The following is a 56,021-nucleotide window of genomic DNA, read 5'->3' as shown; positions in this document are numbered from 1 at the left end:
TCAAGTCTGAGCTTGTAAAGTACGTATTGCGAAGGTCACTACCATCGAAGCGTGCTTCAGTTGCATTAACTCGGTTCATATTAAGTTCGTTCAGGCGGGCTGACTTTAAATTTGCTGCAATTAAATTCGCTCGTTCAAAGCTTGCGCCAGAGAGTTTCGCCCCTTGAAAACTAGCTAACTCGGCGTTTGCGCGATTAAAAATTGCTCCCCTAATATCTGAGTTAGAAAAATCAGCTTCTTTTATATCAGTTGAACGGAAATCAGCGCTGCGAATATCAGCGTTACGGAATTTTCCTTTTGGAACGGTTGCTTTTTCAAAATCTGTTCCTCGCAGTTGTGCTCCGTCAAAAATACTGGTTGCTAAATCGGCCTTTTCGAAAGACGCTCTTCGCAAGTCAGCATCTGTAAAGTTTGCACCAACAAGGTTTGCTTTTTTCAGATTTGCTTCTCTCAGTATGGCACCGGAAAGGTTTGCCCCCTTAATATCAATACCTCTCATTTCAGCCATTAGAAAGTTACAGGCTTGGCAAGAACCGGTAGTTTCGAGAGTCTTAATTGACTTTTTATAGTCTTCGTTGGCCTCAGCCTCATTCCAAGAGATAACCGAAATTATTACGGGGAGAGCAACTATAGTTCTCATCAGTTTATCTTGAGTGAGTAAGCTGCGTAAAAAGATCATGTGAGTACAACCCCTGAAGCTGATTGCCCAAGTATGCCTTGCATATCTTAATTGAATGCTGGGAGCCTCCAAAGAATTGGATTAGGGTAAATAATAGAACTACTAAAATTTATTATTATAATTCAACTGGTTAAAGTAATAGGCTGTGCCATCATAACTACGGGAAACACTACCACTTTTCTCTAGGCTGAACTAACAAGAAGTAGTTGAGTTTGGAGTTGGCAATGTGGAAGTCGTACCTGTGGTTTGCTGTGTTATGCTTTATCGCGATCGTTGAGTTCGGCAATGTAAATAATGCATTTTCAAAAAACATAACTGCAAAAATAGACATTTCTGACCAGACAATGACAGTTTATGTGAATGGAGTACCGCAGTACTTTTGGTTGGTATCAACCGCCAGTAAGGGATATAGAACTCCAACTGGCACTTTCTCTCCATTTCGCATGCATGAGGTTTATTTTTCCGAGCAGTACAATAATGCTCCCATGCCTTACTCTGTATTTTTTTATAAGGGCTACGCAATTCACGGTACAACTGCAGTTAAAAGCCTTGGTCGTCCGGCTTCGCATGGTTGTGTTCGTTTAGATCCTAGTAATGCTGCTGTACTGTTCAGTCTGATTAAAACCTATGGCCCGCAAAATGCTAGAATTGTTATTACTCAATAGAGATGAAAGTATGTAAGCGCTATAGATTTATGCCTTACCTTTGCCAAGCAAGCCCGTTAACTCACTTCTTGCTTAAGATTTAATGTACTATTGAAACCAATGCTGTCGAAGTGGACTTCTGCCCAAGCTTCAGCACATTTTCTTCCAATCTTGAAAAGTAGCTCCAAGAATTCTTCTTGAGGGTTGATTTTTGAGGAGGCACCAAAGGGCAGTAAATCTTTAGTCGCCTCTATGCGATGCATGTGAACTTTTGTATATTCATTGGGGTCAAGCTTTTCCTGATCTATCAATCGGGATACGAATTCAATAGCCCTTAGCTCTCGCAGTAATGTTGAATTGAATGTTATTTCGTTGAGACGTTCTGATATTTCAGAGGCTGTTCGTGGAATTTCCTCACGAATAACAGGGTTGATCTGGATGAGTAGAATATCAGTCTTTCCTCCTTCGTTAAAAAGAGGGAACAAAGGAGGGTTTCCCATAAACCCGCCATCCCAATAAGCTTCGCCATCAATTTCAACTGCTTGATAGACTTGGGGTAAACAACAGGAGGCAAGTAAGGCGTCTGCTGTTAACTCAGTATCAGAGAAGACTTTAATTTTCCCTGTACGAACGTTTGTTGCGGCTACATATACATCAATAATGTCACAATGGCGGACGCGGTCGAAGTTGATGTGATCGTTTATGATAGATTTTAGCGGGTTTATGTTCAAAGGGTTGAATTGATAGGGTGATATGAGCCGGGAAGTGAGGTCCCACCCAACATACACTGGAGAGTTATCCAAACTCCAGTTTCCCAAGAGAACATCAAGTGGCCCGCGCTGGAATGGACTTGTTTTACCAGCTTCAGCTACGGCTCTCCAGAAGTCTCTCAGCGCTTTTCGTGCTCCCTCTTGCCCACCTTCTACAAGCCCGTCAGCAAGAACAGCTGCGTTCATTGCTCCAGCACTTGTCCCCGAAATTTTACCTATTTCAAACTGCTCGTTTTCTAACAACCAATCCAGAACACCCCATGTATAGGCGCCATGAGACCCGCCGCCTTGAAGCGCAAGATTTATCTTTTTGACTTTCTTTTTCCGAGTAGTCGCCATTAAGGCCTCCAAAGTTAAAGAGTAGTCTACAGTCTTTTCCAGAGCAGTTTGTTTGATTTAGGCGGCGGTCCAGCCACCGTCCATGGAAAGTATGGCACCGGTCATTGAAGACGCTGCATCGGAGCATAGGAATAATGCAAAAGAAGCGACCTGATCGACTGTGACAAACTCTTTCGTCGGCTGAGCGGACAGGAGGATATCGTTTTTCACTTGCTCTTCTGTTAGTCCGCGCGCTTTCATAGTGTCCGGAATTTGCTGCTCTACTAGGGGGGTCCACACATAGCCAGGGCAGATTGCGTTGACTGTGATGTTGTCTCGAGCGACTTCCAGCGCCACGGTTTTAGTTAAACCTGCAATGCCATGTTTCGCGGATACGTAAGCCGCTTTAAAGGGAGATGCGACAAGAGCATGTGCTGAAGCGGTATTGATGATCCGCCCCCATCCTGCCTGCTTCATCAAAGGAATACTGTGACGTATCGTATGAAATGCTGAACTTAAATTGATAGCTAGGATGGCATCCCATTTGTCCGCAGGAAAGTCTTCAACTGGATCAACATGTTGAATGCCAGCGTTGTTAATCAAAATATCAACTGAGTTAAGCTGGTTTTTCGCAAGTTCAATCATACCCTCAATCTCATCGGGCTTAGTCATATCTGCGTTGGAATAAAGGCACTTAACCCCAAAGTCTCTTTCAATAGAGACCCGTTCCTTTTCGATGTCTTCGCTGTCACCAAAGCCATTGATGACTATATTGGCTTTGTGTTCTGCGAGCTTGCGGGCGTATGCCAGCCCTATGCCCGAAGTGGAGCCTGTGATGACTGCTGTCTTACCTTCGAACATGGAAGCCCCCGGCCTTTTGTTTCAAAACTGATAAAAGAATCTACGAAGAAAATTATGCCGAAACCATAATGTTTTGAAGTTTGCTTAAATGTAAACTAAGCTTAATAAGTTTTCTGCGCTTTGGGTCAATTTATCGTTATTTCGAGACTAATATTACTCAGTTTCGTCATGTGTTTCTATTTGTGTGCTCCTGAGGTTTCTCTCATATTGACAGGAACCGCGTCATGCGGCAGTTGCATTGTTGAATTTTGATTCTCTTGGAAACGCTATGACACCCAATAAGCCGCTGTATCTTTCTACCCCTCTTAGCCGCCGCTCTTCTATCCCTGTTGATGTGGGGGGAGTTGTTGTGGGAGGTACTGCTCCCATTGTGGTTCAGTCTATGACGAATACGGATACTGCTGATGTGGATTCTACCGTAGCTCAAGTAGCAGCACTTGCTAAAGCGGGCTCTGAGCTTGTCCGGATCACAGTCGACAGGGATGAAGCTGCTGCTGCCGTCCCTCGCATCAAAGAGCGCTTGGATCGATTAGGAATACACGTGCCACTTATTGGTGATTTTCACTATATCGGGCATAAACTTCTTGCAGATCATCCAGCCTGTGCGGAGGCATTGGACAAGTATCGAATAAACCCAGGTAATGTAGGCTTCAAAGCAAAAAAAGATCTGCAATTCGGTCAGATCATCGAAACTGCAATCCGCTATAACAAGCCAGTTCGCATTGGGGTAAATTGGGGGTCTTTGGACCAAGATCTTCTCACACACCTTATGGATGAGAACCAAGAAAACGGATCTTTACTCACAGCGCAGGAAGTGATGCGTGAGGCAATTTGTCGTTCAGGTTTACTTTCCGCCCAAAGAGCCGAAGAGCTGGGGTTGTCGCGAAATAAAATTATACTATCAGCAAAAGTATCTCAAGTTCAGGATCTTATCGGGGTATACACTGATCTGGCTCAGCGTTGCGATTATGCCCTTCACCTTGGCTTGACAGAGGCAGGGATGGGAACGAAAGGAATTGTTGCTTCTTCTGCCTCTATGGGAATTTTGTTACAACAGGGGATTGGTGACACTATCCGTATTTCTTTAACACCTGAGCCGGGTGGGGATCGCACGAGGGAAGTTCAGGTTTCTCAAGAACTTTTGCAGACAATGGGGTTCCGGAGCTTCGTTCCTATCGTCGCAGCTTGCCCCGGATGCGGGCGCACGACTTCTACGGTCTTTCAAGAGCTTGCTCAGGACATTCAGAACCATATACGGGAAAGCATGCCTATCTGGCGCGAGCAGTACCCTGGAGTGGAAGCTCTGAATGTTGCGGTTATGGGCTGTATTGTAAATGGGCCAGGTGAATCCAAGCATGCGGATATAGGGATTTCTCTTCCAGGTACTGGCGAGACACCAGCAGCGCCTGTCTTCATTGATGGGAAAAAGGCCATGACCTTACGTGGTTCTGATATAGCTAATGAGTTCAAGCAGTTGGTTTTGGAGTATATTGAAGGACGATATGGAGCCGATCAAAGAGTGCTCGAGGAAAAAGGACTGACCGGCGATGTCACTTGAGCGATTTAGTAAGAGAGGGAAACTACCAGCGCCCGTTCAAAAAACTATAAAGACTGTTCTTTTTATAGGAGAACAGTCACTTTGTCCGACAAAAGGCAGCCGCGGGGCGGTTTTTGCAATAGAGCGCCTAGGCCATAGGGTTATTTTCATACCCACGGCAACGGTAGTTGCTGGTGAAACTGTATTTACTGAGGCCAATTCCAACTTTTTGAAGAGTGCTGGTACAGCTTTTTCAGCTACAGATATTGATGCGGTTCTGGTTGGTAATCTCTATTCGGAGGACCAGGCGACATTAACGGAACAGCTTTTAAGAGATTTTGTTGCCGTTAACACTAGTTTAAAAACTCTTCTTAGTGTGAGTGCTGTTAGAGAACTACATTTGGCAGGTCATACAGATTCACTTGGGCAGATATGCAGTTATCTGATTGGTGATATGAAGAGTATTTCCAACTATGCAAACTTTCCAGCTGATTGCGAGGCAGAACTGATCGCTGCGGCACGTTCCCTTGAAATTGAAAGAGTTCTTATTACAAATGCCCCAGCAATGCGGCGGAATTCGCACTCATACTTGCTTGTAGGACCATCGGGGAGCACGTCAGTAGAACACTCTAAAGTACCCGGCTCAGATTTTGATTATGGTTACCTATTAGAGGCTCTAATGCTTGTTCGACTATTGGAGGGGCAACGGGATGAAGATGCGTTGAAAGTATCCGCAGCCTCCGTTTTTGAGCTGGCAGCAAAGAGTGTTCGAATGGGTGCGCAAGAACTACTGTACTCGCAAAATCAAGAGGCCCTCATCAGGCCCATGGCATTGGTGAATGACAGACGCGTGGTTGAAGGCTCTATTCCGAAATAATTGAGAAACCCATTATGGAAAATCTAGTCGCAGGCGTGGGTGCTTGCCAAGAAGGTTGGTTAGTCATTTTACGGAGCTGTCGGGATAGGGGCGGTGAAAAGGTTTCCAAACAAGCTTTTCATCTTTTTCAAGAATTCATGAATGAGATTCAGTTATTAAGCCTGAGCTGGAGAGTTTCATATACGAGGTTCACCCTGAAATAGGGTTTTGGCGACTTAATGGAGATAGGCCAATCCAATTACCAAAGCGGATTAAAGGAATTGCAAGTAAATAGGGCCTGGATATGAGGCAGGTTATACTTGTCAACTTTAGTTTTTTGCAGATTTCTTTAATCAATCACCTCCAGAAGGCTCCTGTCGGACAGACTTGTTGGACGCCTGTGCGAGTGCTGTTATTGCGGAAAGGCTGTTGACTGGAGCTGCTCAGCCGTTTCCCAAGAACTTTCAGTGCGATGCCCGTGGCTTAAGGGTGGCCCATCTGGGCATGACACAAATAGCTTAGAATTTCTTATCATACTCTATGAGGCGCAAAGTGTTTTAAGGTAGCGCTTTGGGCTGTGGTACTGCGTTGATAGTTGGCACGGATCTATTGTCATCCTGTGGGATTAAATTATTAAATACGGTCAAAAATCCTTGCTTCTTGCTTTCTGATTTTTCGGCCTGACTTTGTATAGGTGCCAATGATAGTTGTGCAGCTGTTGGTTGTTTAGGTGAGGGGCCAGAGGCTTGCTGTAATGCTAAGGATGAACGGGCCGGGCCTTGTTCATTTCCAAAGAAACTGGCAACAGCATCTTGGCGTTCTTTTCTTCGAACTGATGCTGTTTGGTACTCTTGAATTTTGAGATTGTCGCTTAATTGTTTTTGGGCGACTGCTTTGGCAACTCTTTGAGGAACCTCATAGGCGGGACAAGAGTTTCTAGGGTTAAAGCGTGCGCCTGAATTCTTTAAGTTCGCATTAAAGACGTATTTTTTGTCACAAACATCAATTTTGGGCGGGCGACCAGTTACTTCAAAGTGATCACTTCCTTCTTTCAGCATTTTCCAAAATTCGTAGTGCTCACTACCCGAGTGCTTTGCCATGTTTTTTGCTGTCATGCGAAATGGGAAGGCATGTACTTGAAACTTACGCTGCCCTCCTAAGAAACTTTCTCGTGCCAGAGCGTAGATATCGGAGATTTGCTCATCGGTCATAGCGTAGCAACCGCGCGATGAACACGCACCGTGGACCATCAAAAAGGTGCCTGTGCGATCGTGTGCACGATCATACTTGTTTGGAAAGCCAAGATTGAATGCAAGGTAATAGTCGGAATTTGGGTTCATTTGAGCCCGAGAAATCTTGTAGAAACCTTCAGGTGCTTGTCGGTCGCCCTCTTTGAATTTCGGCCCGAGTTTTCCTGACCACTTACAGATTTCAAATGTTTCCAGTAGCTCATAAGTACCGGAGCGAGCTTCTTTCCAGACCTCTAGTTCCGACTCTTCTTTGAATAGTCGTACGAGAATAGGAGAGTGTTCGTCCATGGAGTAGCGCTGAATTTTGCGCTTGATGGAGTCGCTGATGGGCTTTTCATGTTTCGCACCCATATATTCGCTGCCCTGGCACGCAATCAGTGTAGATGCCAGTGCAATAGCAGCCAACGGTCTGGTCATATTTTTCAAGCCAGCGATGAATGGTGAAAACATGAATACGCCCCTAAGTTAATTCACTGGCAAATCTAACTCCCCCGAAGCCTGCCAGTCTTCATGTCAAGAATACTAATGAATCTAGGTTTATCAAAAGTTAGAGAAGACCGACCCGATATGATCCAATTAGAGGAAACTTGATTATGATTATTATGAGGCGACTTTATGTAGGAAAAAAGGCATGGTAATTTTCCATGCCTTTACCAACAATAGGTTTTGAAGCGTTGGCTTTAGCCGAGACTTCTACCAATCGCCAGAAACTTTTCTCGTCTTTGAGATTTCAGCCCGCTCGCATCTAGTTCACTTAAGCGTGCGAGTGCTTTTTCGATTGTTGTACCGGCCCGATCAATAACAGTGTCTCTGGCACGGTGTGCGCCGCCAATCGGCTCATTGATGATTTCATCAATCACTTTGAGGCGCAGAAGATCTTGAGCTGTAATTTTCATATTATTGGCGGCTTCTTGAGCCTTAGCGCTGTCCCGCCAAAGAATAGAGGCGCCAGCTTCCGGAGAAATGACGCTGTAAATGGCGTGCTCGAGCATTGCAACATGGTTAGCTGTTGCTATGGCAATGGCCCCGCCTGAGCCACCTTCACCAATAACAAGGGAGATGTTGGGGACGGTTAAGTTCAGGCACTTTTCAGTCGAACGGGCAATGGCTTCAGCTTGTCCTCGTTCCTCAGCTCCAACGCCTGGGTAAGCCCCGGCCGTATCAACAAAGGAAATGACCGGAAGACCAAAACGATCTGCCATATCCATGATACGCACAGCTTTCCGGTAACCTTCCGGGCGAGCCATACCAAAGTTACGATGCAGCCGGCTTTTTGTATCGTTACCTTTTTCCTGACCTAAAACAGCTACCGACTGGCCACGAAAACGGCCAAGTCCTGCAATTAGAGCATGGTCTTCAGCGTAGTTTCGGTCTCCGGCAAGTGGTGTGAAGTCTGAGATAAGTCGGCTTATGTAGTCTTCAGCATGGGGACGGTCAGGGTGTCGTGCTACTTGTGTTTTTTGCCAAGGCGTAAGTTCAAGGTAGAGCGCTTTCAAAGCAGTGGCGGATTTGTCTTGCAGCTTATTGATCTCTTCGTCAACATTAACAGCTTCACCGCTTTCAGCGAGGGTTTTGAGCTCTTGAACCTTGCCTTCTAGGTCGGCAACTGGTTTTTCAAATTCAAGGTAACTGCGCATATAGTTTTTCACTCGTTGCAATTCGCAGGGTGGCAATGCCAAAAGAACGCATAATGTCTGCGCCTAAAGTTGGCGAGACACTGGCGTTACCGCGCCCTTCTGTCAAGGGATTCAGGCATAAATCTGGTCGTGGGGGCCTGCCTCAGCAAGTTTTTGTCGTAAAATTGCTATAAAATTACTGAGCGGCCGCCCGTTTACCGCTAGTGGGTAAGGTAAGTTGCCTCGCTTCAACTACAAGTGCCCCAGTTCCCGTTGGGATAGAAATTCTATAGGGTATTAAAACTCTTTTTTGAGAAATAGGTGCCAGCCAGACTTCAATTTTGTTAGACTTAGAGAGCATTTTGATGTTTTTTCGCTCTGGTTTGTGCCCGGCAACAGGTATCCATTTCGCTTTGCAAATGACGACTGGGCCTTCATAGCCACTGTTAGAAATATGACGAACTTCCTTGTACTCTAACTTAATATCAAAGCGCACCCACCCGTCAAAAATGGGAAGGGTCCTCTCACAGGCCTTCGGGCTTAGTGCATGCCTTTGGACTTTGACTGGCATTAAGGCTGCGCTTAGTGGGTCAAGAGCGTTTTTGATGTGCTCTTTTGTGACTTTAATTCTTGTTTTAGAGGGTTTGAAACCTGGGCGAACTTCAGCCCGGTGAATATGCCCGGAAGCTTGTTTCAAGTTCACATAAAAATCACGCTTGGTTGTGCTGGAAGCCATTTCATAGCGGGAAGCTAGAACTTTTGAACTGGAGACCCATCCTTTTGCACGTGCTCCGCCTTTTCCAGTGGAGAAAAGTGTGCCAATTCCAGCTGGTTCCATCTCTACGGCAGCTGAATATGAACTACCGTTTAATGTTAAGTTGAGAGTTCCTTTTGCAACGGTGAAGCCTGCGACAGAAATATTGTAGTTTCCGTTGACTTGTTCACTTTTGCTAAAAGCATCTGTGGATATGATGGATAAAAATAGTGCTGTATAAAGTACACATGTACTCCCGCAGAGGTCCCAGAGGGCCTTCACTCTTGAAACTACCACGACGCAATACCTCCATGGCTGGTTAAGCCTCAGCCTTTTAGTATTCGATTTAATCGAATTTTTTTGATTGCCAAGATACAGCTTATCTACACTTGGTAACGTTGAAGTTAAAAACCTTAAGATTGTTCAGTCTACAGGTGAATTCGAGGGTTTCAATAACCAAACCCTTGACGAAATCCCCTCTAGGCAATATAGCAAGCCAACTTTTCAATATGCGCCGGAGTCTAAATGGACCGATAATGCGAGGTCCGGAACCCTCCGGTTTAGTGATCGCGCTTCGGTATTTACGTGGCGCCAGTTAGATTAAAAAGGGTGATCCACATGGCACGCCGCTGTGAACTTACCGGTAAAGACGTGATGACCGGCAACAATGTTAGCCACGCTAACAACAAAAGTCGTCGTCGTTTTCTTCCTAACCTTTGCAATGTTTCCTTGATGAGTGAAACATTGGGTGCAACATACAAGTTGCGCATTTCCGCTCACGCTCTTCGCTCAGTTGAGCACCGTGGTGGGTTGGACGCGTTTCTTTTGAAAGCAGCAGAAGCAGAGCTTTCTGCTAAAGCTCGTCTGTTGAAGACAGAAATTCGTCGTCGTCAGGCAGAAGCTGCGTAAGCAGCCAAAGACATATCACGATGAGTTCTACGATAAAGGCAGCCACCGCTAAGCCGGTGGCTTTCGGCATAGTGGCAATGACCGCAGTCGTTGTGGCATCCAACATTCTTGTCCAATACCCCGTAAATGGAAATCTTGGTCCAGTTGTTCTTCAAGACCTTCTGACTTGGGGGGCCTTTACCTATCCAATTGCATTTTTGGTAACGGATCTGATTAACCGGAATTTTGGTCCTAAGGCAGCACGCCGTGTTGTTTATGCAGGATTTGCTGTTGCCGTTGTCCTGTCTATTGCACTTGCAACACCGCGGATCGCCCTAGCATCTGGGTCGGCTTTCTTGTTTGCACAGCTGTTTGATATTCAGATTTTTCACAGTCTTCGCAGAAAACCATGGTGGGCTGCCCCAATTGTTTCTTCAACATTGGGAAGCATTTTGGATACACTTCTATTTTTTGGCATCGCATTTTCTTCAAGCTTCGCGTTTGTAGGTTACCATGATGCGTTTGCGGTAGAAGCAGCACCATTGTTTGGCTTCTTGCCTGTTGAGGTCTCTCGTTGGGTGTCGTGGGCACTGGGTGACTTTAGTGTGAAGATGGTAGTAGCCATGTGTATGTTAGCCCCCTATCGGATCTTCCTTGGAATTCTGGGTACTGTCCAACCATCCAAGCAACCCGCATAGTTAGCTATCGTGCTCTAAAGACTTTGAAAGCCGCGTCTTTTAAACGCGGCTTTTTGCTTTAGGCAGTTAAGTGCGACCTAATTTTTGCTGTCGCTCAAACTGAAACGCAGGAGTAAGTTTCTTTGCAGAAAGTTTCGATTATCATCTGACATAAGGGTGAGAATTGTTTCCCCTCTTATTCCTTTATGAGCAGTGATAACTTCCATGTTGTCAATTTGATGCCCCATGTCAGCTTCTAGAAGCACGCTTCCCTTTATGACAGCACCGTTCGTAATTTCGTAAGGTTTTATTTTACGGATCCGCATCTTCAAGCCTTGTTGGAAGTTGAACAGCCTTTCCAAAAGTAACATGTCGCCTGAGGGTAAAAAGGTAATATCTGTTATATCAAAGTCACCGAGGCGGTCAATTTCGAAGCGTGCGGTTAATTTTCCATTCAAGCTGAGTATGAAGCCGGGCCTATTTACCTTTAAACTCCTTCCACGTTCAGCAATGGCGATTACATGGTTTCGAAACTTTGACTGATTGGGAGCTATTGCTAGAGCTTCCAGACCTTTGTTGGTTCTGAGTTGTCTAATCTCATTTGGCAGTGTAATTTTTTGGGGTTTTTTAGTGAGGTCTAATGGGTATGGGTAGGAGAGTATGCCATTGGCGGTTTCATAACTTACCAACAGCCGCTGTTGGCCCGGTTGTGGGGCGAGGGTAATTGCCTCTATATCTGACAAAGGCGTTCCAGGTAGAGCTTTTCGGGTGGGGGATAGCATTGGGGCTATGTAAACGTTTTCGAGGGCCAGCGGCTTTCCTGTTGCGTTCTGCTTGATGCCTGCCTTGACCCAGTGTCCGTTATCGGTGACACAAAGTAGGTGATCGCCGCTTGGGGATATAGTTGCACCAGATATACCGCCGAGCTGCCTATGTGATGAAGAAAACTCCAGTCCGCCGAGAAACAAAAGGTTAGCAAATTCTTTCTGGTCAGGTTTTGATATATTGAAATGGGTAATTGGTTTTTGAGAAAGTGAGACACTTGTAAATTCTGCAAGAGGCTTGGCATAGCTGAGGGGTGCCGGCCAGCTTGCAGTCAAGGCCCAGACGCTCAAGCTTTTGACAAAGGAACGTCTGGATACACCCATATAAGCCTCCGCTACCGTCGACCTTGATGTGGTGAATTAATATTTTCATCAAAAAGATCGGCAAGCTGGTCGGTCATCGCTCCTGCAAGCTCTTCGGCATCTATGATAGTAACAGCCCTTTGATAATAACGGGTCACATCATGTCCAATGCCAATAGCAATAAGTTCTACTGGAGAGCGGTTCTCAATCTCCTCGATCACATTACGCAGGTGCTTTTCAAGATAGTCGCCGGGGTTTACCGATAGTGTACAATCGTCAACCGGAGCTCCGTCAGAGATCATCATTAGAATACGGCGTTGTTCAGGCCTTCCCAATAGGCGCTTATGAGCCCAATCAAGAGCCTCCCCGTCAATATTTTCTTTTAAAAGCCCTTCTCGCATCATGAGGCCGAGGTTTCGCTTCGCACGGCGCCATGGAGTGTCCGCAGACTTGTAAATAATGTGGCGGAGGTCGTTTAATCGGCCTGGCTGGGCCGGTTTCCCATCTTTAAGCCAAGCTTCACGGGATTGCCCGCCTTTCCACGCTTTTGTTGTAAATCCAAGAATTTCAACTTTTACACCGCAGCGCTCGAGTGTTCGTGCCAAAATGTCAGCGCATGTAGCGGCTACTGTAATTGGCCTTCCGCGCATGGAGCCGGAGTTGTCTAGAAGCAGTGTTACGACAGTATCGCGGAACTCTGTATCTTGCTCCCATTTGAAAGCCAATGGCTGCATTGGGTCGATGACAACCCTGTGTAGACGGGCTGAATCGATGATTCCTTCTTCTAGGTCAAAATCCCAAGCTCTATTTTGCTGGGCCATCAATTTGCGCTGAAGGCGGTTTGCCAAGCGGGACACGGCACCAGACAGGGTTGATAGTTGTTTATCCAAAAAGCCGCGAAGGCGATCAAGTTCAGTTTGGTCGCATAACTCTTCGGCGGTAATGACTTCGTCAAACCCTTCTGTATAGACGCGATATTCATCCCGAGGGGCATGGTTGGTAAACGGAAGGTCTTTGCGCTGTTCGTCTCCCGCCTCGTCAGCTTCGGAAGACATGTCGTCTTCACCCAGCTCACGCATGTCGCTGTCCGCGCCTTCAGTCTCACCCTCGTCCTGATCTTCTCCAGACAACTGCTCGTCTTGGGGAGCGCCTTCTTGCTCGCCACTGTCTTCTTCGGAGTCGCCAGATGGGTCTGCTCGCTCATCCTGATCCTGATTGCCTTCAGCTTCTTCTTCAGTATCTTGTTCAGGATTGTCACCCAGCTCGTCTGCCATATCCAAGCTGGTCAATAGGTTTCGCACTTGATTGGCAAACTTCTCTTGGTTTTCAATGCGGTTCTGGAGGTCATCCAGATCTTCACCAGCTTTGTTTTCAATCCAGTCGCGCCACAATTCGACAATTTTTTGTGCAGATTCAGGGGGCTTTCGCCCTGTTAAGCGCTCTCTTGCCAAGAGTGCAACGGCATCTTCTAAGGGAGCTTCTTCCCGATTAGATATATGGGCGTAGTCTCCTTTTAGATACCGCTCTTCAAGCATGGCATCGATGTTGTCACCAACACCGATCATTCGATTTGACCCCAGAGACTCGCAGCGTGTTTGCTCTAGGGCGTCAAATATGGCGCGTGCATTGTTGCCTAAAGGGACAAATTTACCATGAATGTCGCTACTGTGACTGGCAAGGCGCAGAGCCATAGAATCACCAAGCCCACGTGTGACGGAGACATCGTTGTGCGTCATTCGTCGACTGGGTTCTGGAAGCCTGATCCTCTCTCCCGACAAACTGGGCTTGTCCGCAGTATAGATAACCTCAAGATCAGGCTTACCTGCAATAGCTTTTACCGTAGAGCCAATGGCTTGTTTCAAAGGGTCCATTGAAGGTTGATTATTCTGGGAGAAGTTACTGCGCACTGCCATGATAAATGCCTCAGCTCAAAACGACATTGGCAGCTGATTCAGGAAGCTCCTGTCCAAAGCAGCGTTGGTAAAATTCTGCGACAAGCATTTGTTCGGTTTCATCACACTTATTGAGGAATGTTAGTCGGAATGCAAAGCCGACATCACCGAAAATTTCAGCATTTTCAGACCAGGTAATAACGGTACGTGGGCTCATGACCGTTGAAATGTCACCATTCACAAAGGCGTTGCGCGTCATGTCCGCTACTCTTACCATTTTTGAGACGATAGAACGGCCGGTATCGTTTTGGTAGTGAGGCGATTTAGATAGAACAATCTCTACTTCGTTATCATGCGGCAAGTAGTTAAGTGTGGTGACGATTGACCAGCGATCCATCTGACCCTGGTTGATCTGCTGGGTTCCGTGATAAAGGCCGGAAGTGTCGCCTAGCCCAACCGTATTGGAGGTTGCAAACAGTCTGAACGCCGGGTGAGGGCGAATTACTCGGTTTTGGTCCAGAAGCGTAAGACGACCGGAAACTTCTAGAACACGCTGGATTACGAACATCACATCAGGGCGGCCAGCATCGTATTCATCAAAAACCAATGCCACATTGTTTTGAAGGGCCCAAGGAAGAATCCCATCTTTAAATTCTGTAACGGTTAAGCCTTCTTTGATAACGATCGCATCTTTCCCGACCAGATCAATACGGCTGACATGGCTGTCCAAGTTTACACGCACACATGGCCAATTGAGGCGAGCTGCGACTTGCTCGATGTGGGTCGATTTACCAGTACCGTGGTAACCGGTAACCATTACGCGTCTATTGCGAGCAAAGCCGGCAAGAATGGACAGGGTCGTTGTTTCATCGAAGAGGTAGTCCCTGTCAATGTCTGGAACATGCTCTGTTGGCTCTGAAAAGGCAGGCACCACGAGATCGGTATCAATACCAAAAACATCTCGAACGGAAATTTCTGTATCAGGCAAAGTTTCGGCGGTCGTCATTGTATCTGTCATTGGTCCTCCAAGCCCGGCAAGTGCGGGATGGGAAAGTATTCAAGAAGCCCTGTGCGCATAAGCGCTTAGTCGCAAAGTCCCGCCTTTTTCAGCGTGTTGTAGGCTTGGATAACCTCACGTAGTCGATCTTCCGAGGATCGGTCACCGCCATTGGCATCAGGGTGGTGTATTTTTACCAGTTCTTTATAACGGGATTTAATTTGTTCGCTAGTTGCCGTTTCGCCTAAGTTTAGCGTGTCAAGAGACCGTCTCTCGAGAGCAAGAACCTTTCGTCGCGGCTTTTGGGGCTTCTGAGCCTTTTGCGCAGACTCTATGAATTCGTGTGGATCATCGACTGAGGATCTGTTGCCATCCCTGCCAGAGGGCGAGGTAGGGTCGGAATTGACACCCATTTTCCAAGTAGGCCGATGACCAGTGGCCGAATCTTTTTGGTAACTTCTTACGGCGTCATCATCCATGCCGTTAAAGTAGTTGTAGTTTTTATTATAGGCTTTGACGTGATCCACGCAGAAGTGAAAATACTGCCCTTCATGATCACGTCCTTTTGGCGCTTTATGGACGCCAGGACGTACACAGCCTTCCCACTCGCATTGAGGAGTGCTTTTGTTGGCCTGCCGGTCCTTGTCCGGTTTTACGCGAATGCTGTCGAATAGGGAGGAATTCAGCTTCATGTTTCGCCTTCAGTGACCCAACTTAATTGCGGTTGATCGGTAAATAAGAGAACCGGTATAGATAGATGTAAGAGTGGCCCAATGGCAAGGGCTTGACCAGAGTTTCATTGCAGCCAATAAAGAATGCATGACGAAAGACACTATCATATATTCAAAGCTGATGGCAGAGTTTTCACCAATACTGCTGGAAGTTATCGATGAATCCGAACAACATCGTGGACATGCAGGTTGGCGTGAAGGGGGGGATACTCATTTTCGAATCAAGATTGTTTCCACAGAGTTTAGTGGGAAAACGCGTGTGGCAATGCATCGGATGATTAATGAATGTTTAGCAGAAGAGCTGGCAGGTGGAATTCATGCTTTAGCCATAGAGGCGCGAGGGGCCTAACTCGGCGGCTTGATGCATTCTTTTCATTCTGTTGCTAGAAACTTAAAAAAGGGCTCCTTAGGAGCCCTAGTTTCTTTGACTTTAACTTTACTGCGAAGTGCTCTGCCGTACTTTTCGCTTAGTGCTTGTGAGTGGCAAGACGCGCAGCCGTGTAATGCGGTTTTTCTCCCGCTGTAATACCGTGAACCGGAAGCCATGAAAGGTGAATACCTGACGTTCTTCAGGAATCATTCTTGCCTCATGGATTACAAGGCCCGCAATTGTTGTTGCCTCTTCATCCGGTAAGTCCCAGTCAGTCGCACGGTTCAAGTCTCGTATGGGAATAGAACCTTCGATAATTACTGATCCATCCGCTTGAGGGATGAGCCCCGGTAAATCTATGTCATGTTCATCGGCAATTTCGCCAACAATTTCCTCAAGAATGTCTTCCAGAGTTATGAGCCCCATCACTTCGCCGTATTCGTCAACAGCCAGAGCAAAGTGGCTTTTCCGTTTCAAGAAGGCATTGAGCTGACCTTGTAGGCTAGTGGTGTCGGGCACAAACCAGAGGGGGGCAATGACTTCGGAGAGGTCAAACTTTTCAAAGTCACCTTTGACAGCCGCCAAGGCCCTCAGGACATTCTTTACATGCAGCAAGCCAATGAAATTGTCTGGGTTATCTTTCCAGACCGGAATTCGAGTGTACGGGCTAGAAAGAACCTCTTGAACTATTTCTTCTGCAGGCAGGCCTCCATTGATAGCTACCAGCTTGGTTCTGTGAACCATGACGTCACTAACTTCCAACTCTGCGAGGTCAAGAAGGCCGCCAATACGGTCTCTGTCCGCTTTTATCAAGCCACCTTCTTTATGCTGAAGATCAACAGTGCCTCTAAGCTCGTCATGGGCTGACAAGACGGCTTGCGAACCGTCAATTTTTACTCCAACGCACCAGAGCAGGGCTCTTACAAGAAACTGGATTGCGCTTACAAAAGGACTAAGTACGGAGACGAGAGGCTTTAGAATTGGTGCAACAGCCAGTGCAAAGTTGTCGGCATGAGTGATAGCCCATGTTTTGGGAAGAACCTCTGAAAATATCAAAACCATGAGGGTCATTATAAGTGTAGCATAAGCGACACCTGCATCCCCAAAAAGATCGAGCAACAAGGAGGTTGCCATGGCCGAAGCTAAAATATTGACGAGATTATTGCCAAGTAGCAAGGCGCCAATCAAACGCTCTCGGGCAGCTATTAGTTTTGAGACGACGAGTGCTCGCTTGTTGCCAGCCTTTTCCAGCTGGTGCATGCGCGCACGCGATGCAGCGGTTAATGCAGTTTCTGACCCGGAAAAAAAACCTGATAGAAAGAGCAGGAAGAAAATAAAGCCAATTGAGAGCCAAAGCGGGAATTCGGTCATGATTTCAACTGCTCCTGAAGGTAAGTCAGAAGTGTATGTTCATCGACAGTGGTATCGATAAAAGACTGACCGATCCCTTTGGTGAGGATAAAGGTCAATTTCCCGCGGCTTACTTTTTTGTCCTGCTTAATCATATCCAAGAAAAACTCTGCTGATGGTAACTGGCCCGGTATTTGACTTGGCTTTGTGGGAAGTCCCACAGCATTCAAATGAGCTTCGACACGTACTACATCTTCTTCAGAGCATAAGCCAAGCTGGTTTGAAAAACGATGGGCAAGGATCATACCAAGAGCAACGCCTTCTCCGTGCACTAGGCGCTCGGTTTCATAGGAGACAGCGCCTTCAAAAGCGTGACCAAATGTATGGCCAAGGTTCAAAAGCGCTCTCTGACCAGCTTCTCTTTCATCAGCGGCCACAATCATGGCCTTTGCACGGCAAGAGTGAGCAACTGCTTGCTCACGAGCAGGACCCCCTATAAAAATTTCATCATAATTTTCTTCTAGCCAAAAGAAAAATTGAGGGTCATTGATAAGGCCGTACTTCGCGACTTCTGCGTACCCTGCAACCAGATCCCGATGCGGAAGTGAATCCAGTAGAGCAGTATCTGCAATGACGAGTGCAGGTTGATGGAAAGCTCCAAGCAGATTCTTGCCATGTCTGCTGTTAATGCCGGTTTTTCCACCAACGGAACTATCCACTTGAGCGAGTAGAGTTGTCGGTATTTGTACAAAAGTCATTCCACGGCGAACAGATGCTGCGACATACCCTGACAGGTCCCCAACAACACCACCGCCCAGTGCAACTACTGCGTCACCTCGTTCAAGTCTTAGGCCCAGAATATCATCGCATAACTGCTCATAGTATTTAAAGCTTTTCGTCTTCTCTCCGGCTGGGACTACTAGTGTGTGATAGTCTATACCAGACCGTGCAAAAGAGGCTTCCAAGGTTGGGAGATGGAGCGGAGCTACGTTTTCATCAGTGATGATTACAACTCGTGCTGCAGGGAGCTTTTGAGCAATTGTTTCTCCAGCGCTCTCAAGTAAGCCTCTGCCTATTAAAATTGGATAGGAGCGATTGCCAAGGTCTACATTAATTTCCAGTGGCCCATCGCTCTTGGTCAGGTCATCAGAGCTAGTCATTTTATTCCTCAGGCAGTTCTTGAGAGTTTTTTTCCGGAAGGCCGGTTTCCAGGGCGTTTAAGATCTCTTCCATCACAGCTTCGTGCGTAACATCTCGGGACCAAATCGTCATGTCTGCGAGAGCATAAACCGGATATCGTTCGTCCATCAGCTTTTGCATGGTGCCTTCTGGATCGACTGTCTGCAGCAAAGGCCGCGTAGGTCTTTTACGAACGCGGTTCATGATGACAGGCAGCTCGGCTTTCATCCAGATCGAAACCCCGTCTTCTTTTATGCGGCTGCGGGTTTCCAGATTCATAAATGCGCCCCCGCCTGTAGCAAGAACTTGAGGGCCTTCCTTCATGAGACGGGCTATGACGCGCTTTTCTCCCTCACGAAAGTATGTTTCACCATGTTCTTCAAATATCTCTTTTACAGTCCGGTCTGCAGCCTGCTCGATTTCATTGTCGGCATCCACAAAAGGGAGAGATAGGTACTGAGCAAGCCTGCGCCCGACAGTGGATTTGCCACACCCCATGATCCCAACGAGTACGATGGACTTATTTCCAAGCCTATCGACGATACTTGTTACTCGTTTCTGCCTGACTTCGGCCTTATTGTCGATGGCGTTCACGCAGAGTCCTCATTCGCTACTTATCTTAGGATTGCTTTGACAGTATCACGATAGGATCTGTCAAGCACTCAGCTATTGTGCTTGAACACTCCTACGAAAAAGGGATAATTTGCAAGGTACCAAGGGCTATTGTTATTAAATTCAAAGCAGTTCACTAGTATATTTCGGGGGATAGAATTCCCATGCCAACATTAACGCGGCTCCTATCTATTGTCAGCCTATTCATCATCAGTGTGGTCTTAGCTATGTATGCACTGGCTACATTTGTTGAGCCAACGCCGCGAGAAATTACAATTGAAATCAAAAATGATAAGCTTGGAGAGTAACCAACGATGAGCAATGCGCTGGATTTGGAAACATTTTTTGAAATGCTGAGCGTTGAAAGAGACTGCGCGTTCAATACGTTGGAGAGCTATCGAAGTGATCTGAATGATTTGGAAGAGTTTTTGCTACCCTCTCGTTTAAGCCTTATTGATGTTCAGGAAGAGCATATACAAGACTACCTTGCGGACTTGACGACCCGTGGCTTTGCTGAGTCATCACAGGCCCGGCGGTTGTCTGCGCTGCGTCAGTTCTATGGGTTCTTATATGCTGAGGGGCGCCGAGAGGATGATCCTACACGTCAAATCGTTTCTCCTAAGAAATCTCATAGTTTACCGGGAACGTTGAGTGAGAGTGAGGTTGATCAGTTACTTGGCCTAGCGGAACGAGAAGCGCAAGCAAAGCATGATAGTGACGCAAAGCAGATTAGAGCACTAAGAATCTACACATTGCTGGAAGTTCTTTATGCTACGGGTCTGCGCGTATCAGAACTGGTTTCGCTGCCAGTGTCCGCTGCTATTCGCGATAGTCGATTAATTACTGTCAAAGGTAAGGGGCGCAAAGAGAGAGCTGTTCCTCTGTCGCCAAGAGCGCAAATGGCAATGACTAACTATGTTCGGTTAAGAGCCGCAGTTAACGCATACGCAGATAGTGTCTGGTTGTTTCCTTCCCATGGAGAGAGTGGTCATTTTACAAGGCAAGCTTTTGGAAGGGACCTTAAGGCGTTGGCCTCACGCACTGGTTTGGATCACACCAAGGTTTCTCCGCATGTTCTGCGACATGCATTTGCTTCACACTTGTTACAAAACGGAGCTGATTTGCGTGTGGTACAGAAACTTCTTGGGCATGCGGATATTTCAACAACCCAAATATATACGCATGTTTTAGAGGAGAGATTGAAGAAAATAGTCGATGAACATCATCCTTTAGCGAGTGACTAGCGGCTCGCAACAGGAGAGTTTTTTGAATGAACTAACAGTTTTAATACTTGGAAAATGGTGCCCCCGGCCCGACTCGAACGGGCACGCCCTATGGACAGCAGATTTTGAATCTACCGCGTCTACCAGTTCCGCCACGGGGGCAGCAGCACTGCAAAAGATGAGCGGAATATAGCCAGCTTTTAGCTCACGTCAATCATTAGATTTCGTCTAACCACAGATTGTGGATGGAGTGGCAATTTTTCCAAGATTACAAAGATATAGTTCAAAGATGAATTGCATAGAAAAAGAAAACTGTGCTCCATTCTCAACCGATAAGGGCTGAACCCAAGCAGTGGATGGATTTTTGAATGATACGCAGATTGTATGACTGGACGTTGTCCCTTGCCTCTAGCAAGCATGCTCCGACTGCTTTGGGGGTGGTTTCTTTTGCAGAAAGTTCAATTTTTCCAATTCCACCAGACCTCCTGCTAATCCCTATGGTGATCAGTGAAAAATCTAAAGCCTGGACCTTTGCTTTAATTTGCACCATTGCATCAGTCGTCGGGGGCGTGTTCGGCTATATCATCGGCGCTTTCTTATTTCATGAGCTCGCTGAGCCCATCCTTCAGTTCTATGGATATATGGATAAATATGAACAGTTTGAGTCTGTTTTTAACGCATGGGGATGGTGGTTTGTCTTTATTGCAGGCCTTACTCCTTTCCCCTACAAGGTTATAACCATCGCCAGTGGTGCTTTTGCGCTCAGTATGCCGGTCTTCTTTATCGCTAGTCTGGTATCGCGTGGTCTCAGGTTCTTTATTGTGGCTGGCCTTTTATATTTTTTTGGGCCACCAATTCGGGAGTTTATTGAAAAGCGCTTGGGGCTTATGTTTACACTGTTTGTCGTTTTGCTACTCGGCGGCTTTGCTTTGATCAAGCTTCTTTAGAGGTTGCTATGTCTACATTATCCAGTCCTATGAAAGGACTGATGCGTAATTTCCGCTCTACCGGAGCAGTTCTTGTTTTCCTCGGTTGTATAGTTGCGATTACCATGGCTTGGGGGTTTGAGATTTTAGGTGGCTATGTGCCATGTAAATTGTGCTTAGCTCAGAGAAATCCGTATTATATAGGTTTAATTATCAGCCTTCTTGCGTTCCTCTGTGCCCAGACTACTAAGTTCGGATGGGTAGGGTCGCTTCTACTCCTTCTTGCCGCCGGATTATTTGTTTATGGTGGTGGTATTGGTATATATCAAGCAGGTGCGGAATGGGGGTTCTGGCTGGGACCCAATGACTGTGGTGGCGGTGGCGATATCCAGCTTAGTGCATCAAATATGATGCAGGCACTTTCCAATGAACGGATCGTGAGCTGCTCCAATGCGGCTCTACGTATTCTAGGGCTTTCCTTTGCTGGGTGGAATGTCATTTATTCAACAGGTATCGCATTTATAGCTTTATGTGGGGCTATATTGGGTGGGCGTTCATTGAAGAGGTGAATGGGTAAGGGTGTCACCTTATGGGACTGCTGATGAGTAATCTGCTTTTCCCAAAAACTAAAAAACCGCCAATATAGATTGGCGGTTTTAGTCTGAATAGAAGGCCTGTTCGTATCAGCCTTCGTTTTTATAACGCTCGATAGATTCAACGATCAGTTTTTGCGCTTCCTCAACACCTTCAACACCTTTGATCTTGACCCATTTGTTTGGCTCAAGGTCCTTGTAGTGTTCGAAGAAGTGCTCAATCTGCTTAACTGTGATTTCCGGCAGGTCATCAACAGTCTTTACGCTTTCATAGCGACGTGTGAGCTTTGTGCTCGGGACTGCGATGATTTTCTCATCCTGACCGGACTCGTCTTCCATGATGAGGACGCCAATTGGGCGACAGCTCATAACAGCACCAGGCATGATAGGACGCTGATTTACAACAATAACGTCAATAGGGTCGCCATCACCGCATAATGTGTGTGGTACAAAGCCATAGTTGCCTGGGTAGCGCATTGGGGTGTAAAGGAACCGGTCTACATACATGGCACCGGATTCTTTTTCCATTTCGTACTTGATTGGCTCACCACCGACAGGAACCTCAATGATGACGTTCACGTCTTCCGGTGGGTTTTTCCCAATGGGGATGCAGTCCAAGCGCATTCTATTTACTCCAATTTCAGTTGAAGTCTGTATTACAAGGGATAGGGGCGCTTGCAAGCTGAAAATTGGATATAGGGTATTGAAATTACGCTAACCTTACTAAAGTTTGATTGGTAATGAACTTTGATGGAGCGAGAGGAAAAACTCTATTGGTTTATAAGCGTTACTTTTCCTCCCTAATATAGATTGTAGCGCTATTGGCGGTGGTTGCTGAAAATGTGGAAGAGATTTTAGCTCAAGGTGAGGGACGGCAATCCGTATCAGGTACAAGGTGCATTGGAAAATCTGTATACTTCCCATCTGCTTATCTCCATCCAGTACCGCTATTTGGAATTGCGGATTGAATTGCGGATTGAATTGGAGTCAGGGCCTCCCACTCTCCAGAGGGTAGGGGGATTGGGTGAGAGTGGGAGGAAACCTTGCCTCTTAGGGGCTGTGATGAGTGTGTTTTATCAAAAAGACTACCTGAAGGCGTGAATACGGCAAAACAAAGTTTGTTTTAGGCGTTTCTCGTGCTGCCACTGATTTTTTACAGTGTAACATCTTGATTAGGACACATAGACTTGCGCAATGTTAACTGATGTTCCAACATGAGACCGTCTTGCCCGCGTTCTCCCTAAATGGAGAGGCGTGAGCTTTGAGTACTAGAAGACGGGAGGGGCCATGAGTGATGGTGAAGAAATATCAAAGCGTAAGCCCTCAGCCAATTCACAGCTTTGTATGAGCAGCACTCTACCTATAAAAGTCGTGTGCTTTCACCGGACCGAACTCAGCCAGATCCTAAATGTTTATGGTAGGATGGTCGCTAGTGGAGAATGGCGTGATTATGCCATAGATCATGGAAGAGAGCAGGCCGCATTCTCAATCTTTCGTAGGGCAAGTGAAATGCCCCTTTATCGAATAGTTAAGGCCCCTCAGCTCGCACGTAAACAAGGGGCATACTATTTGATAAACATGTCTGGATCTATCCTCAAACGTGGACATGAACTGTCTAGCGTATTGAAGTTCTTCGAAAAGAAGAAGCACCTTCGTATTGTCAGCTAGGACCTATATTTTTCTCAGGGCCACCGATCCAATTCTATGGCTTTCAGCTTTTGTGAGAATTAAGTCAGCCCTTGGTCTTGTCGGTAAAATATTGTTGCGCAAGTTTTCTAAATTAATGTTCTCCCAGAGGTCTTTTGCTGTTATTTTTGCTTCCTCATCCGAGATGCTGGAATACTTATGGAAATATGAGCCGGGGTCTCTAAACGCGGTCTCGCGAAGGCGCATAAACCTTTCAAGGTACCACCGTTCCAAGATACCCTTGCTTGCATCAATATAGATAGAAAAATCAAAAAAATCTGAGACGAATGGTACTGCCCGAGCTTCTTTTGAAAGGCTAGTTGTTTGCAGGACGTTCAGGCCCTCAACAATCAATATATCCGGCTGGTTCACTGTGACGTACTGAGCTGGCATGACATCATAGAAGAAGTGCGAATAAATTGGGGCTTGTACGTTTTGCTGACCTGCTTTGATGTCACTCAGAAACTTCAAGAGTGCGGAGCGGTCATAGCTTTCGGGAAAGCCCTTGCGGCGCATCAAGCCCTGACTTTCCAGAATGGAGTTGGGATATAGAAAGCCGTCTGTGGTGATCAGGTCAACTTTAGGGCTGGCTGGCCAGCGAGCCATAAGGGCCTGCAATAGGCGTGCTGTTGTCGACTTTCCGACAGCTACAGATCCTGCTACCCCGATAATATATGGTGATTTCCTACCATTCATGCCAAAAAAACGCTTCGTCGCGCTATGAAGGCTTTGAGTTGCCTCCACATAGTAGGCGAGCAAACGCGACAGCGGGAGATAAATATTCTCAACCTGCTCAAGCGAGACATGGTCATTCAGACTTTGCAGATTAAGCACTTCCTGACGACTAAGCGTCATGGGTGTATCTGCACGAAGTCTGGCCCATTCCTGTTCAGAAAATACAGTGAAGGGTGACAAATCCAGCTCAGTAAGATCTTGCAGTTTTTCTTGCATTAACATGGTGTTTTTACAGGACGCCTAGCAAGTCGTAGTATCTTCACGACCTAGATTTCAGCTCGTGAAGCTTTCTCTTCAAGACCGGTCATTCCGGTTCGACTTGCAAGCGTATCCATAACCTCCCTCAAGGACACATCTGAACATTTTAACAATACGAGAAGATGATAGAGTAAATCTGCACTTTCTCCGATCAGCTCTTGCTTATCACCGTTAACAGCCGCAATTGCAGCTTCAACAGCCTCTTCTCCCACTTTTTGAGCGCACTTGGATACGCCCCTTTCCATGAGCTGGCGGGTGTATGACTTGTTGTCTGTGCTCGCCGCTCGTTCGCTAACAATAGCCTCAAGGTCCTCAAGGGTAAAATTAGTCATTTGTTTAGCCTTATACGGAATTTTGAGCTTGAACGGCCCAAAATCACTAGGTTTGGTTGTCAAGACGTACTGGAACTCCGGCTTCAGCCATATGCTGTTTCGCCTCTTCAATCGTATGAGTGCCAAAATGAAAGATGGAGGCAGCCAAAACCGCTGTTGCATGTCCGTCGCGGACGCCTTCCACAAGATGGTCGAGTGTACCGACACCTCCGGAGGCAATAACTGGAACCGAAACTGCATCAGCAATGGTGCGTGTCAGGTCAATGTTATAGCCCTCTTTCGTGCCATCCCGGTCCATAGACGTGACAAGAAGCTCGCCTGCACCCAATTCAACGGCCTGACGTGCAAACTCGATAGCATCAATACCGGTAGGAGTTCTTCCGCCGTGTGTGAAGATTTCAAACCGTTTGGGTTCTCCATCCTCGGAGACTTGTTTTGCATCAATGGAGACCACAATGCACTGGCTACCAAACTTTTCAGCGGCTTCTTTGATGAATTTCGGTCTTTTGACAGCAGCGGTGTTGATGGAAACCTTGTCAGCCCCTGCAACTAGGAGTTTGCGAATATCCTCGGTAGTGCGAACGCCTCCCCCAACAGTCATAGGCATGAAGCATTGCTCAGCGGTTCTTTGAACGACATCATAGATAGTATCTCTGTTGTCGGTAGAGGCTGTGATGTCGAGAAATGTCAGTTCGTCAGCTCCAGCTGCATCATACGCTTTTGCTGCTTCTACAGGGTCACCGGCATCAATGAGATCTACGAAGTTTACGCCTTTAACAACGCGCCCATCCTTCACATCCAAACAAGGTATTATGCGTGCCTTCAGTGTCATGACTGGGCCTCACGGCTTTGCTGGATGAGAGAGAGGGCCTCGGCAGGGTTAAGGCGACCATCGTAAAGGGCTCTGCCGGAGATGGCTCCCTCTAGAATGTCGCAATCTTCCTGAACCAATCGTTTGATGTCATCAATATCTGCCAATCCACCTGAGGCAATAATTGGAATGGAAACGGCGTTTGCAAGCTCGAGCGTGGATTCAATGTTCAGGCCTCTAAGCACGCCATCACGATCAATGTCCGTATAGATAATCGTAGCTACACCGGCATCATCAAACTGTTTGGCGAGATCAACCACAGAGAGTTCAGAGGTTTCGGCCCAACCTTCAACTGCTACCTTGCCACCTTTTGCATCAATTCCTACTGCGATGCGATCAGGATATTTCTTACAGGCAGCTTTGACCAATTCAGGATCCCGTAGGGCAACTGTGCCCAGAATAACCCGCGCAATTCCTTTTTCGAGCCAAGCATCTATGTGTTCCATTGTCCGAATTCCACCGCCAAGCTGCACTGGATTGGTGGTGGCTTTCAATATGGCCTCAACAGCGTTACCGTTACGACTCTCACCAGCAAACGCGCCATCCAAATCAACAACGTGTAGCCATTCGAAACCCTGCTCCTGGAACGCCTTGGCTTGGTTGGAGGGATCATCATTGAAGACGGTTGCTTGATCCATATCACCCAGCTTTAGCCGAACACATTGGCCATTTTTGAGGTCAATAGCGGGAAAGATAATCATTGCATTTTCCTTGAACTATAGTGTCTTTCAGGGTGGGCTTAGGGAGCCCAGCTTAGAAAGTTTGAGATGAACTGAAGGCCCAATTTTTGGCTTTTCTCTGGATGAAATTGGGTTCCAATAATGTTTTCTTCTCCAACTATTGCTGTAAATTCACCACCATAGTTAAAGGTTGCAATCTGATTTTTAGAGTTTCGTGGTTGGAAATGATAGGAGTGTACGAAATAGGCGTGCAACCCATCCGGCCCTGTTTCAATATCTTGAAGAAGGACGTGGTCTTTATGTTGAAGGTTGAGCGTGTTCCACCCCATGTGGGGGATTTTTAGATCTGGATCATTCAGATCCATAGAAACAACGTCACCAGCAACCCAGTCTAGGCCTTGAGAGGTTTCAAACTCGAGACCTCGTGTTGCAAGCAATTGCATTCCGACGCAGATCCCGAGAAAAGGGCGTGCCTTGTTTCGAACGACTTCGTTGAGGGCCTCTTCCATACCCGTGAGAGCCTGTAGGCCTTTGCGGCAATCTGCAAAGGCGCCAACACCCGGCAGCACAACTCTATCAGCAGTCAAAACAGCTTCAGGAGAGTTCGAAACGATGATCTCATGCGCATGATGATGATTATGGGCGGCCCGCTCAAACGCCTTAGCGGCGGAGCGTAAGTTTCCAGAACCATAATCGATAATCGCGACACGCATAGAATGTTCTCCTAGGGGTCAAGTGTAAGGCCGATAACGCTATTTTTGCTCATTTTCGGCTGTGACTTGGTGGAAGAGCCGGAGCCTATCGGCATCTCCCTATTGATATCAGGTGAATTGGCCCACCTACTGAAAAATCTTGCTTCAGCTTCTTCAAGATTTGATCCGCTTACAATATCGATGACGGACCAGTTTTTTCTTTTTAAAGACCAAGCCTTTAATGCACCAGCTTCCAAAGCGATGAAAATTGAGAAGAGCGCAACTATGATAACGCTCGGCATAACCGGAAAAGCGGATAAGGCAGTTTGCATAATGATGAGCCCGGCTATGGAAATAATAAAAATCAACCACATACGGTTGAATAACATCCATAAAAGAGGAAACAGCAGTGCCAGCCAATGAAACCCGTCACGAATAAATCTAGGAGATTTCGATTTTGGTCTATGGGAGGACTGTGCCGCAGTATCGGGCGGGGACATGACCATGTAGACTGCCAAGGTATTCTCCTTGATGTTTAGCCGCCGAGCTGACCCTTTGTTGTGGGTACCCGGCCTTCCTGTCTTGAATCAAACTCTATTGCAGAGCGGATTGTACGGGCAACAGCCTTAAAACAGGTTTCTGCGATGTGATGACAATTAGAGCCATAAATGTTTGTTATGTGGAGGGTGAAACCCGCATTCATAGCAAAAGCGCGGAAGAACTCCTCACAAAGCTCCGTATCAAATGTGCCGATTTTATCTTTTGGAAACTCGACTTGCCAAACAAGGAACGGGCGACCGGATACATCCAAAGCGACACGGGTCAGAGCTTCATCCATTGCCAAATGGGTGTCCGCATATCGGGTAATACCCCCCATATCGCCGAGAGCTTGTTTAAAAGCCTGTCCCAGTGCAATCCCCACATCTTCAACAGTGTGATGGTCATCGATATGATAGTCACCCGTGGCCTTAACCGCTATATCCGTTAGGGAATGTCGGCATAGTTGCTCAAGCATATGATCAAAGAAGCCTACACCTGTTGAAATGTCAGATTTTCCTGTACCGTCCAGAACAACAGAAACGTTGATATCTGTTTCTTTGGTGGTGCGTGCAATTGCAGCTTGACGCATTTTACTTCCTTTAACACTAAAGCGAAGATTCCGAGGAATCTCAAAGAGTCCGGGTGTTTTATCAGGCGTTATGTCACCTGAAAACACCTGTTATGGAAAAACCACTAGGGTTTTCATTAAAAAGTGGTCAAAGAGCACTGTCAATGATAGGAAACCGACCGTTTGCCTTGCAAAAAAACGGAGCACGTCATGTCCTTTAAGCCTGAAAACGCCACAGACCGTCTTATTCTGCCGCTTGATGTTCCCGATGTTGAGCAGGCCCGCGCAATCGTTGAAGAAACGAAGGGCGTGGTTGGTACCTATAAGGTTGGAATGCAATTGCAATTTGCGGGTGGATTAGCATTTGCTGAAGAACTTGCCAAAGAGGGGCATTCAGTTTTTCTAGATGTGAAGCTGCTTGATATTGATAATACAATTGCCAGCGCGGTTAAAAATATCAGTACGATGGGCATGCGCTTTGTGACGCTGCATGCATACCCTAAAACAATGCGTGCGGCGGTGGCGGCCCTAAAAGAAACTGGGAATAAAGACTTATGTCTGCTGGGGGTGACAGTTCTCACATCCATGGATCAACGCGATCTGGTTGATGCCGGGTATAAGGATCAGATCCCAGAGCTTGTGAGTAACCGAACAAAAGATGCAGCTGCTGCTGGCATGGGCGGCGTTGTTTGTTCGCCTATGGAGGCGAGCGATGTGCGTAACCGATTTGGTGAGCAACTTGCCATCGTTACGCCGGGAGTTCGCCCAACTGGGTCAAGTGTAGGTGACCAGAAGCGTATTATGACTCCACAGAATGCCATTCAAGCCGGTTCAGATTATCTGGTGATTGGTCGGCCAATCTTGAATGCAGGAGACCGCCGTTTAGCCGCGCAGAAAATTGTCGAGGAAATTGCTGCCGCGCTTTAGAAAGTAGCAAAATGCGGACAGCAGTTGTCTGGAACTGAAACTGTCCGCATTAAAACTTGAATTAGTTAGGCTGCTGAGCCTGTTTTTCAGCTTCAGCCTGCTTTGCAAGATTCTGACGATACAGTGCCGCAAAGTCGATTGGATCCAGCATTAGTGGTGGGAAGCCACCATTGCGGGTTGTGTCTGCCAAGATGTTGCGTGCAAATGGGAACAGCATACGTGGGCATTCAATGAGAATGAATGGGTGCATGTGCTCTTTTGGTACGCCGGTGATTTTGAAGACACCGCTGTAGACGAGCTCAGCTGCAAACATGACTTGCTCAGGTGTGTTTGCCTTGGCTGTCAATGTCAGTGTAACTTCGAACTGGTCTTCACCAACCGGGTTTGCACCTACATTAACGTTGATGTCCAGCTTCGGCTGTTCACCGGGTTGTAGTGATTTTGGAGCATTTGGATTTTCAAAAGAAAGATCTTTAATGTATTGCGCCAGAATGTTCATACCTGGAGCTACTTGCTCACCTTTTGGAGCCTCTTGATTTTCGCTCATATTTCTTTCCCGGTTATGCATTGCAATGAGTAGTTGCGGTATGCTGGAGTGGTGATCCACGCTTTTATACCGATGTCCAACTCATAGTTGGCTAACATGTGTATATGATTGATACAAGAGTTTACCTGTGTTGACAGCCAAAGGATAGAGTTGTTCGAACTATTAACTAATTGCATTTTATTTAGGCTGGAATGGATAAATTGAAAAAGACTTTACTTCTGGGAGAGTTTTGAATGACCAGTGAATTTGACGGGCCATCTAGCCTGCTGGGTCATCAGGTAAAACTGGATACACTGGTCCGGCTTCGGTGGTTGGCTGTTGTGGGACAAACAGTGGCTATTCTGGTTGTCTATTATGGCTTTGAATTCCCTATGCCAATTGGGAATTGCTATATTTTGATTTCAATTTCTGCCTGGTTGAATATCATTTTAAAGTTGCGGTGGCCGTCAACGACACGTCTTTCAGAAAATAGTGCCGCTTTGCAGTTGGGCTATGACATCTTGCAGTTAGCTGGCCTTCTTTATCTCACAGGCGGTCTTGGGAACCCTTTCTCATTTTTATTGATAGCACCTGTTATGGTTTCAGCAACTGCGCTGTCGGCGAGAAATACGATTCTGCTGGCCGTCTTTGCTGGTGTTCTTGCAACCGCACTGGCGGTATTTCGCTATCCGCTGCCATGGTTCAATGGAGAGCCTATAAATATTCCAGTTATTTATCTGGTTGGAGTTTGGGTATCCCTGATCTGTAGCATGTTCTTTATGGGTACGTATGCGCTTAGAATCGCCAAAGAAGCCCGACAGCTTTCCAACGCGCTTGCTGCAAGTGATATGGTGTTGGCGCACCAGCAGCATTTGTCTGCTCTTGACGGTTTGGCAACAGCTGCCGCCCATGAACTGGGAACGCCTCTTGGTACGATCTATTTGACAGCCAAAGAACTTTCTACGGAGTTCGAGCCTGGTGATCCACTAAGAGATGATGCTGAACTTGTTTACATGCAGGCCGCGCGTTGCAGGGAGATCCTGCGCAAGCTCACATCTCTTTCCAGTGAGGATGACCAGCATTTCCAACGCATGCCACTATCACAACTTTTAGAGGAAGTTGTTCAGCCTAATCGGGGGCTGGGGATTCGTATCAATATCGATATGGACGGTTCAGGGCCGGAGCCGGTAGGGCGGCGAAATCCTGCGATCCACTATGGGCTGGGTAACCTTTTGGAAAACGCAGTCGACTATGCTGAGGCGCGTGTTAATCTTGTAGCTCGCTGGGATCAGAAGTTCGTCACAATCAAAGTGGAAGATGATGGTCCGGGATTTGCCCCTGATATACTTGCCAATATTGGTGAGCCTTATGTGTCTAGCCGAAGCTTTTCGAAGAAAATCGAACTGACGGAAATTCGTAGTAAGCAAGGTGGCCAAAAAGGTGGAGGTCTGGGACTCGGATTCTTTATTGCTAAAACGCTTTTGGAACGAACCGGCGCAAAGCTCATATTTGGTAACCGAAAGCCCCCAGAAACCGGTGCAGTGATTGAGGTTCGATGGCCGTTCTTTGCTATGGATCAAACCAATGAGAGCAAAGAGTCCTTAGGGTAGCTTTTAATGAGTGTTATTACTAGATTAGCATAGATAGATCTGGATAATCTAATTGCGTTGGACACCTTCAAATCAAACGCAAGAAAACATTGGATTTGTTCAATGAACGAAGAAGAAAATACACAGGCGCTGGGTCGCCTATTGATTGTTGATGATGACCGCCCCTTTCAACAACGACTGGCACGTGCAATGGAAAAGCGGGGGTATGATACGGATACGGCTGATGGTGTGCGTGAAGCACTGAACAAGGTTTCTGTCGGTGCTCCGGATTTTGCCGTTGTTGATATGCGTCTGGAAGACGGAAGTGGACTGGATGTAGTTGAAGCTATCCGGATGAAACATCCTGGAGCCCGCGTTATCGTGCTTACGGGTTATGGGAATATTGCCTCTGCGGTGACTGCGGTGAAGCTTGGCGCAATTGACTACTTGTCAAAGCCAGCTGATGCTGACGATATTCACGCAGCGCTTCTACGCCAACCAAACGAGAAGGCTCCGCCCCCTGAGAACCCAATGTCTGCTGATCGGGTCCGCTGGGAGCATATTCAGCGTGTATACGAGCTTTGTGATCGCAACGTTTCTGAAACTGCGCGTCGTTTGAATATGCACCGGCGTACACTGCAGAGAATTTTGGCAAAAAGAGCGCCCCGTTAGTATTGTTGCGCTCTACGCTTTTGGCAGGAGAGAACGAAAAACTTCCAGTGTTCGTTCTCTATAGTCTCCTTGGACCATCTAGTTGTTTTCGGAGAGGCTGTGCTTTTGTATGAGCGGAAGTTGCAGTATGGTGAAGACCATCGTGATTGGCATCACGCCAAAGACCTTGAAGTTGACCCAAAAGTCCGAGGAGAAGTTTCTCCAGACAACTTCATTTATGATAGCCAGAACGAAAAAGAAGATTCCCCAGCGTAGGGTTAGTTTATACCAGCCTTTAGCATCCAGCTTGAAAGCGCTGTCGAACACGTAGCCAAGCAGGGAACGACCAAAAAACAGGCCTCCCAAAAGTATACTGCCAAACAACGCATTAACAATTGTGGGCTTCATTTTGATGAAGGTGTCATTTTGCAGGTAAAGCGTGAGCCCACCAAAAACCAGAACTATGATACCGGAAACCAGCGGCATGATTGGCAACTGCCGCGTCAGGGAATAGGAAACCCCTAATGAAATGACAATGGCCACCATAAAGGCCGCTGTCGCCAGAAAAATCGGTTGCCCCACGACTGACAGGGCCGGGAACATTTCGATAATCCGTTCCCCCTTCGAGTTTGCGGCAAAGAAAATGAGGAGAGGTCCCAGCTCTAGTGCCAACTTCAAGAGCGGACTAATTTCCTTATGCCCCTTTTCGTTCGGCGCGTGCTCAAGTTCCATCTAAAAATGTTCCTAGGTTGTTTAAGGTGATATGCGGAATGGCAGTCGCTGAACACTTTACCATTATTTTAAAGCTAGAGTGTGTCAGTAATTTCCAAATGAAGCAATGGGAAAGGCTTTCCTAGGCCGTCTAATGGCGAACGTCCAACTTGCTTGAATCCGTTTTGTAAGTAGAAGGTAACTGCCTGTGTATTTTGTTCGTTCACATCGACACAATTCGCACCCAGTACCTCAATGGCAAACTTGAGGAGGCGTGAACCTGTTCTTTTACCTCTGCACTCAGCGTCAACAAACAGCATTTCGATTTTTTGCTCGAAAACACCGAGAAAGCCAACGATGGAGGTGTGGGAATCCTGCGCACAATAAAGCTTGACTGATGCCAGATAATGATTTCGAACGAGTGGTTTCAATTCGGTAATGTCATCTTCGCTCAAGAAGGCATGGCTTGCCCGAACCGATCGTTCCCACACTTGGGTAATCTCATCATATTGTGAAGGGGTGGCCTGAGTGATTGAAATCTGACACATGCTTTTAGAATTTTGTTCGGGCGCGCAGGGCCTGGGTCAAAGTGCCTTCATCCAGATAATCCAGTTCCCCACCTACAGGAACCCCATGGGCAAGCCGTGTAATCTTCAGTGTCTCAAAGGAAGACAGGTTATCGGTGATGTAATGGGCTGTCGCTTGGCCTTCCACGGTGGCATTGACCGCGAGAATGACTTCGCTGATGTCGCCGACCTCGATACGCTCTATGAGCTTGGGTATGTTCAAGTCATCAGGACCTATTCCATCCAGTGGCGACAATGTCCCGCCCAGTACGTGATAGTGACCGCTCACGGCTGAAGCCCGTTCTAGAGCCCATAAATCAGAGACATCTTCAACCACAACGATGGTCGACGGGTCCCGTCTTGGATCTGAGCAGATTGTGCACGGGTCGGACGTATCAACTGAACCACACTCAGAGCAGATGCCCACTTGCTCCACAGCAACCCCCATGGCCTCCGCCATAGGCTTAAGCAACTGCTCTTTTTTCTGAATCAGGTGAAGGGCTGCCCGTCTTGCGGACCGTGGTCCTAGGCCCGGGAGCTTGGAAAGGAGCTGGATTAAACGCTCGATTTCGGGTCCGGCGACTTTGCGGGTGCTCATCGTGATAAAATCTTCCAAAAACGAGTGAGTTGTTGGGTGTACAGTGCAAGCACCAGCGGCCTCATTTGGAAGCCGCTCATGTGCCGTGAAAGTGAAGGTGCGTTAAAACCGCTTTTAAAATGGCAGTTTCATGCCTGCTGGCAGGCCCATACCGGACATGAGTTCCTTGGTTTTTTCCTGAACCAGAACCTCTCCCTTGGCTTTTGCATCGTTGTGAGCGGCCAAAATCAAGTCTTCAAGGATTTCTACTTCATCGGCGTTGATGAGGGATGGATCCAGCTTGAGGGAGGTCATCTCACCTTTACCGTTCAATGTGATGGTTACCTGACCAGCAGCAGATGTTCCTTCGACAGAAAGCTCATTAACAGTATCTTGCAGGGTGCCCATTTTTTCCTGCATCTGTTTGGCTTGCTTCATCATCTTCAAAAAGTCCATAGGAGGTTCCTTTATTGTTTTTAACGTTCAAAGAAGCTTTTAGAGCCTGATTTAAGGTATCTTGCCTGCGTTTTAAAGTTCACTGCCCCAATCATTCAGCTCTTCTGGTGTAAAAGCGGTTGGGTCTTCGGGAAATTTGTTCTCTTCAGTCTTCATAACACGAACATCGACCACTTTCGCGCCGGGGAAGGCTTCCATGATGGCGGAAACTTCTGGTGTTGAGTGGGCAGCGGAAACCAGCTGTTGTTTATTGGCTTCTTTCTCTTCAAAGAGTGTTGGTCGCCCTTGCTCGCGGCTGATGGAGACAATCCAGCGTCTTCCTGTCCATTCCGTGAGTTTTCGTCCCAGCTCTCCAGTCGCGTCTGCTGGAGCTTCAGATGTTGGCTGAACCTCGATACGTCCCGGTTGGAAATTCACCAGCCTTAGGTTGCGCTCGATAACCACTTTTATGGGAATGTCCCGCATTTTAGCGGCGTAGTCAGCAACTTCCTGCCAGCTTCTCAGGCGGACTTTCTCGGCCTCTTCCTGCTGGGCTTGTGGTTGAGGTGTTGAAACTGCTAGGGTTTGGGGCTGGCTGCGCCCGCCAGCAACGGCTTGCAGGCGAGGCCCGTCTCCATTTGGCATGGAGGCTTTGGGTGCCGTACCGCCTTGTGGTGCACCACCGCCAGAGGTTGCCGGGGCCATACCATTGAATGCGCCGGATTTGAGGAGCTTTAGCGCTTCTTCCGGGTCTGGCAGGTCTGAGTTGTAGCAAAGACGAACAAGAACCATTTCCGCAGCGGGCAGGGGTTTGGGTGAGGTTTGTACCTCGTTGATCCCTTTCAGAAGAATTTGCCACGTGCGTGATAGGGTTCGCATGGAGAGCTTCTCGGCAAAAGCTTGGCCGCGAAGGCGCTCGCTTTCCGTGACCGATGCTTCTTGACCTGCATTGGGAACGGCTTTGAGCCGTGTAACTAAATGGGTGAACTCTGCAAGGTCGGAAAGAACGACAGAGGGTTCAGCGCCCACATCGTATTGGCTTTTTAACTCTCCCAGAGCACTGGCCACATCGCCCTTCATGACATGTTCAAACAGGTCGATGACGCGGGCTCTGTCGGCAAGGCCAAGCATCTGCCTTACTTCGTCGGCATTGATGCCGCCCGCGCCATGGGCGATGGCCTGATCAAGCAAACTCAATGAATCGCGGGCAGAACCTTCACCAGCGCGGGCAATAAGCGACAGGGCCTCCTGAGAGATCTCGATTCCTTCTTTTTGTGAGATTTCTCCCAGAAGCTTCACAAGGGTGCCGGATTCAATGCGCCGTAGGTCAAACCGTTGACAACGTGAGAGAACTGTAACGGGAACCTTGCGGATTTCCGTTGTTGCGAAGATGAATTTTACATGCTCGGGCGGCTCTTCCAGCGTTTTCAAAAGACCGTTAAAGGCCGCGTTGGAAAGCATGTGCACTTCATCGATAATATAGACTTTGTAGCGGGCATTGGCTGGACGATAGCGGGCCGCCTCGGTGATTTCGCGAATATCGCCAATACCGGTGTGGGAGGCCGCATCCATTTCGATCACGTCCACATGACGGCCTTCCATAATGGCCTCACAGTGGACACCCGGCCGGGTGAGGTTGATGGTCGGGCGATCAACTTCTCCGGGAATTTCGTAGTTCAAACCGCGCGCCAGAATACGGGCCGTGGTGGTTTTACCAACACCGCGTACACCTGTCAGCATCCATGCCTGAGCTATTCGTCCGGTTTCAAAGGAGTTGTGCAGCGTTTTGACCATGGGCTCTTGGCCGTAGAGGTCATCAAACGTGCTGGGGCGATACTTACGTGCAAGAACACGGTAAGGCGTGGCTTTTGTGTCAGTAGACACCTCGGCAGTTGCCTCGTCCAACTTTTTCTCTTCGATATGAAGGTCTTCCATCTCGCCCCGCGCTGGCCTTAGTAAACTCAAGGCATTCTTCTACCCCGGCCATTCAAGACGAAGACCGGCCGCTTGTCGAGTAAAAGGCGGGGGGAATTTCGAAATATAAGGTGGGAGGCTGGTACGATGACCCGTACCGAATCTCGTTGGGGCTGCTTCCTTCCGGACCTGACCCAGTTGGCGAGTGGCTCGTCCACCACCAACCTCCCACGCGATATATGGAGGTATTGCCCCCAATTTGCAAGTATTCAATGCGGGACTGTGGAAGAGGTTGGGGAAGACTTGCCGCAACCGCTACGGATACTCCGAAATTCCACGGTTCTTGATGGTGCAAGCCGGTCTCTTGACTGGAGCTTTCAAGGGTGTTCTCCTCACAAGCCTTGTTTTTTAATGGAATTTGTAATGAGTGATAGAACAGTATTGTCTCAAGACACCTCTGCTTCCCTGTCTTTTGCGGGAAACTCTCTGGATAGAGTTGCTCCCAAGCGTACCAATGAACATTGGTTGGAACAGCAAATACATCATAAAAATGCGCGATTTATTGCTTTTTGCGACGGGCAGGTTGTCCTATTTAGTGACAGTGCTTTTACAAGTATGGCTCACCTGAAAGAGAATTCCATTCGTCTGGAGGAACTGTTGTTTCTAGGGGTGGATCGTTCTGATTCCGACCGGCCCTATTTCGCGGTCTCTGCTGATCCTGACCTTATTTCCCGCAGGGGGTGAGATCGCTCGCTAATTCAGCAAGTTACTCTGAGAATGCTCTAGGAATCATGGCGCAGGCCTCCGCTATGTTGAGGTGGCACGAAACGCACCCGAAGTGCTCCAAGTGCGGGGCAGATACGATGGTGGGAGAAGCCGGATATCGCCGTGAGTGCCCCAAGTGTGAGGCTCTGCACTTTCCCAGAACCGATCCTGCCGTCATAATGCTGATTACACACGGGGATGAGTGCCTTTTGGGGCGGCCCTATCGCTTGTCCGAGAATATGTATTCTACGCTCGCTGGGTTTGTGGAACCGGGGGAGACGCTGGAAGACGCTGTTCGGCGTGAAACATTTGAGGAGGCGGGTGTGAAAGTGGGCGCTGTGCAATATCTGGCTAGCCAGCCCTGGCCGTTTCCCTCCAGTATAATGCTGGGTTTTAAAGGCGTGGCACTGAGCAAGACATTAAACATAGACTATGAGGAAATGGAGGACTGCCAGTGGTTCTCTAAAGAAGAAGTGCGGAAGATGATGGAAGGGACGGAGGCCAGTGGCAAGCTTTGTCCCCCAGACATCTCCATTGCGCACTATCTGATAAAGCAGTTTGTGGACGGGGAATAAGCGGTGTATTTGCCGCTGCGGGTGCATATGCTCAGCATTGGAGAAATGCGCTCCCGTTCTTGCCTTGCTGACATTGAAAACCTATGTGGTTCAATAACTATTAGCTTCAGGATGGCGAATTCATGATTTCGTATGCGGTAAAGGCATTTTCTCAGGTGTTTCAGCCTGAATATCGGGCAATTTTTTGGAAGTCTATCGGTTTAACAATTGCGCTGTTGGCCGTGATCTGGATTGTACTTCAAGGGATTGTGGCGCAATTTGTTACGCTTCCCTATCCTTGGCTTGAAGGCGTCCTCAGCGTGTTAACCGGAGTGGGAACTTTCATTGGTCTGGGGTTTTTGATCGGACCGGCTTCGGCACTATTTGTTGCGTTTTATCAAGATGATATTGCAGAAATTGTGGAGCGGAACGACTATCCGCAAGATGGGAAAGGCAAAGCGCTTCCAATCATCACCTCCACCATTTTGGCTGCGAAATTCATGGGTGTGATTCTTCTTGGAAACCTGCTGGCACTAATTTTACTTCTGGTTCCGGGTGTAAATCTCATCGCGTTCTTCGTGGTGAACGGATATCTTTTGGGTCGTGAGTTCTTCGAGTTTGCTGCCATGCGCTTCATGAGCATTGAAGAGGCGAAGGCCTTTCGTAAAGCCCATGGCGGAAGAGTGTTCATCGCCGGTCTGTTTGTGGCGGCGCTGATGGCTGTGCCGATCCTGAATCTGATCACCCCGATTTTCGCCACGATCCTCCTCATGCACATTTTTAAAATGTTGAGGAAACGTCAATTGATGACGGTGTGAAACCAGTCGCTGAATTCCAAGTGGATTAAGCGGAGTTGCGCACATAATTTAAGAGATAATGCAATGTGTTAGGGTGTGTTTTCGGTCATTTGTTGCAAAGTGAGCGATAACGCGCGCTTGTTGTGCTCAAACCAACCGGTAATGTACGAATAATACCAACGGCACCTGTTTTTGACTCGGGATGAGGATTCCCAAATCACTTGAATTGTGATTCAACATTGGGAAAGGAGATTCCCAATGTCAGCGATCCCATTGCGCCGAGACTATGATGCTTCTTCGTTACGAACTCTTGCTTGTCAAAGTAAGGATGTCAGGCAGAGCCGCCGCCTTCTTGCTCTTGCTGCTGTTTATGATGGGTTGTCGCGCTTGGAGGCGGCACGCATGGGCGGCATGGACCGCCAAACACTGCGAGACTGGGTGCATCGGTTTAACGCAGAAGGGCCGCACGGCCTGTACAATCGTAAGAGCCCGGGCCGTGTCCGGTGGTTAAATAAAGAGCAAATGGCTGAATTTGCAGATCTGGTTGAGGCTGGGCCTGATTTACAACAACACGGCGTAATTCGCTGGCGTCGGCGGGATCTGCAAGGTGTGATCGAGCAGAAGTTTGGGGTCAGCTATAGCGAAAGGGCTATTTCAAGCCTCCTCAGAGTTCTGGGATTTTCTCGGGTCAGCGTTCGGCCACAGCACCCGGCACAGGACGAGCAAGTTATGGAGACATATAAAAAAACTTCCATGCCCAGCTTAAAGAAATAAAAGCGCGCTTGCCCTCACAAACATCCATGGAAATCTGGTGGCAGGACGAAGCCCGCATTGGTCAAAAAAATGGGCTCACCAGAAGGTGGGCAAAAAAAGGAACGAGACCACGGGCTCCCAGCGACGGGCGCTATCAATCAACTTATGTATTCGGGGCCATCTGCCCCGCCCACGGCAAAGGGGCAGCACTTGTTTTGCCCAAAGCCAATACCAATTCCATGCAGCTTCACCTTAAAGAAATCAGCCGAACCGTCGCCAAAGGGGCGCACGCAGTGGTCCTGATGGATCAAGCGGGTTGGCATACAACGGCAAAACTGAAGTTGCCTGATAATATAACCATCTTGCTGCTCCCACCCCGTTCTCCGGAGCTCAACCCGGTTGAAAATGTTTGGCAGTACTTACGGCAAAACTGGCTCTCTAACCGAACCTTTCAAGACTACCAGGAAATTGTCGATGCCGCCTGTTCCGCTTGGAATAAGCTTATTCAACAACCCCACACAATCACATCAATCGGTAGACGAAATTGGGCGCATACAGGTCAATTATAAGTGCCGTTGGTATAAAGTGCCGCTGTGAGAGACGTTTTATGCAATTGGTCTTTTGGGCCGATTTTTTTCGAATTAAAACGAATATCGCTTTCATGATGCGGCCGTGGAATTGGCAGACAGGGCGTGAAACCTGTTTTATAAAAGTGGTGAGGTGGCTTTAATGCTCAAGGGCAAGCAAGATCTGGAACAAGGGTTTCCAGTTCAGCTCGCAGCCAATCGTGAAAGCACTTGGCTTTAGTTGTCTGGAATGTCTTTTCCTGCCCGATTAACCAGTAACAGGCTTGATGCTCAAGCTGCAGACTAAATGGCGCTATCAGGTGTCCGAGGCGTACATCGTTTGCTGCCAAAACATGACGGCCTATCCACACGCCGGCTCCTTCCATCGCTGCATTTAATGCATGGTCTGCATGGCTGAAGCGTAGACCTTTTTCCGCCCATGACACTCGGCCCAAACCAGACTGTTCCAGCCATTGTTTCCAGGAAATGGTTTCGGGGAGAACCAGTGTGGTTTCATCGTGTAGAAGCGTGAAGTTTTTCAAGTCGGCTGGTGTTTGAAGCTTTTTAGCAATTTGAGGATTGCATAGCGGCGTCATTGTTTCTCGGGCAAGTTTTTCTGCATGCAGGTCTGGATAAGGACCTTTTCCAAAGCGTAAAGCGAGATCGACTTCATCTCGCGAAAAATCAACAAGGTTGAAACTCGCGGAAATCCGCAGTTCAATATCCGGGTTTTCATCCATAAATCGGTAGATCCGCGGCACGAGTAGCTTTGAAGCCATGGCGGGTCCGGTGCTGATCAGAAGAATACTATCCTCCGGCTTACCTGTAACACGTGCAACCGCTTCGCTGAAACTGTGCAGCCCACCCTCAACACCGGGCAGTAGCTGGCGTCCGGAGGTGGTTAAATCAATGGCGCGGTTCATGCGCTTGAACAGCTGGACCCCGAGCTGTTCCTCAAGAGTTTTAATCTGATAACTCAGGGCCGAAGGTGTCAGGTTCATTTCCTCAGCAGCCTTAGCGAAGCTGAGGTGTCTGGCAACGGCTTCGAAGGCTCGGAACGTGTTGAGAGGGGGAAGTTTGTAGCGCATATCACCTAAAATATTTTGATCTGAAAGCTAAAATATCACCGTTTGTCATTTCTGTCTGCTGAATTTAATTGTTCTGGTGTTCACAAATAAGCGGAGAGGGATATGACGGAACGTGCTTGGACACCTGAGTTACAAAGTACAGCTGAAGCTGGCTTGATTACGGCGGAATCCCTAGATTTTTATCGGAAAAAAGCACGAAGAGAACGGTCTCGTGCTGCACTGGATGCCGTCTCTTATTTTTGGCGGAAAATGACAGGGAAAGGCCATTAGATGTTTAGTCCCGCGAGCAGATGGAATCGGTTTAACATTGACTTCATCATTTCGGGAGGACTTATGGGACAGGTATTACACGGCAGCGCCACGACCACTCACGCGGTTCGATCAGCCATACAAAAATCGGATGCAACCATCAAAGAGTTGAGCCGGCGCTATAACATCAATCCCAAAACGGTGATGAAGTGGAAACATCGCAATAGCGTGGAAGATCAACCTATGGGGCGGAAGAATCCCCGCTCCACAGTCCTGAGCGTGGCGGAAGAAGCGGCGTGTGTCGCTTTTCGCAAGCACTCTTTATTGCCACTCGATGACTGCCTTTACGCCCTGCAGGAAACGATCCCGCGTCTGACCCGCTCGTCCCTGGATCGCTTATTCCAGCGCCATGGGATTTCGCGCCTGCCACCACCGGATATGAAAGCGAACAAGAAACGCTTCAAAGCCTATCCAATTGGTTACTTTCATCTTGATATTGCTGAGGTTCGTACGCAAGAAGGCAAGCTCTATTTGTTCGTTGCCATTGACCGAACCTCAAAGTTCGCCTTTGTCAAACTCTTTGAAAAAGCCACCAGAAGGATTGCCAGTACCTTTCTGCGGGCCCTTATTGAAGCGGTTCCCTACAAGATCCATACCGTGCTGACCGATAACGGCACCCAGTTCACTGACCCCAAAGGGTACAGCTGGAACGCCAGTGAGGTTCAACATTTGCTCACAACAGTCCAGTTGTTTCGTGCTCATGCATTTGTTCTGGCTTGTGCCCAAAATGACATTGACCACCGGCTTACCAAACCAGCCCATCCGTGGACAAATGGCCAGGTCGAGCGCATGAACAGAACCATTAAAGAAGCAACCGTTCGGCGCTACTATTACCGCACACACAACGAACTAAGAGCCCATCTGGACACATTTATTCAGGCCTATAACTTCGCCAAGCGCCTCAAGGCTCTTCGGGGCCTAACACCCTTCGACTATATTACCAGACAATGGACACAAGAGCTGGACAGATTTATAAAACAACCACACCATCTGCTCGCGGGACTAAACAATTAGAGCACATCGCGTTCTTTCGCATTCACGCTGTGCACTCTAACATATTTACTTTGAGCGAATTCTTGTCGTTTGATTGAACCCAATCAAACGGAACGCACTCTAAAAAAGTGAGATGACTTATTGAAATCCACGCCCCTGCCTTTTGGGCATACCTATCAAAGTAGACTCTGGAGAGCATAGGGGGATAATTATTCTAGTCTTTCCGAAGACCCAGCATATCCAGCCGCCAACGCAGAGTGTCTATTCTGTCCTGACCGAAAAATGGCTCGCCTTTAATGATCATAGTCGGGATACCCCAATGACCGGCCTTATAGAGCGCTTGCCTGTTGTCTTCGGCTTCTTCCAAGTGGTCCCCGTTCTCGATTGCAGCATCCATGTCCTCAAGGTCCAGACCCGCGGCCGCGATTGCCTTGGCAAGATGGTCGCCTTGATCCCAGTTTTCCGTGCCTCCCCATATGAGTTTTGAAACATGGCAAATCATATCAAGGCCTTTGCCGCGTCGCTCAGCTTCTATTCCCAGTTTCACGAGACGGAAGATATAAGGTTGTTCTGTTGCCACCTCAAACGTGGTGAAATCCTGCAGGACTGGGTCAGGTCTGGGCCATTCCATAGGGCGGTCAAGGTATTTTGAACGGCGCATGGCATCCATTACGAGATAACGAACTGCTTTTGGATCCTTCTTTTTAAAGAGACGTTCCGGGTTAGAAATAGCCATCGGCAAAAGAATACGCATTTTTATTTTAATGTCATAGTCTCGCCGCAGATCGAGAAGATCTGGTGTTACCAGATATGAGAACGGGCTGCGAAAGCTCCAGTAGACATCTATTACCTGTTGCATGGTTTACTCCCGGTCTGCCAGACGAACACTCGAATCTAAGCTAGAGTGGACCAGATTAAGGGGAGAGGGAAGCAGGCTGGCTGAAAAAGATCACCGGGAGGTTCTTGTCGACGATAGGCAGCTAATGTCCGCGCTAATTTTTTGAAATTTTAAAATCTAATGTACTTTCGGAGCCAATGCTATCAAAGTTCGCGTTTGTCCATGCTGCCGCACTTTTCCTGCCAATATCGAAAAGCAATTCTATGAACTCACCTTGAGGATTAATTTGGGAGGCGGGGCCAAATTGGTGCAAATCTTTTGATGCCTCGATATGGTGTAGATACACTTGTATGTGATCATCGAAGCTTATCCTGTGATTTACCCAGTTGGAGACGAATTCAATCGCATTTAACTTGCGCAGTAGCGTGGAGTTGAATGCGATTTCGCTAAAGCGCACAGATATATCCATGGAGGTCTGCGGAACTTCTTCGCGATAAACTGGGTTGATTTGGACAAGAAGGATATCACTATTTCCCCTATGGTTATATAGAGGGTAAAGTGGCGGATTTCCCATGAAACATCCGTCCCAATAAGCTTCTCCGTCTATTTCAACTGCTTGATAGAGTTGGGGGATACAGCAGGACGCGAGTAAGGTGTCACAGCTCAGCTCAGTTCCGGCAAATATCTTGATCTTGCCACTTCTTACATTGGTTGCTGCAACGTATAAGTCGAGACCGCCATATTGGTGAATGTTGTCGAAGTTAACGTGATTTTCGATAATTTCTTTTAGTGGGTTTATGTTCAACGGATTGAATTGATAGGGGGACATAATCCGGGATGTCAGACCCCATCCAAAGTACATTGGAGACGCATCCAGGTTCCAGCTGCCAAAGAGAACTTCTAGTGGGCTTCTTTGGAACGGGCTGGCTCGTCCTGCTTTTGAAACAGCCGTCCAGAAGTCTTTAAGGGCTTTTCTCGCCTCTTTCGGTCCACCTCTTGCCATCCCATCGGTTAGAACCGCGGCATTTAGTGCGCCGGCGCTTGTTCCTGACACTCGCGCAATAGTGAAGCGTTGACTTTCCAGCAACCAGTCGAGGACCCCCCAAGTATATGCTCCATGAGATCCGCCTCCCTGGAGCGCCAGATTTATTTCTTTAACTTCCTTCTTCTTCGATGCAGTCACCTTGTGCTCCAAAGTTCAAGCGTTGTTTTATGGTTTATTCCCTTGGGTCACTGGTGATCGTAGCAGTTTATGTTTGTAGTGATATTAACTTGACCAGCGCCTGTTGGCGCTACGGCTAGCGATTTAATGGAATTTAAATCCACATATCAAAATTCGCAGGCTGTATGCTATAGCTTTGATGTAACTGAGAGGAAGGCAATGACTGATTCATTAGAAGTAGATACTTTGGAATTTGCTGGGAGCCCTGGCTCTCCATATTCTATGAAAATGCTCGCTTACATGCGCTATCGCCGGATTCCCTATGCTTTCCATATTGTGCCGCATGGCGCGCTGAAGGGGTATCCGACACCAAGGCCCGTTTTGTTTCCAACTTTCTTTTTCAAGAATGAAGCGGGGGAGCTGGAAGCGAAGGTAGACAGCACGCCGATTATCCGAAAGCTGGAAACCGAACATGAAGGGCGTGCGGCTCTGCCAGAAAATCCTGCTCTTCGTTTTCTTCATGATCTCATTGAAGACTATGCCGATGAGTGGATGACTAAAATCATGTTCCACTATCGCTGGGCAGATGCCGGTAATGCCGAGTACGTGGCCCCTATGCTGATGTATTGGAGAGATACGCGTGTTGATGCGGATGCGGCGGATGAGGGAGCTTCCATGTTCGCGTCACGCCAGATCGAGCGTTTAAAGTATGTGGGCTCCAACGAGGTGACAGCTGAGACGATTGAAGCCAGTTATCTGCGCGTGCTGGATATTCTGGACCGTGTCATTGCCAAGCAGGCTTACCTGTTTGGGAGCAAACCCACTGCGGCGGACTTCGCCGTGTATGGTCAAATGTCCCAGATCGCCATGATCGAACCGTCCTCTGCAAAGATATGTCAGGACAAGGCACCGCGTATCCGCTGTTGGCTGGATCATGTGGCCGATGCCTCCGGTATTTCCGCTGACTGCGACGGTTGGGAAGTCTTTGAGACAAGCACACAAACCCTGAGGCCTTTTTTTGAAGAGATTGGACGCACCTACGCACCGCTTGTTTTAGCAAATGGAAAAGCAGCGAAAGCGGGGAAAACCAGCTTTGAAACCGAGATTGACGGTCGGCGCTGGATGCAGGATGTTTTTCCCTACCATGTGAAGTGCTTAATGGCGCTGCGTAAGTCGTTTGCCGAACTGCCTGCGGAGAGCCAGACCCAAGTACGCGGCGTGTTGCAAGGGACTGGGTGTGACGTGTTTATGGGTTCTTAGTGTCAAAAAAACTGAACCGCATATTCGGCGGGGCGCTTTCAAATCAAGTGGAGCGCTTTGCCAAGAAGCCTTAAAAACTCAAAGGTCAATTGCGCCCTAAAGCTAAAAGAATGAGCCTACGCTTTTCGATAGGGTTGTCCCATAACAAGGGGAGTGAAGTAAGTTGGCTGATGTACAAAAAGAAAAAGTAATGGAGATACAGGGCATCCCTGGGTCACCCTATTCAATGAAGATGGTGGCCTATCTGCGGTATCGCCGGATTCCCTATGCGTTTCTAGTGCAGGCCCACGGAACATTGAAGGGGTACCCCAAACCGAAACCTCTTTTGTATCCGGTTATCTATTTCACCAATGAAGAGGGGCAGCGCGAGGCGCAAGTTGATAGCACGCCGCTGATCCGCAGGTTGGAAACGGAGTATAGCGGCCGTGAAACACTGCCGGCGGACCCTGTAACCTGTTTCCTTCAGGACTTGTTGGAAGATTTTGCCGATGAGTGGATTTCCCGGATCATGTACCACTACCGCTGGGCGGATGAGGGGAATGCTGAGCACGCAACACCGATGCTTATGCATTGGGCGGCGCCGCAACTGGATGATAAAACTGCCAATGCCATAGGGCAGTTGTTCAGGAAGCGGCAGGAGGGGCGCCGGAACATGGTTGGCTCCAATGAGATCACCAAAAAAGCTACAGAGGCTGGCTATAAGCGGCTACTGGGTATTCTTGACGGGATTATTGCCAAGCAACCTTTCTTGTTCGGTACCAGAGCAAGCGCGGCGGATTTTGCCATCTATGGCCAACTCTCCCAACTTACGATTGTCGAGCCTTCCTCTGCCAAAATCTGTGATAAGATTTCGCCAAGAGTGCGCTGTTGGGTGGATCTTGCGGGCGATGCCTCAGGTGTTTCGGTTGATGAAAGCGGCTGGAAGAAAGAGAAAAGCCTGGAGCTTTTAAAGCCGTTATTCGATGAAATCGGCCGCACTTATGCCCCCCTTGCACTGGCAAATGAGCGGGCGGCACTGGCGGGTAACACCAAGCTTGAAGCAGAGATTGACGGCAGGCCCTGGGTGCAGGATGTGTTCGCCTACCAGTCCAAATGCCTCGCAGCCCTGCGCACCTCTTTCGCGGCCCTTTCGCCTGAGCACCAGAGCGAAGTACGTTTAGTGCTGGAAGGAACCGGCTGCGATGTGTTTCTGGATGGAAAGATTTAAGCATCTTGAGAGGGATGGGATGGAATGCAAGCCTCATCTCTTCGTACTGAAATTGGTATGGTGTTTATTGATATGAGGCATACTTTAGTAAATTCACTGCCCTGACCTAATCGATATAAAATTATAAAAATGTAGGAGATACTTCTTAGCGTGAAGTAAGAAGTAATATTCCTTCGTCTCCCGAACGAAACAACATGTAAAACTTCAATTTAGATAATTCTACTTAATATGTCATGGATTGATATACCCATGGAGCCCCACTAAGGTGATTAAATACTATTAAATTATTAGGTGTGGGTATGACAATCAGAGATATTTATGAGGCGGGCGAGGGGGGAAATGAATTTGAAACAAGTCTAGGCCTTCGCTTGGAGAGTGAGTGCAATAATCACTTCAGGGAATTTCTAGGACACCTTGGTATTGGGCTAGGATATGGTTCCTGTAGTGCAGTTGTAGCTCTGGCCCCAACAAGTGGTTACCCAACTATAAGTAATCTTGACTATCTAGCTGCTGGGGAGGGTGGAGCCTGTTCTTTGATATATGGGTGCTCAAGGCTGTATGTTGGCCTAGACCACTCTTATAATCAGACAAGGCATAATACATTACAGCTTGGCTGCATAAAAGCTCCATTTGCCTTTTCATCAAAAGAACAACATGCCGAACAAACTGCTATACTTATTGCAGAGAAACAAAAACGCCCTTTTTTTCAACATGAAGGTTGCAATTACCTTTATGTAGATATCCCGCCTTGTAAAGGTTGTGGTCCATGGCTGCAAAGAAGGTCTGAAACTTGGGTCGTTTTCTATGGTGACAGCAGCATTACAAAAGCGTCAACATCGAAAAAGCGTAAAAGAAAAGAGGAATTTGGAAGAATAAATGAGCCAAGGAGTAAGAGAAGAGTGACAGTTAAAAGGGGAAAGAGATAATTTTATCTTAAAAGATTATGATTGTGGGCAATTTGTAAAATTAGACGTCATAGGAGTGTTTGCTTTACGCTATAGGTAAATACACCTTACGTAATGAGTTAATGCAACTTACCTAATGAGTAAATCATACTTAATTTACTGAAATTTCGGCGGTTATTCAGTTCCTATGAAAATGAATAATTATTAACTTCTCTCAGTTGGTTGTGTTGATAGGTTCGCCCAGCAATGACGCGCCTAACGACTGGAAAAGTAAGCCGTTATCACGACGCGCCATTTATCTGTATCAACAGTTAACGGTGAAAGTCATGACAATTTACAAAACATTTTTTACCGGAGGTAATTACAATATCAAGGGTGGAGGCTGTTTTGACGACCACAAATATCACTATCAGTTCAAAGCTTGGACCGATGAAAATACTAATGTTAAATTTACTTTTTCAAAGTCATATTCTGGAGCCCATTTGAAAGGGCTTGATCTGACACTTAATGGTGGAAATGACACCTTTAAGTTCGATATGCGAAACCACCAATACTCCACCAATCTGGATTTAAACCTCGATATGGGTGGGGGAAATGATAAAATTGATATAACGGATATTCCCGCCCATGATGGGAACCATTTCACGCTGGCTGGTGGTTCTGGAAATGATACCATTATCATGCGCGCAGACAGTAAAGTGGGTGCGGTGATTTATGGGGATGAAGCTCACAGTGCCTATGATGCCAGCCTCAGCTATAATGACACAATCAATGCAGGTAATGGGAATAACACCATTTACGGTGGTTGGGGTAATGATACGATCACCACGGGTAACGGCGATAACCTGATTTACGGGGGGAACGGGACAGACGGAACCGAAGCTCATACCGGCAGCAATATCATCTCAACTGGATCAGGCAATGACACCGTTTACGGTGGCAGTGGCAACGATATTATTGATGTGGGTGAGGGCAGTGATACAGTTTATGCAGGTGCAGGGAACGATATCATCAATGTTGGCATGCGCACTGGGCAGGATATCGATAAGGTCTATACGGGGCCGGGTGCTGATCTGATTATCTGTGGTGGTGTCAAGTCCGACTACGTTTTTGAAGGGGCGAGTGACCAAGAGGCAAACCCATGGAGCGAGTGGGCCGTTGATGAAGGGTTCAAGACCGGCAAAGAAGTGGTCACAGCGAGTTTGGAAGCTGCAGGATTTGCATTTGCGGGTTCGACTTCGTTTGGAATTGTTTTTGGTCTCGGCGTCAGTGCTCTGAGTACTGGTGTGATGTCTTCCATTTTTGGAAGTGGTGGGGGAGATGAGACAACCAAGGTTTCTGCACACCAAGACTATGCGTATGTGGGGGATTTTGACCTGCGCAACGATGTATTTGTCTACACCGCAACACACACCGAACAAAGCGACCTGACTTACTTTAAAGAAGAAGCGACCAGCAACGGCGAATACGAAGTTGATACGGACGTGGATAATATGGGGAACGGCGGTGTTGTTGCACGTCTTGCCATCAATAATGACCTTGTCAGCTACATGCAGAAGACCTCCGGATCCGGGACATCTGCGGCGAATATCAAGCACCAGCTCTCTACGGAACTGATAAATACCTCGTTCTCCATCACCTATGATGACGGGCATTATGTTGATAAAACCGGAGCCGTAATCTCTGACAGCGACCTGTCGCAGCATGTGGGGGATGGAACCTCAACTCTACAAGACGAACTGGATGGTCTGGGGCTTTCAGATGGTCAAACGGTTTTGATCACCGGGGCTTATAGCGGGCAATATATCGCAGGTGAAGATATTAATAATGGTGGCAACCTGTTCATTGCGGGCACCGACTATGGTGATGCTATCTATGCCGAGAATATGGTCAAAACCAACCAGCATTCGGATACATATTTGTATGGCTTCGGCGGAGATGATGTGATTGTTGGTGGTGACAGTAATGATATGATCTTTGGTGGTACCGGCAATGATACTTTGACTGGAAACGGTGGCAGTGACACATTTGTTTTCGAGAAAAATGCTGGCAATGACACTATTACTGACTTTGATATAAACACAGACACGCTGCGCTTTATTGGCGATGGTGTTATCAAGGATGATCTGAATATTTCTCAGGTGTCCGACAGCAATTCCCCAACCGGAGAATCTGCTGTGATTAGCTACCATGATAACTCGATCACTTTGGAAGGTGTGACTGCGTCTGACTTGCAGCATCACGACCTCTTTACGTTTTCGTAAAGTGTGGTGAGTTAATCCCTTAATAAATTAGAGGAAAAATGGCTGGTGCTGTCTGCGCGGGTGGATGGCATTGGCTTTTGTGTGTTTGTGAGCGTAGTTTGTGTGGCAGCTTACTGGCACTCTCTTGAGCTAAAAAACTGTGCGGTGCTGGCATAAAGTACTTGGAAAAGTATGCTATGAAATCTTATATTCAAGTAGTGAAATAACCGCAGATAAGCTCATTAACTAGTGTAAATACTAAATAAAAGAGCTGGAAACTTCTATCTTAAAGCAATAATCATGAATATTCTCGCACTTTCAATTAATTTTAACGGGTGGGTTGCTGACACGATTTATTATGAGCAGGTTGCTCTTCAAGAGTACTTTGCAAAGCGCGGATCCAACTTCATTCTCTATGGCCCAGGCTTTCGTTACAATAACAACCATGTTCCTGATATTATTGATGAATATGAGCGCGAAGGAGTAAAGATTGATTGCATAATTTGTTATCGAGGGCCGCAAGAGTTACTGAGATCAAAACCCTTAGATACCGATAAGGCTAGTCGGTTTGGTATTTCAGCGGACAAACTTGTTTTTCCATTAGGGTTAGATAAAGTAGAACATATACCCAAAGTATTTTGGATGAATGACTTTTGGCAGTTGAATCCAAACGAGTGGGATCATGTTTTGTTAAAAAATGGTTTCCAATCGGTATTCTCCGTTTATGCGCCATTTCATATTGATCCAGAAGTCTTCATTGGTACCTTCTCCTCTGAAGTCCGAAAACGAGTTGAGTTTATTCTGTATCCGAGAGCTTTAGATCCAGAGCGTTTTTCTACTTATTCTTTGGAGGGCCGGGTTTGGGATGTAACTAGGCTGGGAGCAATTAGCCCAAAACTATATCCAGTCAGAGTTTATATGGATGAAACTTTAAAGTACCAGAGTCATTTGAAGATTTTGCAAAAAAATCATCCTGGCTACAAATATTGTGATAATTTTTCCAGAAGTCTGGTTGGATCTCAGTATCGTGAAGCCCTAGCAAAGTCTAAAATAATCGCATCTTGCTGTACACGTTACCAAGTTCCATTAATTAAGGTACATGAAGCTATCGCTTCAGGCGCGGTTTTTGTGACTGATCGCATTCGGAATGCAAAACTACTGGGTCTGGAAGAAGGTATCCATTATATAGAAACAAGCCCAAGTAAATTTATGGCTTGCTTGTATGATCTTCTTAGTGATGAAAGTAAGATGAGGCGTATATCAGAAGCTTCGAGAGATTTGTTTCTTGAAAAGCATACAACGGCTGTTCGCTCTTCTGAAGCCTATGAATATTTTAAGAAAATAGTTTCACAAGGCGTATCGGTTAACTCAGATATATGCTTGCCGAGTATCAAAAAGCAAAAAAAGACACTCAAGTTCAAATTAAAGAGAGAAGCAAATAGGCTACTGTCTAAAGTAAAACAGGAAGAGGAGCTGTACCTGCCTCATAGTGAACTTGATTGGTCTATTGTTTCTAACTATGTGGACCTAGATAACTCTTACCAAAACAGAATTAGTGGCGACTTTTCCGATAGCTCCTCAATAGATGACAATCTAACTGAATTCTTAGGAACTATTCAGTCAGCTTTAAAAGGTTATCAAGCAGTTTACCTCTCAGATAGGGATGATAATAAAGAAATATATATGGAGGCGTTAAGCGCGAATGGTCCTGCATCAGCGTACTTCGATTATAAAGATCACATTAAACGGCTTAAACAGACTGTAGATGGTTGGTTGCCTCTTAAGGGCAGTAAGGTGAAGTCTCTCGATAATATTCAAAATTCGTTAGTTTTGATTAATGTTTCATCCACCTATGATCTTTCGAATGTAATTGAACTTCTTTTCTGTAGTGATCCATCTAATGTACTGATTGTCATGAATGTAAATGACGAGAATAATTGTATTGAAAGAAGTGTAAGTGAGGCGTGTAAGCGCGTTGAAGCAAGATGTGATATTGCAATATCGTCAGCTAGATTTGGTAACCTAGCTATTATTTCAACTAGATTATTGAACTTCTCACCTTTTATCGAACATGTAGAGAGCTAGCCGTGGCAACAAAGACGAGTAACGGAGTTGCTAAGCTAGTGCATTTCACCTCCTCTGTCCGCGAGCTTTAACTGGAATGACTCTATTTTAAATTTGTATGCCGGTGTTTTCAACCTATGCAAGTTTGGAAAAGCTATCTCATGATTGGGAAGTTTATACTCAACTCTGAAAAATTTACAAAAAATTCAGAAAATGTAAAACATGAGTATTACTTTCATGTTATCCTGTTGATTTATGGAGCTTTTTCTTGGGCAATTTATAGCCTATAAGTCAAAGAAGATGAGAAAAAAGTAGACTTTGGCATATTTGATAGCAATTTTTGGCTGTAATTGCATTGGATGCTTTGACGCACCCGCGTGTTGCGGGTATTAGATCTTCACGCAATATCTCATCCTTGCTCACGCTTACGTAAACGTAAATGTAAACAAGGAGGGAACGGGAGAAAGTTTTATGGCAAACGCAGACTTGAAGGCCAATAGGCCGCTGTCGCCCCATCTGCAGGTTTACAAGCCAATCCTGACGATGGTGATGTCAATTTTGCACCGCATTACCGGTGCTGCACTTTATTTTGGCACGGTGTTCCTTGCCATCTGGCTTATTTCCGCCGCCGCTGGCCCTGAGTATTTCGACGCCGTGAATGCCGTTTACGGCTCGTGGTTTGGTCGTCTTGTGCTCTTTGGGTTCACCTGGGCGCTTGTGCACCACATGCTGGGCGGTCTTCGTCACTTTATCTGGGATATGGGCCATGGTTTTGACTTGCCTTTTGCCAACTGGATGGCAAAAGCAACAATCATCGGTTCTGTCAGCATCACCGTGATCTTATGGATCATCGGGCTTCTAGTGCACTGAGGTACCCAATGTCAGACTTGCGCACCCCCCTTAAAAAAGTTCGCGGCCTTGGATCGGCGAAAGATGGAACAATGCATTTCTGGCGTCAGCGCGTTACCGCTGTTGCCAATGTTTTCCTGATTTCCTTCTTCGTGGTTCTGGTGATCTGCCTGCAGGGCGGAGATTACAACTCCACCGTTGAGGCCCTTCAAAATCCGATTGTCTCTACCTTGATGCTTCTGGTCATCCTTGTGGGCTGCTTCCACATGAAGCTCGGCATGCAGGTGATCATTGAAGATTACATCACCAGTGAAGGCACCAAGTTTCTTGCCCTCATGGGCAACACCTTCTTTTCTTCTTTCATTGCACTGGCCTCAGTTGTTGCCGTGCTCAAAATCACCTTCGGAGGCTGATATAGATGGCTGGATCAACCAATCAGGCATCAGCTGCACAGGGCGGCAAAGCCTACGAATTTGTAGACCATAAATTTGATGTTGTTGTTGTAGGTGCTGGCGGCGCTGGTTTGCGTGCAACCCTTGGAATGGCAGAGCAGGGCCTGAAGACCGCCTGTATTTCCAAAGTGTTCCCGACCCGCTCGCACACAGTAGCTGCACAGGGTGGTATTGCTGCATCGCTTAAAAACATGACGCCGGACAGCTGGCAGTGGCATATGTATGACACTGTGAAGGGTTCTGACTGGCTCGGTGATACCGATGCCATGGAATACCTGACCCGCGAAGCTCCTGCTGCTGTTTATGAGCTGGAGCACTACGGTGTGCCGTTCTCGCGCAATGAAGAAGGCAAGATTTATCAGCGCCCATTCGGCGGGCACATGCAGAACTTTGGTGAAGGCCCCCCCGTACAGCGCACCTGTGCAGCGGCGGACCGCACCGGCCACGCCATTTTGCACACGCTCTATGGTCAGTCTTTGAAGCATAATGCCGAATTCTACATCGAGTACTTCGCGCTTGATCTGATCATGTCTGAGGATGGCGTGTGTCAGGGTGTGATCGCGTGGAACCTTGATGACGGTAAGATCCACCGTTTCTCCGCCAAGATGGTGGTTCTGGCAACTGGTGGATATGGCCGCGCATTCTTCTCTGCCACCTCTGCCCACACCTGTACAGGTGACGGCGGCGGCATGATTGCCCGCGCTGGTCTGCCATTGCAGGATATGGAATTCGTTCAGTTCCACCCGACCGGTATTTACGGCTCCGGCTGTTTGATCACCGAGGGTGCTCGCGGTGAAGGTGGTTACCTTGTGAACTCCGAGGGCGAGCGCTTCATGGAGCGGTATGCCCCATCAGCCAAAGACCTTGCATCGCGCGATGTGGTGTCCCGCTGCATGACTATGGAAATTCGCGAAGGCCGCGGTGTTGGTAAGAACAAGGATCACATCTTCCTGCATCTTGACCACCTTGACCCTGACCTTTTGGCAGAGCGTCTGCCGGGTATTTCCGAGAGCGCGCGCATCTTTGCCGGTGTGGACCTGACGAAAGCACCTATCCCTGTGTTGCCGACTGTTCACTACAACATGGGCGGCATTCCAACCAACTATTGGGGCGAAGTGCTGAACCCGACTGAAAGCGACCCGAACGCTATTGCGCCGGGATTGATGGCTGTGGGTGAAGCGGGTTGTGCCTCTGTTCACGGTGCCAACCGTCTGGGCTCCAACTCCTTGATCGATTTGGTGGTGTTTGGCAGAGCAGCTGCTATCCGCGCTGGTGAAGTGATTGACCGCGAAGCGGAAATCCCGACACCGAATGAAGCCAGCTGTGAGAAAATCATGTCTCGCTTCGATCGTATTCGCCATGCAAACGGCTCGACCCCGACGGCAAAGCTGCGTGAGAAAATGCAGCGCACCATGCAAGAAGATGCTGCTGTATTCCGTACGCAGGAAAGCCTTGAACAGGGCTGTGAGCGCATCTCCGCGATCTGGGGCGAAATGCAGGACATTAAAGTGTCCGATCGTTCAATGGTTTGGAACTCTGATCTGGTGGAAACACTGGAACTTGAAAACCTCATGGCAAACGCCATCACGACCGTTTATGGCGCTGAAGCGCGTAAAGAAAGTCGCGGTGCGCATGCACGTGAAGATTTCAAGGACGGTCCATTTGATGGCCGTGATGATGAAAACTGGCGCAAGCACACCATTTCCCACCTCACTGAGGATGGAAAGGTGACCTTGAGCTATCGTCCGGTTGTTCTTGAGCCGCTTACCACTGTTGAACAAGGTGGTATTGATCCTAAGAAGATCGCACCGAAAGCCCGCGTCTACTAAGGCGCCAAACGTGGAGTAGTTACTATGGTTCAGCTCACGCTGCCGAAAAACTCCCGCATGGGAGAGGGCAAAGTTTGGCCCAAGCCGGAAGGTGCGACCAACCTTCGCGAATACCGTGTTTACCGCTGGACGCCCGATGACGGGCGCAATCCGCGGATCGACACTTACCAAGTGGATGCGGATGAATGCGGCCCGATGGTTCTGGATGCCCTTATCTACATCAAGGATAAGATAGATCCGACGCTGACGTTCCGCCGGTCTTGCCGTGAAGGTATTTGTGGCTCTTGTGCCATGAATATCGACGGCACCAATACTCTGGCCTGTACTAAAGGTCAGGACGAGGTGTCCGGTGAGATCGTGAAGATCTATCCGCTGCCGCACATGCCTGTGGTGAAGGATCTGGTGCCGGACCTGACGCGTTTTTACGCTCAGCACCGCTCCATCGAGCCTTGGTTGCAGACAACATCTCCAGCCCCTGAAAAGGAATGGCTGCAGTCCCATGAGGACCGCCAGAAGCTGGACGGCCTTTACGAGTGTATCTTGTGTGCGTGTTGTTCCACGTCCTGCCCGAGCTACTGGTGGAATGGCGATCGTTACCTCGGCCCTGCTATCTTGTTGCAGGCTTACCGCTGGCTTATCGACAGCCGCGACGAGGCAACTGGCGAGCGTCTGGACAATCTGGAAGACCCGTTCCGCCTGTACCGCTGCCACACAATCATGAACTGCTCGCAGGCCTGCCCAAAGGGTCTCAACCCTGCAAAGGCTATTGCCGAGATCAAAAAGATGATGGTCGAACGCCGCCTGTGATTGCTCTAGCAGTTGAAATTAAGAAAGCCGCCTCAGACTGGGGCGGCTTTTTTGTTGGGGGGCTTACCTTTGAATAAAGCCACTCATTTCCAGAAGTAGATGTCTCCTTAAACTCTGTCTAATCTCAATGGACAGGCATTAAGGTTCATTCCATTCATGTTTATATTTAAATCTCGACTTTTCTATATTTTTTGCGTGTTTCTCGTTGCTCTTCCGGCCCGATCTGATGAGCCTGCACGTGTTTCAGTTCCAGTCCAAGATGAACAATTTTCATCTCGAACACTCGATTTGCGCACCGCCGAAATTTTTGGGCTGGGTGCCTCTCCAAAAGGTGACAAACTTGCTCTGGCTCTGGATGGGCTGAACGAATATCGCTTTCACGGGCGTCTGGTGGTTGCCAAAGGCAATCAATATGACCGGTTTGAAAATAAAGACCTGCCTAAGGGCTACCGTTGGTATGATCCAACGTTTT

The 56,021-nt window shown here is 47.6% G+C and carries 60 protein-coding genes, 1 tRNA gene and 1 other RNA gene (2 of these 62 running past the window's edge); 30 read left to right on the top strand and 32 right to left on the bottom strand.

The features are described 5' to 3' along the window. Window positions 1–679, bottom strand: partial view of a pentapeptide repeat-containing protein gene (locus tag P6574_RS19040; RefSeq protein ID WP_310621795.1) — the 5' portion only. Its footprint begins 176 nt before the window's first position; 679 of the gene's 855 nt are visible here — the first part of the coding sequence; the start codon lies at window positions 677–679; its stop codon lies off the left edge, out of view. A 224-nt stretch (window positions 680–903) separates the two neighbouring features. On the opposite strand from P6574_RS19040, the gene P6574_RS19035 reads away from it, so the two are divergent. After that, window positions 904–1,344 carry a L,D-transpeptidase gene (locus P6574_RS19035; protein ID WP_310621794.1) on the top strand — a complete coding sequence of 147 codons (441 nt, stop codon included), beginning with the start codon at window positions 904–906 and terminating at the stop codon, window positions 1,342–1,344. Between the two features lie 56 nt (window positions 1,345–1,400). Here the strand turns inward: P6574_RS19035 and P6574_RS19030 are convergent, their stop codons facing one another. Together P6574_RS19030 and P6574_RS19025 are read right to left on the bottom strand one after the other, a co-directional pair. Continuing rightward, entirely contained in the window at window positions 1,401–2,432 is a 1,032-nt protein-coding gene (locus tag P6574_RS19030; protein ID WP_310621793.1) for a patatin-like phospholipase family protein, read from the bottom strand. A 57-nt stretch (window positions 2,433–2,489) separates the two neighbouring features. Further along, window positions 2,490–3,272: a 3-hydroxybutyrate dehydrogenase gene (locus tag P6574_RS19025; protein WP_310621792.1), complete on the bottom strand. Its 783-nt coding sequence runs from the start codon at window positions 3,270–3,272 to the stop codon at window positions 2,490–2,492. 268 nt (window positions 3,273–3,540) lie between these two features. Here P6574_RS19025 and ispG point away from each other — a divergent pair, with 268 nt between their 5' ends. Next, window positions 3,541–4,830, top strand: coding sequence for a flavodoxin-dependent (E)-4-hydroxy-3-methylbut-2-enyl-diphosphate synthase (ispG, locus tag P6574_RS19020; RefSeq protein ID WP_310621791.1), 1,290 nt, complete (start codon window positions 3,541–3,543; stop codon window positions 4,828–4,830). Further along, window positions 4,820–5,686, top strand: coding sequence for a carbohydrate kinase family protein (locus tag P6574_RS19015; protein WP_310621790.1), 867 nt, complete (start codon window positions 4,820–4,822; stop codon window positions 5,684–5,686). Before ispG ends, P6574_RS19015 begins: the two co-directional genes overlap by 11 nt. Window positions 5,687–6,222: 536 nt before the next feature. Here the strand turns inward: P6574_RS19015 and P6574_RS19010 are convergent. The 3 genes from P6574_RS19010 to P6574_RS19000 form a co-directional block, all read right to left on the bottom strand. Next, entirely contained in the window at window positions 6,223–7,365 is a 1,143-nt protein-coding gene (locus P6574_RS19010; RefSeq protein ID WP_310621789.1) for a murein L,D-transpeptidase family protein, read from the bottom strand. 230 nt (window positions 7,366–7,595) lie between these two features. After that, window positions 7,596–8,552, bottom strand: a complete 957-nt coding sequence (locus P6574_RS19005; RefSeq protein WP_310621788.1) for an acetyl-CoA carboxylase carboxyltransferase subunit alpha — start codon at window positions 8,550–8,552, stop codon at window positions 7,596–7,598. Between the two features lie 175 nt (window positions 8,553–8,727). Beyond that, a complete protein-coding gene (locus P6574_RS19000; protein WP_310621787.1) occupies window positions 8,728–9,582 on the bottom strand; it encodes a DUF3108 domain-containing protein in 855 nt (284 codons plus the stop codon). Between the two features lie 321 nt (window positions 9,583–9,903). Here P6574_RS19000 and rpmB point away from each other — a divergent pair, with 321 nt between their 5' ends. Beyond that, the gene (gene rpmB, locus P6574_RS18995) at window positions 9,904–10,194 is read left to right on the top strand and encodes a 50S ribosomal protein L28 (RefSeq protein ID WP_310621786.1); all 291 of its coding nucleotides are present in this window, start codon (window positions 9,904–9,906) and stop codon (window positions 10,192–10,194) included. A 20-nt stretch (window positions 10,195–10,214) separates the two neighbouring features. Continuing rightward, the gene (locus P6574_RS18990) at window positions 10,215–10,871 is read left to right on the top strand and encodes a VUT family protein (RefSeq protein ID WP_310621785.1); all 657 of its coding nucleotides are present in this window, start codon (window positions 10,215–10,217) and stop codon (window positions 10,869–10,871) included. A gap of 77 nt (window positions 10,872–10,948) precedes the next feature. Here P6574_RS18990 and P6574_RS18985 read toward each other — a convergent pair whose 3' ends face one another. The 4 genes from P6574_RS18985 to P6574_RS18970 all read right to left on the bottom strand — a co-directional run bounded on the left by P6574_RS18985 (window position 10,949) and on the right by P6574_RS18970 (window position 15,558). Then, window positions 10,949–11,998: an esterase-like activity of phytase family protein gene (locus P6574_RS18985; RefSeq protein WP_310621784.1), complete on the bottom strand. Its 1,050-nt coding sequence runs from the start codon at window positions 11,996–11,998 to the stop codon at window positions 10,949–10,951. Between the two features lie 11 nt (window positions 11,999–12,009). Then, window positions 12,010–13,890 (bottom strand): cobaltochelatase subunit CobT, encoded by a 1,881-nt coding sequence (gene cobT / locus P6574_RS18980; RefSeq protein ID WP_310621783.1) that lies wholly within the window; start codon window positions 13,888–13,890, stop codon window positions 12,010–12,012. A gap of 10 nt (window positions 13,891–13,900) precedes the next feature. Further along, window positions 13,901–14,887, bottom strand: coding sequence for a cobaltochelatase subunit CobS (cobS, locus tag P6574_RS18975; protein WP_405048119.1), 987 nt, complete (start codon window positions 14,885–14,887; stop codon window positions 13,901–13,903). 65 nt (window positions 14,888–14,952) lie between these two features. After that, a complete protein-coding gene (locus tag P6574_RS18970) occupies window positions 14,953–15,558 on the bottom strand; it encodes a J domain-containing protein (protein ID WP_310621782.1) in 606 nt (201 codons plus the stop codon). Window positions 15,559–15,685: 127 nt separating this feature from the next. On the opposite strand from P6574_RS18970, the gene P6574_RS18965 reads away from it, so the two are divergent. Beyond that, a complete protein-coding gene (locus P6574_RS18965) occupies window positions 15,686–15,946 on the top strand; it encodes a BolA family protein (RefSeq protein ID WP_310622198.1) in 261 nt (86 codons plus the stop codon). 87 nt (window positions 15,947–16,033) lie between these two features. Here P6574_RS18965 and P6574_RS18960 read toward each other — a convergent pair whose 3' ends face one another. Genes P6574_RS18960 through P6574_RS18950 form a run of 3 tightly spaced genes read right to left on the bottom strand, consistent with a single transcriptional unit; the run spans window position 16,034 to window position 19,090 of the window. Continuing rightward, window positions 16,034–17,338: an HlyC/CorC family transporter gene (locus P6574_RS18960; RefSeq protein WP_310621781.1), complete on the bottom strand. Its 1,305-nt coding sequence runs from the start codon at window positions 17,336–17,338 to the stop codon at window positions 16,034–16,036. Then, window positions 17,335–18,477, bottom strand: a complete 1,143-nt coding sequence (gene aroB / locus P6574_RS18955) for a 3-dehydroquinate synthase (RefSeq protein ID WP_310621780.1) — start codon at window positions 18,475–18,477, stop codon at window positions 17,335–17,337. The genes P6574_RS18960 and aroB overlap by 4 nt, the downstream gene beginning before the upstream one ends. A 1-nt stretch (window position 18,478) precedes the next feature. Beyond that, window positions 18,479–19,090, bottom strand: a complete 612-nt coding sequence (locus tag P6574_RS18950) for a shikimate kinase (RefSeq protein ID WP_310621779.1) — start codon at window positions 19,088–19,090, stop codon at window positions 18,479–18,481. A gap of 182 nt (window positions 19,091–19,272) precedes the next feature. Between P6574_RS18950 and P6574_RS18945 the strand changes: the two genes are divergently transcribed. After that, on the top strand, window positions 19,273–19,416 hold the full coding sequence (locus P6574_RS18945; RefSeq protein WP_310621778.1) for a hypothetical protein: 144 nt from the start codon (window positions 19,273–19,275) through the stop codon (window positions 19,414–19,416). A 6-nt stretch (window positions 19,417–19,422) separates the two neighbouring features. Then, window positions 19,423–20,352, top strand: a complete 930-nt coding sequence (locus P6574_RS18940; protein WP_310621777.1) for a site-specific tyrosine recombinase XerD — start codon at window positions 19,423–19,425, stop codon at window positions 20,350–20,352. A 55-nt stretch (window positions 20,353–20,407) separates the two neighbouring features. Here P6574_RS18940 and P6574_RS18935 read toward each other — a convergent pair. After that, window positions 20,408–20,493, bottom strand: a tRNA-Leu gene (locus P6574_RS18935). 206 nt (window positions 20,494–20,699) lie between these two features. Here P6574_RS18935 and P6574_RS18930 point away from each other — a divergent pair. After that, window positions 20,700–21,278: a YqaA family protein gene (locus tag P6574_RS18930; RefSeq protein WP_310621776.1), complete on the top strand. Its 579-nt coding sequence runs from the start codon at window positions 20,700–20,702 to the stop codon at window positions 21,276–21,278. 8 nt (window positions 21,279–21,286) lie between these two features. Then, a complete protein-coding gene (locus P6574_RS18925) occupies window positions 21,287–21,826 on the top strand; it encodes a disulfide bond formation protein B (RefSeq protein ID WP_310621775.1) in 540 nt (179 codons plus the stop codon). Between the two features lie 114 nt (window positions 21,827–21,940). On the opposite strand, the gene ppa is transcribed toward P6574_RS18925, so the two are convergent. Beyond that, window positions 21,941–22,474: an inorganic diphosphatase gene (gene ppa / locus P6574_RS18920; RefSeq protein WP_310621774.1), complete on the bottom strand. Its 534-nt coding sequence runs from the start codon at window positions 22,472–22,474 to the stop codon at window positions 21,941–21,943. Between the two features lie 720 nt (window positions 22,475–23,194). On the opposite strand from ppa, the gene P6574_RS18915 reads away from it, so the two are divergent. After that, the gene (locus P6574_RS18915; protein WP_310622197.1) at window positions 23,195–23,518 is read left to right on the top strand and encodes a DUF2794 domain-containing protein; all 324 of its coding nucleotides are present in this window, start codon (window positions 23,195–23,197) and stop codon (window positions 23,516–23,518) included. A gap of 3 nt (window positions 23,519–23,521) precedes the next feature. Here P6574_RS18915 and coaA read toward each other — a convergent pair whose 3' ends face one another. The 7 genes from coaA to hisB are packed head-to-tail and all read right to left on the bottom strand — an operon-like array spanning window position 23,522 to window position 28,233. Continuing rightward, window positions 23,522–24,487 (bottom strand): type I pantothenate kinase, encoded by a 966-nt coding sequence (coaA, locus tag P6574_RS18910; RefSeq protein WP_310621773.1) that lies wholly within the window; start codon window positions 24,485–24,487, stop codon window positions 23,522–23,524. A 50-nt stretch (window positions 24,488–24,537) separates the two neighbouring features. Beyond that, window positions 24,538–24,861 carry a phosphoribosyl-ATP diphosphatase gene (locus tag P6574_RS18905; RefSeq protein ID WP_310621772.1) on the bottom strand — a complete coding sequence of 108 codons (324 nt, stop codon included), beginning with the start codon at window positions 24,859–24,861 and terminating at the stop codon, window positions 24,538–24,540. 46 nt (window positions 24,862–24,907) lie between these two features. Further along, complete coding sequence (gene hisF, locus P6574_RS18900) at window positions 24,908–25,693, bottom strand: imidazole glycerol phosphate synthase subunit HisF (RefSeq protein ID WP_310621771.1); 786 nt, start codon at window positions 25,691–25,693, stop codon at window positions 24,908–24,910. Continuing rightward, window positions 25,690–26,433: a 1-(5-phosphoribosyl)-5-[(5-phosphoribosylamino)methylideneamino]imidazole-4-carboxamide isomerase gene (hisA, locus tag P6574_RS18895; RefSeq protein WP_310621770.1), complete on the bottom strand. Its 744-nt coding sequence runs from the start codon at window positions 26,431–26,433 to the stop codon at window positions 25,690–25,692. Before hisA ends, hisF begins: the two co-directional genes overlap by 4 nt. A 38-nt stretch (window positions 26,434–26,471) precedes the next feature. Beyond that, a complete protein-coding gene (gene hisH, locus P6574_RS18890; protein WP_310621769.1) occupies window positions 26,472–27,125 on the bottom strand; it encodes an imidazole glycerol phosphate synthase subunit HisH in 654 nt (217 codons plus the stop codon). 11 nt (window positions 27,126–27,136) lie between these two features. Continuing rightward, a complete protein-coding gene (locus P6574_RS18885) occupies window positions 27,137–27,622 on the bottom strand; it encodes a DUF2628 domain-containing protein (RefSeq protein ID WP_310621768.1) in 486 nt (161 codons plus the stop codon). Between the two features lie 17 nt (window positions 27,623–27,639). Beyond that, complete coding sequence (gene hisB, locus P6574_RS18880) at window positions 27,640–28,233, bottom strand: imidazoleglycerol-phosphate dehydratase HisB (RefSeq protein ID WP_310621767.1); 594 nt, start codon at window positions 28,231–28,233, stop codon at window positions 27,640–27,642. A gap of 189 nt (window positions 28,234–28,422) precedes the next feature. On the opposite strand from hisB, the gene pyrF reads away from it, so the two are divergent. Then, window positions 28,423–29,139, top strand: a complete 717-nt coding sequence (pyrF, locus tag P6574_RS18875; protein WP_310621766.1) for an orotidine-5'-phosphate decarboxylase — start codon at window positions 28,423–28,425, stop codon at window positions 29,137–29,139. 61 nt (window positions 29,140–29,200) lie between these two features. Here pyrF and secB read toward each other — a convergent pair whose 3' ends face one another. Then, window positions 29,201–29,686, bottom strand: a complete 486-nt coding sequence (gene secB / locus P6574_RS18870) for a protein-export chaperone SecB (RefSeq protein WP_310621765.1) — start codon at window positions 29,684–29,686, stop codon at window positions 29,201–29,203. Between the two features lie 233 nt (window positions 29,687–29,919). On the opposite strand from secB, the gene P6574_RS18865 reads away from it, so the two are divergent. Further along, window positions 29,920–31,275: an ActS/PrrB/RegB family redox-sensitive histidine kinase gene (locus P6574_RS18865; RefSeq protein ID WP_310621764.1), complete on the top strand. Its 1,356-nt coding sequence runs from the start codon at window positions 29,920–29,922 to the stop codon at window positions 31,273–31,275. Between the two features lie 102 nt (window positions 31,276–31,377). Next, a complete protein-coding gene (locus P6574_RS18860) occupies window positions 31,378–31,926 on the top strand; it encodes an ActR/PrrA/RegA family redox response regulator transcription factor (protein WP_310621763.1) in 549 nt (182 codons plus the stop codon). A gap of 78 nt (window positions 31,927–32,004) precedes the next feature. Here P6574_RS18860 and P6574_RS18855 read toward each other — a convergent pair whose 3' ends face one another. The 6 genes from P6574_RS18855 to ffs form a co-directional block, all read right to left on the bottom strand. Further along, window positions 32,005–32,637 (bottom strand): septation protein A, encoded by a 633-nt coding sequence (locus P6574_RS18855; RefSeq protein ID WP_310621762.1) that lies wholly within the window; start codon window positions 32,635–32,637, stop codon window positions 32,005–32,007. A gap of 74 nt (window positions 32,638–32,711) precedes the next feature. Continuing rightward, window positions 32,712–33,164 carry a GNAT family N-acetyltransferase gene (locus P6574_RS18850; protein WP_310621761.1) on the bottom strand — a complete coding sequence of 151 codons (453 nt, stop codon included), beginning with the start codon at window positions 33,162–33,164 and terminating at the stop codon, window positions 32,712–32,714. A 4-nt stretch (window positions 33,165–33,168) separates the two neighbouring features. Next, window positions 33,169–33,780, bottom strand: a complete 612-nt coding sequence (recR, locus tag P6574_RS18845) for a recombination mediator RecR (RefSeq protein WP_310621760.1) — start codon at window positions 33,778–33,780, stop codon at window positions 33,169–33,171. A gap of 114 nt (window positions 33,781–33,894) precedes the next feature. Further along, window positions 33,895–34,215 carry a YbaB/EbfC family nucleoid-associated protein gene (locus P6574_RS18840; RefSeq protein ID WP_310621759.1) on the bottom strand — a complete coding sequence of 107 codons (321 nt, stop codon included), beginning with the start codon at window positions 34,213–34,215 and terminating at the stop codon, window positions 33,895–33,897. 72 nt (window positions 34,216–34,287) lie between these two features. Further along, the gene (locus tag P6574_RS18835) at window positions 34,288–36,078 is read right to left on the bottom strand and encodes a DNA polymerase III subunit gamma/tau (RefSeq protein ID WP_405048161.1); all 1,791 of its coding nucleotides are present in this window, start codon (window positions 36,076–36,078) and stop codon (window positions 34,288–34,290) included. Window positions 36,079–36,239: 161 nt separating this feature from the next. Next, an RNA gene (gene ffs, locus P6574_RS18830) (signal recognition particle sRNA small type) lies at window positions 36,240–36,337 on the bottom strand. Between the two features lie 194 nt (window positions 36,338–36,531). Here ffs and P6574_RS18825 point away from each other — a divergent pair. The 4 genes from P6574_RS18825 to P6574_RS18810 all read left to right on the top strand — a co-directional run bounded on the left by P6574_RS18825 (window position 36,532) and on the right by P6574_RS18810 (window position 39,546). After that, a complete protein-coding gene (locus P6574_RS18825) occupies window positions 36,532–36,852 on the top strand; it encodes a hypothetical protein (protein WP_310621757.1) in 321 nt (106 codons plus the stop codon). A gap of 47 nt (window positions 36,853–36,899) precedes the next feature. Beyond that, window positions 36,900–37,448: an NAD(+) diphosphatase gene (gene nudC, locus P6574_RS18820; RefSeq protein ID WP_310621756.1), complete on the top strand. Its 549-nt coding sequence runs from the start codon at window positions 36,900–36,902 to the stop codon at window positions 37,446–37,448. 122 nt (window positions 37,449–37,570) lie between these two features. Then, the gene (locus P6574_RS18815; protein ID WP_310621755.1) at window positions 37,571–38,245 is read left to right on the top strand and encodes a sulfate transporter family protein; all 675 of its coding nucleotides are present in this window, start codon (window positions 37,571–37,573) and stop codon (window positions 38,243–38,245) included. A gap of 237 nt (window positions 38,246–38,482) precedes the next feature. Then, window positions 38,483–39,546 (top strand): IS630 family transposase gene (locus P6574_RS18810; protein ID WP_310618446.1). Its coding sequence is split into 2 segments (ribosomal slippage): window positions 38,483–38,966 and window positions 38,966–39,546, totalling 1,065 coding nucleotides; the frame shifts between segments, so codons are not numbered across the junction. 164 nt (window positions 39,547–39,710) lie between these two features. Here P6574_RS18810 and gcvA read toward each other — a convergent pair. After that, complete coding sequence (gcvA, locus tag P6574_RS18805; protein ID WP_310621754.1) at window positions 39,711–40,631, bottom strand: transcriptional regulator GcvA; 921 nt, start codon at window positions 40,629–40,631, stop codon at window positions 39,711–39,713. 102 nt (window positions 40,632–40,733) lie between these two features. On the opposite strand from gcvA, the gene P6574_RS18800 reads away from it, so the two are divergent. Both P6574_RS18800 and P6574_RS18795 read left to right on the top strand, forming a co-directional pair. After that, entirely contained in the window at window positions 40,734–40,901 is a 168-nt protein-coding gene (locus tag P6574_RS18800; protein WP_310621753.1) for a hypothetical protein, read from the top strand. A 63-nt stretch (window positions 40,902–40,964) separates the two neighbouring features. Beyond that, window positions 40,965–41,954, top strand: coding sequence for an IS481 family transposase (locus P6574_RS18795; protein ID WP_310621752.1), 990 nt, complete (start codon window positions 40,965–40,967; stop codon window positions 41,952–41,954). Between the two features lie 193 nt (window positions 41,955–42,147). Here the strand turns inward: P6574_RS18795 and P6574_RS18790 are convergent, their stop codons facing one another. Both P6574_RS18790 and P6574_RS18785 read right to left on the bottom strand, forming a co-directional pair. Next, window positions 42,148–42,792 (bottom strand): 2-hydroxychromene-2-carboxylate isomerase, encoded by a 645-nt coding sequence (locus P6574_RS18790; RefSeq protein WP_310621751.1) that lies wholly within the window; start codon window positions 42,790–42,792, stop codon window positions 42,148–42,150. A gap of 133 nt (window positions 42,793–42,925) precedes the next feature. Next, window positions 42,926–43,954 carry a patatin-like phospholipase family protein gene (locus tag P6574_RS18785; RefSeq protein ID WP_310621750.1) on the bottom strand — a complete coding sequence of 343 codons (1,029 nt, stop codon included), beginning with the start codon at window positions 43,952–43,954 and terminating at the stop codon, window positions 42,926–42,928. Window positions 43,955–44,152: 198 nt separating this feature from the next. Between P6574_RS18785 and P6574_RS18780 the strand changes: the two genes are divergently transcribed. The 10 genes from P6574_RS18780 to P6574_RS18735 form a co-directional block, all read left to right on the top strand. After that, window positions 44,153–45,193 (top strand): glutathione S-transferase family protein, encoded by a 1,041-nt coding sequence (locus P6574_RS18780; RefSeq protein WP_310621749.1) that lies wholly within the window; start codon window positions 44,153–44,155, stop codon window positions 45,191–45,193. Between the two features lie 163 nt (window positions 45,194–45,356). Then, window positions 45,357–46,400, top strand: coding sequence for a glutathione S-transferase C-terminal domain-containing protein (locus P6574_RS18775; RefSeq protein ID WP_310621748.1), 1,044 nt, complete (start codon window positions 45,357–45,359; stop codon window positions 46,398–46,400). A gap of 299 nt (window positions 46,401–46,699) precedes the next feature. Next, on the top strand, window positions 46,700–47,326 hold the full coding sequence (locus tag P6574_RS18770; RefSeq protein WP_310621747.1) for a hypothetical protein: 627 nt from the start codon (window positions 46,700–46,702) through the stop codon (window positions 47,324–47,326). Between the two features lie 305 nt (window positions 47,327–47,631). Beyond that, the gene (locus P6574_RS18765) at window positions 47,632–49,569 is read left to right on the top strand and encodes a calcium-binding protein (RefSeq protein ID WP_310621746.1); all 1,938 of its coding nucleotides are present in this window, start codon (window positions 47,632–47,634) and stop codon (window positions 49,567–49,569) included. A gap of 279 nt (window positions 49,570–49,848) precedes the next feature. Then, window positions 49,849–51,633 carry a glycosyltransferase family protein gene (locus P6574_RS18760; RefSeq protein ID WP_310621745.1) on the top strand — a complete coding sequence of 595 codons (1,785 nt, stop codon included), beginning with the start codon at window positions 49,849–49,851 and terminating at the stop codon, window positions 51,631–51,633. Window positions 51,634–52,083: 450 nt separating this feature from the next. After that, complete coding sequence (gene sdhC, locus P6574_RS18755) at window positions 52,084–52,482, top strand: succinate dehydrogenase, cytochrome b556 subunit (RefSeq protein WP_310621744.1); 399 nt, start codon at window positions 52,084–52,086, stop codon at window positions 52,480–52,482. Between the two features lie 8 nt (window positions 52,483–52,490). Continuing rightward, on the top strand, window positions 52,491–52,874 hold the full coding sequence (sdhD, locus tag P6574_RS18750) for a succinate dehydrogenase, hydrophobic membrane anchor protein (RefSeq protein WP_310621743.1): 384 nt from the start codon (window positions 52,491–52,493) through the stop codon (window positions 52,872–52,874). A gap of 5 nt (window positions 52,875–52,879) precedes the next feature. Continuing rightward, window positions 52,880–54,742: a succinate dehydrogenase flavoprotein subunit gene (gene sdhA, locus P6574_RS18745; RefSeq protein ID WP_310621742.1), complete on the top strand. Its 1,863-nt coding sequence runs from the start codon at window positions 52,880–52,882 to the stop codon at window positions 54,740–54,742. Between the two features lie 24 nt (window positions 54,743–54,766). Further along, window positions 54,767–55,549: a succinate dehydrogenase iron-sulfur subunit gene (locus P6574_RS18740; RefSeq protein WP_310621741.1), complete on the top strand. Its 783-nt coding sequence runs from the start codon at window positions 54,767–54,769 to the stop codon at window positions 55,547–55,549. 156 nt (window positions 55,550–55,705) lie between these two features. After that, window positions 55,706–56,021, top strand: the start of a protein-coding gene (locus P6574_RS18735) for a TolB-like translocation protein (protein ID WP_310621740.1). 755 nt of this gene lie beyond the right edge of the window; 316 of the gene's 1,071 nt are visible here — the first part of the coding sequence; it begins with the start codon at window positions 55,706–55,708; its stop codon lies beyond the right edge, outside the window.

Source organism: Pseudovibrio sp. M1P-2-3 (assembly GCF_031501865.1).
Lineage (GTDB): Bacteria > Pseudomonadota > Alphaproteobacteria > Rhizobiales > Stappiaceae > Pseudovibrio > Pseudovibrio corallicola.
This window is presented reverse-complemented; position numbering and strand designations above follow the sequence as displayed.

Coding starts and splice junctions, on each gene's coding strand:
- P6574_RS19035 (WP_310621794.1), top strand. CDS start 904: ATGTGGAAGTCGTACCTGTGGTTTGCTGTGTTATGCTTTATCGCGATC.
- P6574_RS19030 (WP_310621793.1), bottom strand. CDS start 2,432: ATGGCGACTACTCGGAAAAAGAAAGTCAAAAAGATAAATCTTGCGCTT.
- P6574_RS19025 (WP_310621792.1), bottom strand. CDS start 3,272: ATGTTCGAAGGTAAGACAGCAGTCATCACAGGCTCCACTTCGGGCATA.
- ispG (WP_310621791.1), top strand. CDS start 3,541: ATGACACCCAATAAGCCGCTGTATCTTTCTACCCCTCTTAGCCGCCGC.
- P6574_RS19015 (WP_310621790.1), top strand. CDS start 4,820: ATGTCACTTGAGCGATTTAGTAAGAGAGGGAAACTACCAGCGCCCGTT.
- P6574_RS19010 (WP_310621789.1), bottom strand. CDS start 7,365: ATGTTTTCACCATTCATCGCTGGCTTGAAAAATATGACCAGACCGTTG.
- P6574_RS19005 (WP_310621788.1), bottom strand. CDS start 8,552: ATGCGCAGTTACCTTGAATTTGAAAAACCAGTTGCCGACCTAGAAGGC.
- rpmB (WP_310621786.1), top strand. CDS start 9,904: ATGGCACGCCGCTGTGAACTTACCGGTAAAGACGTGATGACCGGCAAC.
- P6574_RS18990 (WP_310621785.1), top strand. CDS start 10,215: ATGAGTTCTACGATAAAGGCAGCCACCGCTAAGCCGGTGGCTTTCGGC.
- P6574_RS18985 (WP_310621784.1), bottom strand. CDS start 11,998: ATGGGTGTATCCAGACGTTCCTTTGTCAAAAGCTTGAGCGTCTGGGCC.
- cobT (WP_310621783.1), bottom strand. CDS start 13,890: ATGGCAGTGCGCAGTAACTTCTCCCAGAATAATCAACCTTCAATGGAC.
- cobS (WP_405048119.1), bottom strand. CDS start 14,887: ATGACAGATACAATGACGACCGCCGAAACTTTGCCTGATACAGAAATT.
- P6574_RS18970 (WP_310621782.1), bottom strand. CDS start 15,558: ATGAAGCTGAATTCCTCCCTATTCGACAGCATTCGCGTAAAACCGGAC.
- P6574_RS18965 (WP_310622198.1), top strand. CDS start 15,686: ATGACGAAAGACACTATCATATATTCAAAGCTGATGGCAGAGTTTTCA.
- P6574_RS18960 (WP_310621781.1), bottom strand. CDS start 17,338: ATGACCGAATTCCCGCTTTGGCTCTCAATTGGCTTTATTTTCTTCCTG.
- aroB (WP_310621780.1), bottom strand. CDS start 18,477: ATGACTAGCTCTGATGACCTGACCAAGAGCGATGGGCCACTGGAAATT.
- P6574_RS18945 (WP_310621778.1), top strand. CDS start 19,273: ATGCCAACATTAACGCGGCTCCTATCTATTGTCAGCCTATTCATCATC.
- P6574_RS18940 (WP_310621777.1), top strand. CDS start 19,423: ATGAGCAATGCGCTGGATTTGGAAACATTTTTTGAAATGCTGAGCGTT.
- P6574_RS18930 (WP_310621776.1), top strand. CDS start 20,700: ATGATACGCAGATTGTATGACTGGACGTTGTCCCTTGCCTCTAGCAAG.
- P6574_RS18925 (WP_310621775.1), top strand. CDS start 21,287: ATGTCTACATTATCCAGTCCTATGAAAGGACTGATGCGTAATTTCCGC.
- ppa (WP_310621774.1), bottom strand. CDS start 22,474: ATGCGCTTGGACTGCATCCCCATTGGGAAAAACCCACCGGAAGACGTG.
- P6574_RS18915 (WP_310622197.1), top strand. CDS start 23,195: ATGAGCAGCACTCTACCTATAAAAGTCGTGTGCTTTCACCGGACCGAA.
- coaA (WP_310621773.1), bottom strand. CDS start 24,487: ATGCAAGAAAAACTGCAAGATCTTACTGAGCTGGATTTGTCACCCTTC.
- P6574_RS18905 (WP_310621772.1), bottom strand. CDS start 24,861: ATGACTAATTTTACCCTTGAGGACCTTGAGGCTATTGTTAGCGAACGA.
- hisF (WP_310621771.1), bottom strand. CDS start 25,693: ATGACACTGAAGGCACGCATAATACCTTGTTTGGATGTGAAGGATGGG.
- hisA (WP_310621770.1), bottom strand. CDS start 26,433: ATGATTATCTTTCCCGCTATTGACCTCAAAAATGGCCAATGTGTTCGG.
- hisH (WP_310621769.1), bottom strand. CDS start 27,125: ATGCGTGTCGCGATTATCGATTATGGTTCTGGAAACTTACGCTCCGCC.
- hisB (WP_310621767.1), bottom strand. CDS start 28,233: ATGCGTCAAGCTGCAATTGCACGCACCACCAAAGAAACAGATATCAAC.
- pyrF (WP_310621766.1), top strand. CDS start 28,423: ATGTCCTTTAAGCCTGAAAACGCCACAGACCGTCTTATTCTGCCGCTT.
- secB (WP_310621765.1), bottom strand. CDS start 29,686: ATGAGCGAAAATCAAGAGGCTCCAAAAGGTGAGCAAGTAGCTCCAGGT.
- P6574_RS18865 (WP_310621764.1), top strand. CDS start 29,920: ATGACCAGTGAATTTGACGGGCCATCTAGCCTGCTGGGTCATCAGGTA.
- P6574_RS18860 (WP_310621763.1), top strand. CDS start 31,378: ATGAACGAAGAAGAAAATACACAGGCGCTGGGTCGCCTATTGATTGTT.
- P6574_RS18855 (WP_310621762.1), bottom strand. CDS start 32,637: ATGGAACTTGAGCACGCGCCGAACGAAAAGGGGCATAAGGAAATTAGT.
- P6574_RS18850 (WP_310621761.1), bottom strand. CDS start 33,164: ATGTGTCAGATTTCAATCACTCAGGCCACCCCTTCACAATATGATGAG.
- recR (WP_310621760.1), bottom strand. CDS start 33,780: ATGAGCACCCGCAAAGTCGCCGGACCCGAAATCGAGCGTTTAATCCAG.
- P6574_RS18840 (WP_310621759.1), bottom strand. CDS start 34,215: ATGGACTTTTTGAAGATGATGAAGCAAGCCAAACAGATGCAGGAAAAA.
- P6574_RS18825 (WP_310621757.1), top strand. CDS start 36,532: ATGAGTGATAGAACAGTATTGTCTCAAGACACCTCTGCTTCCCTGTCT.
- nudC (WP_310621756.1), top strand. CDS start 36,900: ATGGCGCAGGCCTCCGCTATGTTGAGGTGGCACGAAACGCACCCGAAG.
- P6574_RS18815 (WP_310621755.1), top strand. CDS start 37,571: ATGATTTCGTATGCGGTAAAGGCATTTTCTCAGGTGTTTCAGCCTGAA.
- gcvA (WP_310621754.1), bottom strand. CDS start 40,631: ATGCGCTACAAACTTCCCCCTCTCAACACGTTCCGAGCCTTCGAAGCC.
- P6574_RS18800 (WP_310621753.1), top strand. CDS start 40,734: ATGACGGAACGTGCTTGGACACCTGAGTTACAAAGTACAGCTGAAGCT.
- P6574_RS18795 (WP_310621752.1), top strand. CDS start 40,965: ATGGGACAGGTATTACACGGCAGCGCCACGACCACTCACGCGGTTCGA.
- P6574_RS18790 (WP_310621751.1), bottom strand. CDS start 42,792: ATGCAACAGGTAATAGATGTCTACTGGAGCTTTCGCAGCCCGTTCTCA.
- P6574_RS18780 (WP_310621749.1), top strand. CDS start 44,153: ATGACTGATTCATTAGAAGTAGATACTTTGGAATTTGCTGGGAGCCCT.
- P6574_RS18770 (WP_310621747.1), top strand. CDS start 46,700: ATGACAATCAGAGATATTTATGAGGCGGGCGAGGGGGGAAATGAATTT.
- P6574_RS18765 (WP_310621746.1), top strand. CDS start 47,632: ATGACAATTTACAAAACATTTTTTACCGGAGGTAATTACAATATCAAG.
- P6574_RS18760 (WP_310621745.1), top strand. CDS start 49,849: ATGAATATTCTCGCACTTTCAATTAATTTTAACGGGTGGGTTGCTGAC.
- sdhC (WP_310621744.1), top strand. CDS start 52,084: ATGGCAAACGCAGACTTGAAGGCCAATAGGCCGCTGTCGCCCCATCTG.
- sdhD (WP_310621743.1), top strand. CDS start 52,491: ATGTCAGACTTGCGCACCCCCCTTAAAAAAGTTCGCGGCCTTGGATCG.
- sdhA (WP_310621742.1), top strand. CDS start 52,880: ATGGCTGGATCAACCAATCAGGCATCAGCTGCACAGGGCGGCAAAGCC.
- P6574_RS18740 (WP_310621741.1), top strand. CDS start 54,767: ATGGTTCAGCTCACGCTGCCGAAAAACTCCCGCATGGGAGAGGGCAAA.